This window comes from uncultured Gemella sp., from assembly GCF_963515875.1.
Classification (GTDB): Bacteria; Bacillota; Bacilli; order Staphylococcales; family Gemellaceae; genus Gemella.
Genome location: NZ_CAUPZX010000010.1, coordinates 1 through 42,292, shown reverse-complemented (window position 1 = coordinate 42,292; position 42,292 = coordinate 1). Strand labels below are relative to the sequence as shown.

General features: G+C 31.0%; 65 protein-coding genes. 5 read left to right on the top strand and 60 right to left on the bottom strand.

Annotated features, from left to right (window positions below; all coding sequences use genetic code 11):
- Positions 1 to 74: 74 nt before the first annotated feature.
- The 57 genes from RWL85_RS03315 to RWL85_RS03040 all read right to left on the bottom strand — a co-directional run bounded on the left by RWL85_RS03315 (position 75) and on the right by RWL85_RS03040 (position 37,344).
- Positions 75 to 797, bottom strand: coding sequence for an SH3 domain-containing protein (locus tag RWL85_RS03315; RefSeq protein ID WP_314084993.1), 723 nt, complete (start codon positions 795 to 797; stop codon positions 75 to 77).
- 46 nt (positions 798 to 843) lie between these two features.
- Positions 844 to 1,365 (bottom strand): PBECR4 domain-containing protein, encoded by a 522-nt coding sequence (locus tag RWL85_RS03310; protein ID WP_314084991.1) that lies wholly within the window; start codon positions 1,363 to 1,365, stop codon positions 844 to 846.
- Between the two features lie 380 nt (positions 1,366 to 1,745).
- Complete coding sequence (locus tag RWL85_RS03305; protein ID WP_314084989.1) at positions 1,746 to 2,009, bottom strand: phage holin family protein; 264 nt, start codon at positions 2,007 to 2,009, stop codon at positions 1,746 to 1,748.
- A gap of 14 nt (positions 2,010 to 2,023) precedes the next feature.
- Positions 2,024 to 4,228 carry a hypothetical protein gene (locus RWL85_RS03300; RefSeq protein ID WP_314084987.1) on the bottom strand — a complete coding sequence of 735 codons (2,205 nt, stop codon included), beginning with the start codon at positions 4,226 to 4,228 and terminating at the stop codon, positions 2,024 to 2,026.
- Position 4,229: 1 nt separating this feature from the next.
- Positions 4,230 to 4,664 carry a hypothetical protein gene (locus RWL85_RS03295; protein ID WP_314084985.1) on the bottom strand — a complete coding sequence of 145 codons (435 nt, stop codon included), beginning with the start codon at positions 4,662 to 4,664 and terminating at the stop codon, positions 4,230 to 4,232.
- 27 nt (positions 4,665 to 4,691) lie between these two features.
- The gene (locus RWL85_RS03290; RefSeq protein ID WP_314084983.1) at positions 4,692 to 4,955 is read right to left on the bottom strand and encodes a hypothetical protein; all 264 of its coding nucleotides are present in this window, start codon (positions 4,953 to 4,955) and stop codon (positions 4,692 to 4,694) included.
- The gene (locus RWL85_RS03285) at positions 4,942 to 5,757 is read right to left on the bottom strand and encodes a carbohydrate-binding protein (RefSeq protein WP_314084981.1); all 816 of its coding nucleotides are present in this window, start codon (positions 5,755 to 5,757) and stop codon (positions 4,942 to 4,944) included. The genes RWL85_RS03290 and RWL85_RS03285 overlap by 14 nt, the downstream gene beginning before the upstream one ends.
- A gap of 1 nt (position 5,758) precedes the next feature.
- Positions 5,759 to 5,938, bottom strand: a complete 180-nt coding sequence (locus RWL85_RS03280) for a hypothetical protein (RefSeq protein ID WP_314084979.1) — start codon at positions 5,936 to 5,938, stop codon at positions 5,759 to 5,761.
- Positions 5,931 to 8,126: a gp58-like family protein gene (locus RWL85_RS03275; RefSeq protein ID WP_314084977.1), complete on the bottom strand. Its 2,196-nt coding sequence runs from the start codon at positions 8,124 to 8,126 to the stop codon at positions 5,931 to 5,933. The genes RWL85_RS03280 and RWL85_RS03275 overlap by 8 nt, the downstream gene beginning before the upstream one ends.
- A gap of 13 nt (positions 8,127 to 8,139) precedes the next feature.
- Positions 8,140 to 8,523: a hypothetical protein gene (locus tag RWL85_RS03270; RefSeq protein WP_314084975.1), complete on the bottom strand. Its 384-nt coding sequence runs from the start codon at positions 8,521 to 8,523 to the stop codon at positions 8,140 to 8,142.
- 8 nt (positions 8,524 to 8,531) lie between these two features.
- Positions 8,532 to 9,140 (bottom strand): hypothetical protein, encoded by a 609-nt coding sequence (locus RWL85_RS03265; protein ID WP_314084973.1) that lies wholly within the window; start codon positions 9,138 to 9,140, stop codon positions 8,532 to 8,534.
- Positions 9,140 to 11,389, bottom strand: coding sequence for a phage tail spike protein (locus tag RWL85_RS03260; RefSeq protein WP_314084971.1), 2,250 nt, complete (start codon positions 11,387 to 11,389; stop codon positions 9,140 to 9,142). The genes RWL85_RS03265 and RWL85_RS03260 overlap by 1 nt, the downstream gene beginning before the upstream one ends.
- The gene (locus RWL85_RS03255) at positions 11,389 to 12,111 is read right to left on the bottom strand and encodes a hypothetical protein (RefSeq protein ID WP_314084969.1); all 723 of its coding nucleotides are present in this window, start codon (positions 12,109 to 12,111) and stop codon (positions 11,389 to 11,391) included. The genes RWL85_RS03260 and RWL85_RS03255 overlap by 1 nt, the downstream gene beginning before the upstream one ends.
- The gene (locus RWL85_RS03250; RefSeq protein ID WP_314084968.1) at positions 12,095 to 16,249 is read right to left on the bottom strand and encodes a phage tail tape measure protein; all 4,155 of its coding nucleotides are present in this window, start codon (positions 16,247 to 16,249) and stop codon (positions 12,095 to 12,097) included. The genes RWL85_RS03255 and RWL85_RS03250 overlap by 17 nt, the downstream gene beginning before the upstream one ends.
- Before the next feature lie 9 nt (positions 16,250 to 16,258).
- Positions 16,259 to 16,381 carry a hypothetical protein gene (locus tag RWL85_RS03245; RefSeq protein WP_271964728.1) on the bottom strand — a complete coding sequence of 41 codons (123 nt, stop codon included), beginning with the start codon at positions 16,379 to 16,381 and terminating at the stop codon, positions 16,259 to 16,261.
- Between the two features lie 62 nt (positions 16,382 to 16,443).
- Positions 16,444 to 16,890, bottom strand: coding sequence for a hypothetical protein (locus RWL85_RS03240; protein WP_314084966.1), 447 nt, complete (start codon positions 16,888 to 16,890; stop codon positions 16,444 to 16,446).
- Positions 16,891 to 16,941: 51 nt separating this feature from the next.
- On the bottom strand, positions 16,942 to 17,601 hold the full coding sequence (locus tag RWL85_RS03235) for a phage tail protein (RefSeq protein ID WP_271964730.1): 660 nt from the start codon (positions 17,599 to 17,601) through the stop codon (positions 16,942 to 16,944).
- 11 nt (positions 17,602 to 17,612) lie between these two features.
- Complete coding sequence (locus tag RWL85_RS03230; RefSeq protein ID WP_314084963.1) at positions 17,613 to 18,041, bottom strand: hypothetical protein; 429 nt, start codon at positions 18,039 to 18,041, stop codon at positions 17,613 to 17,615.
- Positions 18,038 to 18,385, bottom strand: a complete 348-nt coding sequence (locus tag RWL85_RS03225; protein ID WP_314084960.1) for a hypothetical protein — start codon at positions 18,383 to 18,385, stop codon at positions 18,038 to 18,040. Before RWL85_RS03225 ends, RWL85_RS03230 begins: the two co-directional genes overlap by 4 nt.
- Complete coding sequence (locus RWL85_RS03220; protein ID WP_299323511.1) at positions 18,375 to 18,734, bottom strand: head-tail adaptor protein; 360 nt, start codon at positions 18,732 to 18,734, stop codon at positions 18,375 to 18,377. Before RWL85_RS03220 ends, RWL85_RS03225 begins: the two co-directional genes overlap by 11 nt.
- On the bottom strand, positions 18,715 to 19,017 hold the full coding sequence (locus RWL85_RS03215; RefSeq protein ID WP_314084955.1) for a hypothetical protein: 303 nt from the start codon (positions 19,015 to 19,017) through the stop codon (positions 18,715 to 18,717). Before RWL85_RS03215 ends, RWL85_RS03220 begins: the two co-directional genes overlap by 20 nt.
- Before the next feature lies 1 nt (position 19,018).
- The gene (locus RWL85_RS03210) at positions 19,019 to 19,300 is read right to left on the bottom strand and encodes a hypothetical protein (protein WP_294681931.1); all 282 of its coding nucleotides are present in this window, start codon (positions 19,298 to 19,300) and stop codon (positions 19,019 to 19,021) included.
- Between the two features lie 4 nt (positions 19,301 to 19,304).
- Positions 19,305 to 20,429, bottom strand: coding sequence for a phage major capsid protein (locus RWL85_RS03205; protein WP_314084949.1), 1,125 nt, complete (start codon positions 20,427 to 20,429; stop codon positions 19,305 to 19,307).
- Positions 20,430 to 21,107 carry a head maturation protease, ClpP-related gene (locus tag RWL85_RS03200; RefSeq protein WP_314084946.1) on the bottom strand — a complete coding sequence of 226 codons (678 nt, stop codon included), beginning with the start codon at positions 21,105 to 21,107 and terminating at the stop codon, positions 20,430 to 20,432.
- Positions 21,076 to 22,332: a phage portal protein gene (locus RWL85_RS03195; protein ID WP_314084944.1), complete on the bottom strand. Its 1,257-nt coding sequence runs from the start codon at positions 22,330 to 22,332 to the stop codon at positions 21,076 to 21,078. The genes RWL85_RS03200 and RWL85_RS03195 overlap by 32 nt, the downstream gene beginning before the upstream one ends.
- 175 nt (positions 22,333 to 22,507) lie before the next feature.
- Positions 22,508 to 24,193 (bottom strand): terminase TerL endonuclease subunit, encoded by a 1,686-nt coding sequence (locus RWL85_RS03190; RefSeq protein WP_314084942.1) that lies wholly within the window; start codon positions 24,191 to 24,193, stop codon positions 22,508 to 22,510.
- Entirely contained in the window at positions 24,193 to 24,747 is a 555-nt protein-coding gene (locus RWL85_RS03185) for a phage terminase small subunit P27 family (protein WP_314084940.1), read from the bottom strand. The genes RWL85_RS03190 and RWL85_RS03185 overlap by 1 nt, the downstream gene beginning before the upstream one ends.
- A gap of 157 nt (positions 24,748 to 24,904) precedes the next feature.
- The gene (locus RWL85_RS08555; RefSeq protein WP_399533503.1) at positions 24,905 to 25,036 is read right to left on the bottom strand and encodes an HNH endonuclease; all 132 of its coding nucleotides are present in this window, start codon (positions 25,034 to 25,036) and stop codon (positions 24,905 to 24,907) included.
- A gap of 608 nt (positions 25,037 to 25,644) precedes the next feature.
- A complete protein-coding gene (locus tag RWL85_RS03180) occupies positions 25,645 to 26,058 on the bottom strand; it encodes a hypothetical protein (RefSeq protein ID WP_314084937.1) in 414 nt (137 codons plus the stop codon).
- 168 nt (positions 26,059 to 26,226) lie between these two features.
- A complete protein-coding gene (locus RWL85_RS03175; RefSeq protein WP_314084934.1) occupies positions 26,227 to 26,946 on the bottom strand; it encodes a hypothetical protein in 720 nt (239 codons plus the stop codon).
- A complete protein-coding gene (locus RWL85_RS03170) occupies positions 26,931 to 27,053 on the bottom strand; it encodes a hypothetical protein (protein WP_314084931.1) in 123 nt (40 codons plus the stop codon). Before RWL85_RS03170 ends, RWL85_RS03175 begins: the two co-directional genes overlap by 16 nt.
- Before the next feature lie 89 nt (positions 27,054 to 27,142).
- Positions 27,143 to 27,331, bottom strand: a complete 189-nt coding sequence (locus RWL85_RS03165) for a hypothetical protein (RefSeq protein ID WP_314084928.1) — start codon at positions 27,329 to 27,331, stop codon at positions 27,143 to 27,145.
- Positions 27,331 to 27,834: a hypothetical protein gene (locus RWL85_RS03160; protein WP_314084926.1), complete on the bottom strand. Its 504-nt coding sequence runs from the start codon at positions 27,832 to 27,834 to the stop codon at positions 27,331 to 27,333. The genes RWL85_RS03165 and RWL85_RS03160 overlap by 1 nt, the downstream gene beginning before the upstream one ends.
- A gap of 13 nt (positions 27,835 to 27,847) precedes the next feature.
- Entirely contained in the window at positions 27,848 to 28,027 is a 180-nt protein-coding gene (locus RWL85_RS03155) for a hypothetical protein (protein ID WP_314084925.1), read from the bottom strand.
- A 12-nt stretch (positions 28,028 to 28,039) separates the two neighbouring features.
- Positions 28,040 to 28,306: a hypothetical protein gene (locus RWL85_RS03150; RefSeq protein WP_314084923.1), complete on the bottom strand. Its 267-nt coding sequence runs from the start codon at positions 28,304 to 28,306 to the stop codon at positions 28,040 to 28,042.
- A 2-nt stretch (positions 28,307 to 28,308) separates the two neighbouring features.
- Complete coding sequence (locus RWL85_RS03145; protein WP_314084921.1) at positions 28,309 to 28,689, bottom strand: YopX family protein; 381 nt, start codon at positions 28,687 to 28,689, stop codon at positions 28,309 to 28,311.
- A gap of 3 nt (positions 28,690 to 28,692) precedes the next feature.
- A complete protein-coding gene (locus RWL85_RS03140; protein ID WP_314084918.1) occupies positions 28,693 to 28,863 on the bottom strand; it encodes a hypothetical protein in 171 nt (56 codons plus the stop codon).
- Positions 28,863 to 29,078 carry a hypothetical protein gene (locus RWL85_RS03135; RefSeq protein WP_314084915.1) on the bottom strand — a complete coding sequence of 72 codons (216 nt, stop codon included), beginning with the start codon at positions 29,076 to 29,078 and terminating at the stop codon, positions 28,863 to 28,865. Before RWL85_RS03135 ends, RWL85_RS03140 begins: the two co-directional genes overlap by 1 nt.
- A gap of 8 nt (positions 29,079 to 29,086) precedes the next feature.
- Positions 29,087 to 30,013: an N-6 DNA methylase gene (locus tag RWL85_RS03130; protein ID WP_314084913.1), complete on the bottom strand. Its 927-nt coding sequence runs from the start codon at positions 30,011 to 30,013 to the stop codon at positions 29,087 to 29,089.
- A gap of 1 nt (position 30,014) precedes the next feature.
- A complete protein-coding gene (locus tag RWL85_RS03125; RefSeq protein ID WP_314084909.1) occupies positions 30,015 to 30,578 on the bottom strand; it encodes a hypothetical protein in 564 nt (187 codons plus the stop codon).
- Positions 30,578 to 30,760, bottom strand: coding sequence for a hypothetical protein (locus RWL85_RS03120; protein ID WP_314084896.1), 183 nt, complete (start codon positions 30,758 to 30,760; stop codon positions 30,578 to 30,580). Before RWL85_RS03120 ends, RWL85_RS03125 begins: the two co-directional genes overlap by 1 nt.
- A gap of 29 nt (positions 30,761 to 30,789) precedes the next feature.
- Positions 30,790 to 31,161, bottom strand: coding sequence for a hypothetical protein (locus RWL85_RS03115; RefSeq protein WP_314084894.1), 372 nt, complete (start codon positions 31,159 to 31,161; stop codon positions 30,790 to 30,792).
- Positions 31,154 to 31,567: a hypothetical protein gene (locus tag RWL85_RS03110; RefSeq protein ID WP_314084892.1), complete on the bottom strand. Its 414-nt coding sequence runs from the start codon at positions 31,565 to 31,567 to the stop codon at positions 31,154 to 31,156. The genes RWL85_RS03115 and RWL85_RS03110 overlap by 8 nt, the downstream gene beginning before the upstream one ends.
- A 3-nt stretch (positions 31,568 to 31,570) precedes the next feature.
- Positions 31,571 to 32,014 carry a hypothetical protein gene (locus tag RWL85_RS03105; RefSeq protein ID WP_314084888.1) on the bottom strand — a complete coding sequence of 148 codons (444 nt, stop codon included), beginning with the start codon at positions 32,012 to 32,014 and terminating at the stop codon, positions 31,571 to 31,573.
- Positions 31,995 to 32,288, bottom strand: coding sequence for a hypothetical protein (locus RWL85_RS03100; protein WP_314084885.1), 294 nt, complete (start codon positions 32,286 to 32,288; stop codon positions 31,995 to 31,997). The genes RWL85_RS03105 and RWL85_RS03100 overlap by 20 nt, the downstream gene beginning before the upstream one ends.
- Positions 32,289 to 32,304: 16 nt before the next feature.
- The gene (locus tag RWL85_RS03095; protein WP_314084880.1) at positions 32,305 to 32,757 is read right to left on the bottom strand and encodes a single-stranded DNA-binding protein; all 453 of its coding nucleotides are present in this window, start codon (positions 32,755 to 32,757) and stop codon (positions 32,305 to 32,307) included.
- Between the two features lie 203 nt (positions 32,758 to 32,960).
- Positions 32,961 to 33,515, bottom strand: a complete 555-nt coding sequence (locus tag RWL85_RS03090; RefSeq protein ID WP_314084877.1) for a site-specific integrase — start codon at positions 33,513 to 33,515, stop codon at positions 32,961 to 32,963.
- Between the two features lie 25 nt (positions 33,516 to 33,540).
- On the bottom strand, positions 33,541 to 34,623 hold the full coding sequence (locus RWL85_RS03085; protein ID WP_314084874.1) for a hypothetical protein: 1,083 nt from the start codon (positions 34,621 to 34,623) through the stop codon (positions 33,541 to 33,543).
- A gap of 55 nt (positions 34,624 to 34,678) precedes the next feature.
- Entirely contained in the window at positions 34,679 to 35,128 is a 450-nt protein-coding gene (locus tag RWL85_RS03080; RefSeq protein WP_314084870.1) for a YopX family protein, read from the bottom strand.
- Positions 35,129 to 35,134: 6 nt separating this feature from the next.
- Positions 35,135 to 35,359, bottom strand: coding sequence for a hypothetical protein (locus RWL85_RS03075; RefSeq protein WP_314084867.1), 225 nt, complete (start codon positions 35,357 to 35,359; stop codon positions 35,135 to 35,137).
- Positions 35,325 to 35,807 (bottom strand): dCTP deaminase domain-containing protein, encoded by a 483-nt coding sequence (locus RWL85_RS03070; RefSeq protein ID WP_314084864.1) that lies wholly within the window; start codon positions 35,805 to 35,807, stop codon positions 35,325 to 35,327. The genes RWL85_RS03075 and RWL85_RS03070 overlap by 35 nt, the downstream gene beginning before the upstream one ends.
- On the bottom strand, positions 35,800 to 35,994 hold the full coding sequence (locus tag RWL85_RS03065) for a hypothetical protein (RefSeq protein WP_314084861.1): 195 nt from the start codon (positions 35,992 to 35,994) through the stop codon (positions 35,800 to 35,802). The genes RWL85_RS03070 and RWL85_RS03065 overlap by 8 nt, the downstream gene beginning before the upstream one ends.
- Position 35,995: 1 nt before the next feature.
- Positions 35,996 to 36,259: a hypothetical protein gene (locus tag RWL85_RS03060; protein ID WP_314084858.1), complete on the bottom strand. Its 264-nt coding sequence runs from the start codon at positions 36,257 to 36,259 to the stop codon at positions 35,996 to 35,998.
- 71 nt (positions 36,260 to 36,330) lie between these two features.
- Positions 36,331 to 36,744: a hypothetical protein gene (locus tag RWL85_RS03055; RefSeq protein ID WP_314084855.1), complete on the bottom strand. Its 414-nt coding sequence runs from the start codon at positions 36,742 to 36,744 to the stop codon at positions 36,331 to 36,333.
- Positions 36,745 to 36,758: 14 nt separating this feature from the next.
- A complete protein-coding gene (locus tag RWL85_RS03050; protein WP_294682200.1) occupies positions 36,759 to 36,893 on the bottom strand; it encodes a hypothetical protein in 135 nt (44 codons plus the stop codon).
- A gap of 39 nt (positions 36,894 to 36,932) precedes the next feature.
- Entirely contained in the window at positions 36,933 to 37,139 is a 207-nt protein-coding gene (locus RWL85_RS03045; protein WP_314084850.1) for a hypothetical protein, read from the bottom strand.
- Positions 37,117 to 37,344 (bottom strand): helix-turn-helix transcriptional regulator, encoded by a 228-nt coding sequence (locus RWL85_RS03040; protein ID WP_314084847.1) that lies wholly within the window; start codon positions 37,342 to 37,344, stop codon positions 37,117 to 37,119. Before RWL85_RS03040 ends, RWL85_RS03045 begins: the two co-directional genes overlap by 23 nt.
- Before the next feature lie 119 nt (positions 37,345 to 37,463).
- On the opposite strand from RWL85_RS03040, the gene RWL85_RS03035 reads away from it, so the two are divergent.
- Positions 37,464 to 37,736, top strand: coding sequence for a hypothetical protein (locus RWL85_RS03035; RefSeq protein ID WP_314084844.1), 273 nt, complete (start codon positions 37,464 to 37,466; stop codon positions 37,734 to 37,736).
- Here the strand turns inward: RWL85_RS03035 and RWL85_RS03030 are convergent.
- From RWL85_RS03030 to RWL85_RS03020, 3 genes are read right to left on the bottom strand one after another with little or no spacing between them, the layout of a single operon-like run.
- Positions 37,723 to 37,857, bottom strand: coding sequence for a hypothetical protein (locus RWL85_RS03030; protein WP_314084841.1), 135 nt, complete (start codon positions 37,855 to 37,857; stop codon positions 37,723 to 37,725). The two genes, RWL85_RS03035 and RWL85_RS03030, sit on opposite strands and share 14 nt — an antisense overlap.
- 12 nt (positions 37,858 to 37,869) lie before the next feature.
- Positions 37,870 to 38,097 (bottom strand): hypothetical protein, encoded by a 228-nt coding sequence (locus tag RWL85_RS03025; RefSeq protein ID WP_314084839.1) that lies wholly within the window; start codon positions 38,095 to 38,097, stop codon positions 37,870 to 37,872.
- A gap of 26 nt (positions 38,098 to 38,123) precedes the next feature.
- Positions 38,124 to 38,342 carry a helix-turn-helix domain-containing protein gene (locus RWL85_RS03020; protein ID WP_060913913.1) on the bottom strand — a complete coding sequence of 73 codons (219 nt, stop codon included), beginning with the start codon at positions 38,340 to 38,342 and terminating at the stop codon, positions 38,124 to 38,126.
- Positions 38,343 to 38,495: 153 nt separating this feature from the next.
- Between RWL85_RS03020 and RWL85_RS03015 the strand changes: the two genes are divergently transcribed.
- From RWL85_RS03015 to RWL85_RS03000, 4 genes are all read left to right on the top strand, one after another.
- The gene (locus RWL85_RS03015; RefSeq protein ID WP_314084834.1) at positions 38,496 to 39,251 is read left to right on the top strand and encodes an XRE family transcriptional regulator; all 756 of its coding nucleotides are present in this window, start codon (positions 38,496 to 38,498) and stop codon (positions 39,249 to 39,251) included.
- Between the two features lie 21 nt (positions 39,252 to 39,272).
- Entirely contained in the window at positions 39,273 to 39,893 is a 621-nt protein-coding gene (locus RWL85_RS03010) for a hypothetical protein (protein WP_314084832.1), read from the top strand.
- 103 nt (positions 39,894 to 39,996) lie between these two features.
- A complete protein-coding gene (locus RWL85_RS03005) occupies positions 39,997 to 40,803 on the top strand; it encodes a type II toxin-antitoxin system PemK/MazF family toxin (RefSeq protein ID WP_314084827.1) in 807 nt (268 codons plus the stop codon).
- A gap of 393 nt (positions 40,804 to 41,196) precedes the next feature.
- The gene (locus tag RWL85_RS03000) at positions 41,197 to 42,225 is read left to right on the top strand and encodes a site-specific integrase (protein WP_314084824.1); all 1,029 of its coding nucleotides are present in this window, start codon (positions 41,197 to 41,199) and stop codon (positions 42,223 to 42,225) included.
- Positions 42,226 to 42,292 lie beyond the last annotated feature (67 nt).

Sequence of the window (42,292 nt, the reverse complement as noted above, 5' to 3'; positions counted from 1 at the left end):
ATTTCATAATAAATAGCCCTCCAAAATTTGTCCAAATTTTGGGGGCTATTACCGGGCTGTAAAGATCTATTTAGTTATTTTTCTTTCCATGTTCCGTAAGTATCTCCAGTTTCTAGGTTCATAGAAGCTACATAACGTCTTACACCGCTATTTGAGATATAAGATAACCATTCATAACCTTCTGCATAGCAAAATTCCATATAGTTAAATTCTTCTCCATTTTCGTAAGTTCCTACTACTTCTGAATTTAAAGATGGTGCATTTCTGATATTAAGTTTCTCTACACCAACAGTGTAAACACGGACTGTTGGTAGTGATTGTAATTTAGAAACGCTAGTTGCTTCTCCTTCTAGTTCATCTGTTGGGAAGTAGAACCAACCTATAATACCATCAAAGTTACGTTCTCTATAGCGTGCAGGTCCACCTACATATAAACTATCTGCATTTCCATCAACATTCTGCTCAATAGTTTTCATAGTATATCCATCACTATCTTCTATCACTACTCCAGTGTGTCCGAACGGATGACCATATATATATGTGGTATCCATTACAAAGATAGCTCCAGCTTTAGGTTTACTATCTAAGTTTCCAGCCTCATTATATTCTACTCTATATCTTAACGCTTTTGCACTATCTAATAAATCAATAGCGTTACCCCACAATGCTTTACCAAAATATTTTACTGATAAATAGTTAGGTAAATCAACACATTGTGTACCATATGCTCCGTCTTGGTCTACTCCTACTCCTAAATTAGCTATTCGTTTAGCTTCTACTACTAAAATATCATTCATTATTTATCCTCCTAATTTTTATATAATAAAAAGACTAAGAATTTACTTAGTCTAACCATTTTATATTTTTAATTGTCGTTCTACGAGTTTTATTATATTTTCTAGAATCACTTTCATGCAAAGTAACCAGTTTATAAGAATTATTAATTTTTCTTAAACCTAATACTATAGCGGTTCTTCCAGTTATTTCATATACCACTAAATTTAATTTCATACCATTTCTAGGGATATCTTTATCTACAACACATATATTTATTTCTTTACCATAAAATACTTTCTCAATAAAATTATAATTCTTAAATCTAGAAAACATCTTGAAAAAATCTTGATGTTCAGATAAATCAGAAATTAATAATTCATTATTTTTTATCATTTCTATACTTTTATTAGCGTAAATATTCTTAGGTAAAACATAGTGAAGTCCTAATAGATGATGTAAATCAGTTTCACTAAATACAACCATTACATCATTCATCTTTTTATAATTCAACTCTAACAAACATTTTTTATTACAAAATTTTTCTTGATAATCTTCTAATGTGCTTTGTAATGTTGCATCACTATCCATACAACCTCCTATATAAAGATAAAAAATAAGCACGGAACGGAAGTAGTCTCCGTACGGGACAATCGATTAGTTGTTGATAGTGGAACAACTAACTCCCTACTGTTGTGCTTCTTAGGCTTATCGCAAGGGAACAGTTCTTAAGCTCTGCCAAGCGGTGCAACGTGCTTCTATTACACCTCTATATCACTATAGATTATTTGCGTTTAAACGGGTCGAGACTGGAAAGACGATTAAAAGGCTTCTTTCTAGCTCATAATTTATTTTAATATAAACTTTACTTTTTGTCAATTTTTTCTATTGACACCTACAAAAATAACCCCTGTTTCAGTGCTTAACTGCCTATATAGGAACAGGGGGATTGATATATTTAAATTATATCACTACTTCTCTGAATTATCAATTTTATAATTGTTTCCTACAGTTTGTCTGTAAATTTGATGCACACCAACAGCACCAACTCCAAGTGTTATCGCTGTTGCATCTTTAAATAGTATTATTCCTATTAATCCTCCTAACACTCCTAGAAAATTAGGTATCATTTCATTAGGAAAGAATTTTGATTCTTTCAAAAACTTACCTAACATTCCAAGTAATGTTACTATTAAAAATACTAATGCTGGTTTTAAAAATTCTAATTGTTCCATATATTTCACCTCCTTTATGGTAATTGTTGCGGCCACTGGTCGTCTGTTAAATAGCTGATTTGACTTACACGTATATCTCCAATATCACTATCCGTTGGCACTGGATTTAAGAATTGAAATCTTAAGTGGTTTGCGTCTCCACCGTTTCCAACATACCACGTTCCATACGCTGTACCTCTATCATTGTATATAGAACCGATTAATGAGTTAGGTGCTCTAAATCCGGCAGGAATGCCATGTTCTCCTACGATGAAACAGTTTCGTTCTGTATCCGTAGTTTGCATAACATATCCAGCTCCACCACGTCTCACAATTCCGAACCATCCCCAAGAAAGCCCTCCAAATAGATATGTTACCTCATTGTTAACACGTCTCACTTTTACATAAGAGTTACCTAGTTTAGACACAGAATTTAGTGTTCTCCAACCAGTATCTCCACTTAAAACTTCCCAACCTTGATTGCCTCCGTTAGTAGTTTTTATCCATTTGAAAGCTCCGTTAGTTTTGTTTTTGTCAACATAAGTAGTACCTATTTCAGCTTCTACAACACCGTTCGGCATTCCAGTTCCGTGAATTTCATATTGACTAGCAGGTAGTGCAACGCTATTCCCACCACTAATACTTAATGTACCATTGTTAAGTGATAGTGTTTGATTAGGTTTAAGAGTATTCAATTCATCTTTAGTTACAATTTTTTTAGCTGTCAAAGTTTCTTCAGTAATGAATTTTGATGTATCTACAGTAGGTTTACTTTCCAATACAGTTAAACGTTCTTTAACCTCAGTATCATTGTAGACTGTGTCGTTATCTTGTTTATTTTCAAGAGTTAAGACACGGTCGCTTAATGCTTTGTCGTTATACGGCTCTGGTAAGTCTGTTTTTTTAACGTAAAACTCATCTGCTTTAGTTTTTGTCAAATATGTATCGAAAGGTTTACTCTCAAGAGCCGTTAAACGTTCGTTAATAGGTTCGTCGTTGTAAACTGTATCTTTATCTTGTTTTGTCTCAAGAGTTGAGACACGTTTAACCAAGTCAGAATCATTGTACGGCGTCGGTATAGTCGTTTTAAACGCCTCGAAGTCCGTGTTTGATACTTTGTTGTTAAGTTCTCTGTTAAACGCCACCACGTCATCTTTAGTAGCGAAATTCTCGACATTTACTTTTGGTGCGTCCTCTAGGGCTCTAACCCTATTACTTAAGGCTGTATCATCATATATTGTATTATTGTCTGGTTTGTTTTCTAAAGCACTTACTCTATCGCTTAACGGCTTATCATTATAAGCTGTAACAGTAGGTCTTGCTTCTAATTCTGTCAAACGTCTATTTACTTCTGAATCATCATAAGATGTAATTGTAGTAGTAGGTTTGTTTTCTAAAGCTTGCACTCTACTTGCTAAACCACTATCGTTGTAGGGTTGTGGTATTTCTGTTTTTAAAGCAAAATTTGAAGTATCAATATCGGGTTTGCTTTCTAAAGCTACTACACGATTTTTCAAATCAGTATCATCATATACTGTATCCTTATCAACTTTATTCTCAAGATTAGTAACACGTTCTGTCAATGCACTATCATTATATGCAGCAGGAATTTCTGTAGTTTTTGCATAACCTAGTTGTTTAATTTCCTCTACAACACTTTTCTTAGCTTCTGCAATATCGCTAGTTGTTGCAAAGCTAGTAACGTTAGGTATTTCATTCTTAGTAGCATAAATTTCTTCTGCTTTTTCTTTAGTTAGATAGTTATTTAAGTCAATACCACTGTTTACTTGTAGTTTCTTAAGCTCTTCTTCTAGTTCAGAACGTGTAATTACATCTACAACCTTTTCATCTTTAATATATCTGAATCCACGTTTACCTACTTCTTGTTTGTCAATTTCAGATAAAATTACAGTAAACTTAAATTTAAATATATCAAGTGAATCAGTTTCGCTATCTAAAAATAAATATCCTATTACTTCCTCACATTTCGATATTAGATCAGTATCAAATTTAATTTTAACTACATTTCCTTCAATAGTTCCAGTAGTTTCCCATGTTATATCAGTTTCTCGAAAATCAAACAACGCTCTAGCCTTATATTGCGATAAATCTACTTCATTTTTAATCACAAACTCAAATCCAGCATTATTTTTATCATGAGAATAAAGTTGTACGTTTAAATCTCTAACACCTCTACGCAAGGTAGTACTATTAAAATCAGTTCTTACTACTTTTTTCATACTATCCCTCCTTTTTATTTATAGGTAATTTTCTAAATCGATTAAATAAAGTTTCAATCTTACCATTTCCACCTATTTCTGCGTAGCTTTTATATAATCCACTTAATTCTGATAAATCTTCACTTGTCGTATATCCACGCTCTATAGCTTCGCTAAATTCCTTATGTAATCTATACGACATAATGCTTTTATTAGAATCTCTGTTCTGCAGTCCGATTTGAGTTACTTCATCCACTTTATCTTGTGTGTTCTTTACTTCCATACTTACTCTATCAAGTTGCTTTTCAGTTCTATATTGCGTGCTTTTTACTTCCCTACTTAAAATTTCAAATTGCTCTGCTATTTGTTTGTTGCTATTGTCAAACCATATCTTAACTAATGGAATGATTGCTACCGTAAAAAGTTGCAATATAAATTGCAAAATATAGTTTGTCATTTAGAGTACCTTTAAAAAAAGAACATGCTATTCAGCATGCTCTTCTTTTCTTTCTGATTCAATAGTTTCTTTTGGTGCTTCGTTCACAGTTGATGTTGGTGTGACTACCTCTTTTAGTTTGTAACTTTCTTGAGAATTTCTTTCAATTCTATCAACTTCTGCACTTACAACTTCTCTTAAATTCCCAATATCAGGAACTTGTTCTATAGTTTTTGATTTTCTTAAAACCTCTCTTACAAACATTTTAACGAATGGATTTTTCGCTTCAAATACTTTCTTACTGAACTTCATGAGTATTACCTCCTTCGTTTTGTGGTAAAGTTTGATTGCTTTCGCCTGTAGGTTGTGTAGTGTGTTCGGTAGTTTCATTTTCATGGTCTCCTTTATTTTCTTTATCATCATGCTCTGAATCTTGGAACATTGACATTACTGTTGAAATAGCATTTGTTACAGCTTCATCTAATTGTGCTTTAGTAATATATCGATGGTCTTCATCTGCTAATTGCTCTTTATTTTCACTTTCAGCACGTTCAAGCACGATTTCTTTATATTTTGTTGGCTCATTGCTAGGAATCCACTCAACAACACTTGTGTGGTCTTCTACAACTTCGTATAGTTTGTTTTCATATTTGAATTTATCTCCTACAGAGTAAACTACATTTACTTCATAAGAGTCAAATGCGTTGATTATTACATCTTTTTTAGCATTAATAGTCTTAGGATCTAGCACATTTAAAAGTAAAGCCATAATCACTTTATCGTTGCCTTTATTAACTTTATTAGCAAACTTAGTTAATGCTTTCTCACGTTCTACTGTATCTTGTTTATTACCAGTAAGAATACCCACTTGTTTGTTAAGGTTAGCATATTCAGTTACTAGTGCTGGAGTTGCTTCTCCAGTATATAAATTAATAGCAATTTGCTTTCTAACTTCCTCTAAAATTTCAGCATCACTCACAGTTGCAAATTTCCCTGGCAACTCTACATTACCGTTAAAATAAACTCCACCTGTAGTTAAACTGAAGTAGACATTTACACTTCTATATCCTCCTGCTGTTGGATTGGGTTGTCTTGTTGTTAATTCTAAAGCCATGTTATTGTACCTCCTCGTGTTTTACTTCTTCTTTAGCTTTTTTTAATTCTTCAATCTCTTTTTCTTTAGCTTCTAACTCTTTGCTTAATTCATTGTAAGCAACTTTATAATGAGCTAATTGCATAGTTTTTTCACTCAATTCTTGAGCGATTAAATCAATCGGTTGTAATGTATTATCCATTTATTTTTTCCTCCATTTTTATAATTCTTTGTTGTAATTCTTTGTTTTGTTGTGATAATTCTTGAATAGCTTTGATTAGGTATGGTTGCATTTCGAACGGTTCATAAGTATAATATCCTCCTGGATGGTCTACAAAAGCCTCTGGCATATATTCTTTAACATCTTGTGCCATTATTCCCAATTCAATATCTTTAACATCTTCTCTATACTTACGTGTGAATGAATATGTTTCAAACTTGTTAAGTACTTCTAATGCGTTAACAGTAGATTTTTTAATGTTACTTTTAAATCTTCTGTCAGATATCAATGAGTCAATATTTATATAATCTTTCAGCTTATTTTGTCCTGTCAATGATAATCTATTACCTGATTTGTTTATTTCGGTATAAATTGGTGAATAACACCACACCCCACTTCCGTAACCATTATCGTAAACAATATTTCCTGTTACTTTTAAATTTCCGTGTATTACTGGTTCATTCCAAAATTCCGCTTTATTGTAACACATCATTTTTCCATCTGGTTTAACAAACCACGCTTCATTTCCTGCATAATCCCAGTTACTACCCCAGTTTACCCACAATGCTGTTCTATCCCATGAACCATCACTCATTCCAACTGAGAAGTTATTAGCTCCAGTTATCCATTGACCACTACCACCCCAGTGTTCACCTAAGATAAAATTACCTATTCGTCCTGTATAGGATTGTAAATCATCAGCTTCAATCTTCGTAGTCGTAACCGTTATAGCATTTAAATTCTTAATGAAAGCATCTTGTGCCCAAAGCTTTGTGATGAAAGCTTTATGAGCGACAAATGCTTGAATCATTGCATCATCTACAAGTAAATTCCCAACTTTGACCGCATTAGCAGCAATGATATCTGAAGTGATACTACCTGCCTTGTGGTGACCAGTTTCAAGCGTTTTAGCTTTAATGTGTCGCCCCTCAATCGAACCTTCAACAGTTAATTCTGCCGATTTTTTCTTGTAGATTTTAGGTAGAGTAACATTTGCTATAACAAAATTACTTCGTGTGTCTTGTAAAATACCTAGTCTATAATATTCTATATTTGTAATATTTTCAGGAATTTGTAAAGTCACATTGCTATTTAAAAAGTCTCGTGTAGTATTAGCATTCATAATAGGAACTTGATACCAGCGATAATTACCATCTTTTGTTTTAACTTCAATCATGAATTTAATATCGTGGCGATTAACAACTTGAGTACTAACCGAACCATCAAATATAAATTCTGCACCTTGTTCTAAATTAACATCTTGGATTTTAGGTGTTAACCATAAATCACGTTCATTAGAAACGGCACTTGCTCTATATTCAAAATCTACTAAATTCTCATTAGCAGGTGTGATTATGAATTTATCAGTAATAGCTTTAATATTTTCAGGTTGTGTTGTTAAGATACTTGATATTGTTCGTCCATCAATTACTTTTCCTGAACCTAACTGAATACCAGTATTAGTTATAGAAATCTCATTTTTTCTTAACGAATTACTCTCTAACGTTGCTACACTATTAGATATTCTATCCGCTTTTTGGTCAACATTACTTATCGTCCTAGCTAGCTCACTATTTATTCTTGATAAGTTACTACTTACACCATCTACATTTCGCGTTACTGTTGCAACACTATTTGTTACACCATCTATTTTCCTTGTTAAAGTTTCCGATATACCATCAGCATAACGTTTTGATTCAGAAGTCAACGCTATTACTCTATTATTCATAACAGTGTCGATTTGAGTTCTTACTCCATCGATTTTCTCATCTACACTAGAGTTAATAGTCCTTGTTTGTCTTTCAACAATTCCTTCTGCTGTTTTAACTATCTCATTACTTAACGTGGTAGTGTGATATTCCTCAATTGTTCCTCTAGCAGTCTTCTTAATTCTAGTCCAGAAGTCGCTATCAGGGTCTGTCATCTTAACATCTAAATCACGTAAGTTTTTAAATATACCACTTAATGTATTTGTGCTTTGTTTAGGTGCAACAAAGCCAGTTGGCTCTGTTCCTTGTTCTAACTGAATACGATTTAATCTAGTATCTCCAACACATCCCATATGATAGAGTTTTACAGTCTGATTAGCAGTAGTAGGTGTGAATGTGTGATAGAATTTTCCATTTCTAAAGCTAGCTTGTTGCTTATTGTCATTTACTTCTATATCCATTTTTACCTCCTATCTACGTACTAGTATAAAGTTTCAAACTTACAACTTTTTTTCCGTTACCATTGTTATACCAACTTGCTGTTTCAAAGTATTTATATAGTCCAACTTCGTTATCTGAAAGCATTAACATAGTAGGAGCTTGAGGGGGTTTAATTAATTTCTCTGTTTTTAATTTAAATATTTCTTTATTGTTAATTTGAATGTGAGTAACACTATTTTCAGGTATATTGTTATTTCCTACTTCTAACAAATAACTTACAAAAAACGGATTTATAGTAACATTATCTTTTTGAAATATTAATCTTAATGCTGGTTCTGCTTCCCACACCAACCTACTACCTAAATATCTTTTGCCAACTTCTCTATTGTTAACTATTATCTTTGCTCTATCTCTCATATACACACCTACTTAAATACATCATATATTGTGTTAGGGTCTTTATTTGAAATAGCGTTATATTGTTGTTCAGTTCCACACCAGTATTTTAAAGGTTGTCTATTGAGTTGGTTTATTATGTTTTCACCTGCTGTTCCCGCTGGTCCTTGTGGTCCTCGTTCTCCAGTTGCACCTCTAAGTCCTTGCGGTCCAGGAATACCTTGTTGCCCTTGTTCTCCTCTTGGTCCTGTTGGTCCAGCCTCTCCTCTGTCTCCTTTAAGAGTGTTTCTTTGTGCTTGAGATAAGTTTTCAAACGTTACTACACCATCTCTACCAGCTGGTCCACGCTCTCCAGTTTCACCTTTTTGACCTTGTATTCCTTGCAATCCTTGAGGTCCTGTTTCTCCACGTGGACCTTGCAATCCTGGAATACCCTGTGGACCACGCTCTCCACGTTCTCCTCTAGGTCCAGTCAAATATTGCAACTCACTAAATCTACTAGTACCATTACCAACCTTAACAAAGCCAGTATCAGATTCGATACCTAACTCTCCATCTAATAAAATAAGTGAACTGTTACTCCAGTCGCTTGCACTCATTCGTTTTTGTTGCATACGTATTTGTATTTTTTCACTCATTAATTACCTCCTCCATCAAAAATAAATTTAGGTTCATTGTTCCACTCACCTCGATACTCTGCTGTTTCAATTCCCTCCGCATAATCTTTATAATTCACTTCTACGTTGATAGTGGTGTTTGTTGTAATGTTTTTATAAATGTTTTGTATTTTATACCACTCACTTTCAAAAGAGATGTTATATCCACCGTTATAAACACTAAATATAATCCCCTCTTGCTCTGTAAAAGTCTTTTCAGCAGTAGGATATAGAGTATTGGTTGGTGTCATAGTTACCTTAATAGGAAACTCGATTAACCTATTAAATACAAATTTAACGTTGAAATTATCATGTGTTCTACATGTTGCTTCCCAACTGATAACATAAGATTTACCAACTTCAAAACCATCTCCGTTATGAGATATTTCTATAAATGGTGTTCCTAACGGAATATCCCTTTCAGTACCACCATCTAATCTGTTTTTATTAAACCTCTCTGTACCATCACTTCCAACCATTTTCAAGGTAGTTTCTGCTTTTTCTGATACTTCCTCGATTTTAGTTTTTAATTCCTCGATTTTAGAATTATCTATATCAATTCCTTTTAGATTTTCTTTGATACGTTCTGGTAAACCTTTAGTAAAATCATTAACAATATTATTAACTTCTTCTCTAAGAGGTGTTAGTTTCGACTCCAAATCTTGTTCAATTTTTGCTGTTTTCACTTCACTCGAAGCCTTAGCTTTTTCGAATCCATCCTCGATTCTTTTTGTTATCTCATCAGAGTTTTTCTTAAATAACCTATCATAATTTTCACTTCGCTCTTTAATTTTTCGTTCGATATCGATTGATAAACGGTCTGTATAAGCATTAGCTCTAAATTCAGCTCCACTACTAGAATGAGAAACTTCTGAACCTAATCTACCCTCTTTTTCACCAAGAATAAACTCTTTCCATTTTTTTAACATTGGATCATAGTGAGTTTCAACTACTCTTATTCTTTCATCTACACCATATTTTAAATATTTTAAAATTACAGTATCACCACGATTAATATTTTCTGATAGCTGTTCATAAGTTACCTTAATAGAGTTTTTAGGCTTATCAATATTTCCTTTTGTGAAATACTCCATAGCCCATTCCTCTAACTCTTCAGCAGTTCTTAAATCGTTGTTAGAAATCGATATTTCATTAATGAAAGGATAATCATTAATCAACGGACTTTCTACAGCTAAACTTATAGTTACTTCTTGATCTAAAGAAGCTGTTTCCTCTTTTTGTTGAGCTTTTAAAGAGTCTATTTCAGATTTCTTTCTATCAGCAAGTGCTTGGCTTTCTATTTTTCTTTGTTGAGCCTTACTTTCTCGTTCTTGATATTTAGCTCTAACTTCTGATTCTATTTGCGAATATGATTTTGATGTTGTTCCACTTCTTTTAACTGATTTATTTTGCTTAGCAAGTTCCTTAGCATACTTCTTAGCTATCTCTTCTTGAATTTGTTGAGATTTTTTTTCAGCGTTCCTACTTTGTGAATACTCTTTTTGAGACTGCCTTAAAGCTCTTAACTCTTCCCTGTGCCTTGCTTGTAAATCTGTCTTATCCTCTTTATCACCAACTTTGAAAGTAGCAGTTGCATATATCCTAGTAACTATTTCATCAGAATTACTAGTATTAACAAATTCACTAATATTTTTAGCTGTAGTCAGTACTTCTTCAGTATCTCTTCCTAGCTTACTTAATAAACTAATTTGCTTATCATGCATATCTATATCTGCAGAATACAAACTTGCTATTTCACCTAGTAGCTCAAATGATACCTTAGGTTGGCTGTCTTTTTCGTCTTTATAACTAGAGAATGAATTTGTATCATCTATATCAGAATAATAAGAAAAATCCTTTTCAGTTGATAGAAAGTTGCTATACCACTCATCTAAGACCGACATACAACCAACTCTAACTCTACTGAAGTTATTCACTAACCTTTTACTAAAATCATAGTTCTTTTGATAAGCTGTGACAGTAATACATTTATCATTTTCAGATATATCAATATCCTTAATTCTAAATAAGTTTGTTCTGTCATGTTCATCAGCTTTTACAATCATACCTTTTTCAATGAATGAATATATATCGTTATCAACAGTTGGATATTTGAATGTTAATTTATACATTGTATTTAACACCCAGTGAATATCTGAATCGTAAGCATTATTCAACACTATTCCGTTATAAGTAAAATCCGTTTCAAATTCATCATATAACCATAACATTAAATAAACGCCCCCCATCTACACTCTATTTCCAACTTAGTAATTCCATTCCCTAGAACAATCCCACTCACTCCTGGTTTAATCTCAAAAAACGCTCCTAGCATTACACTATTTAATAAATTTCCATTCTTGTCATATACATTTTGTTCTCCTTGTTTGCATTCAATAACTAACTTTTCAGATAGTTGTTTTAATCTGACTACCTGATTACCTATGGTTAATGATGTGCCACTCGTTGAATTTCCATATAGAGTAATTTTAGGATACATTATTACATTAGTTTCATTGTTAATAATCCCATTTCCTGTGTATGTCTTGATATCAGAAGCAACGCTATATGAAAATGGATTACAAGTAAATACTACATCTATTTCATATTCATCTACTTCACCTAGTCTAGCTCTAACTGCAGATACTGTTAACACCTCATAGTATCTTCCAGGATTATCAGAGGCTATTAATTTGCCACTACCTTCTAACCACACTAATAATTCATTGATTTGGTTTAATTTTACATTGTGGATTAATAGCTTATATGATTTTTCTACAAGCTCATAAGCTGTAGAAGTTCTTACAATTCCTCCTGACATATCATCAGATGTAAATATTTTGTCTTTTCTTTTCCCTTTATTGATTCCATCATTTTCTATTACAAAAATTTCAAAGGGAAAATCGGCGGTAGACTTCCCTTTGAAGATTAACTCATTATAATGTAACGACATTTCTACCACCTCCAAAACTCATATTTTTGTATTCTTTCATAGATCTCACTAGTTTTTGTTCAATCTCTTTTACTAATGTATCAATGTCTTCTTTGTTGTTTATATTATTACCTGTCACGTTGATGGTAATATTAACATTAGGATTATTCGCTCCATATTGTTCTGCTAACGTTCCACTTATTCCTTTAATTTTCTCTCTTGTTGATAATGGTGTAATATTTACACCACTTCTTGTCACTTGGAATAATTCTGGGCCAGCTTCTCCTACGATACCTGTATATTTAGGTGGTAAGTTTTGAGTTGTACTGATGTTTCCACCTGTCGCAAACATCCCAATATGTCCACCCATTGCATGCATTCCGATATGTCCACCAGTAGCATGTTCTCCTCCGAAATACCCACTAATTGTGTTTTTGATAAGATTCCAAGTTGTTGTAATAACTAATGGAATAGCACTAATAGCTTCTGCTGCACTGTTCGCTTTATGTGTGATATTATCTTCAGCTTCTAATTTTTTTGTAGGTGTAGGTGTTGCATTAAATCTTTCTGTGCTCGCTGTTGCTGCGTCTGTAAATGGTGTTGCGTTACCTTGTGCCATAATACTCTTAGTTGCTGGATTTGTTGCTGCAAAAACATTTGTTCTATCTGTGGCATCTTGAATAAATGGACTGGCATTTCCACTAGCTGATAGTACTTTTTCAGCAGGATTAGTATTGATATATGTGTTTAAATTTCCTTGTGCATCTGTAATTGGTTGACTTGCATTATCTTTTACAGTCAATTTCTTCTCATTAATCACTTGTGCATTGTAATTTAATACCTTATTAAATACATTATCTATACTTGTACTTCCCTCATCTCTTAACATAATTGATTTAGGAGGTAAACTAGCATTTTTGAATGTATCTATTTTTCCATTAATGTTATCTAACGGAAGACTTGCTTTATCTACAATCTCAACATTTTTAGGATGTATTCCTTTCTTATCCAACCAATCTAAGTCTTCTTTAGTCATCTTAATAGTACGACCTTGACTTTCTGCAATAGTTATTGCTTTCATTATATCTGGTAATGCCATAAGTCGTTCATAATCGCTTTTGAAATTAAATACAAGATCATGACCTTCAAATTTAATTCCTATTGATTTAATATCAGAGTGACTAGTCCAATTATTCAGAATTTCATTAACTTCTTTTACTTTAGCTTCAATAGAACCTAAATTATTAATGTATTCTTCTTTAGTGTCAGTAATCAATCCAATTTGTTTTAATGCAGCAATTTTAGCGGCTAAGGCTGTTTCTTCCATTCCCTTTTTCAGAAGTTCTTGAGCTTCTTTACTAGATGTTGCAGCCTCTACAGCACTTTTACCTAATCTTTTATAGAGATTCTCTATTTCATTCATCTCTTGAGTTGTTAAACTTCTATGATCTTTTGCAGCATTAGATAGAATTTCTTTAATTCTTCCCTGTGCTTCTTTTGCTGAATTAATTTGAGTATCAAAGGTTTGTTTTATAAATTCAGCTTGTTTTTTATATTCAGCTTCCTCTATTAAACCTTGTGCTTTCAAAGCCTCTAGTCTATCCATTTCAGCTTTTCGACGCTTCTCAATACCCTCAATAGTAGTCAATGTTAAATCATTAACAGTTTTTATCTGAGCCATTGCATAATCTGCTGTGATAGTTTTATTTTGTAGATAGCTTGATTGAATGCTTGATAATGAATTACCTAACATAATTCCATAGTTTCTAAACTTACCTTCAATCTCATTTACATCTTCATCACTTAAAGATAGATTCTCTTTTAGTTTCTTTCTTAATTCACCATCTGAAGAATACCAACTGCCTTTTTTAAAGTTTCTATCAAGACTCTCTATGATTGAGGTATTGGCTTTTTTAATCTTTTCAGCTTCTTCAACTATGGCTTTACTATTATTTTGAACATCACCTTTTAATCTATCGATTGCACTTCCAGATTGTGTTGCACCTTTAATCACTTGATTGTACCACTCTTTATACTTCCCGTTTGTTTGTTCAACGGATGCTTCATGATTTCTACTGTCTTTTGTCATTTCACGATATATTCCATATCCTAATCCAACAAAAGCAGCTCCAATTAATGCAGCACCTGCTACATATGGATTAGTTAGCATAGAAGCCATGCTTCCAGTAGTTGCTGCCTTAGTCCCTACTCCAGCAATTTCAGTACCTAATTTGGCAACATCAGCCACTGCTTTACCAGTTCTGATTTTACCTAACCATTGAATCAAAGTACCTATGCTCTTAACTCCTGCACCTGCACCAGTTGTTAATCTACCTAGAACAGATAAGAATGGACCCATACCTAACACGGCTAATTGAACCGCAGGTGGTAGTTTACTAAACCATACCATCATATCACCTAATGTTTTCACAACTGGCTTAGAATGTTGTAACACTTCTGCTAATCTCGGAAGTAATTCAGAACCCATTTCAATTGCCATTTTTTGAATTTCATTCTTAGCCATTTGAATTTTACTAGCACTTGTTTGGTATCTGATGCTTGCTTCTTTAGTTAATGCTGAATTTTCTCTCCATCCTTTATTAGCAATTTCTAAGGCTTTACCTAATCCACTATCACCATCTAATGCTCCAGAAAGTCTCTTCATTGCATCTGCTTCACGAATACCTGATACCCCTAATGATTCAAGTACTTCATTAACATTTCCGCCACTTTCTTTTACATGTTTTAGACCTTTAAGAACCAGTTCTAAAGCTTCTACAGGTCGATTATTAAATGCATTAGCAAATTCACTTGCACTAACTCCAGCAGCTTTTGCAAACTTACCTAAGTTTTCTCCACCTGACATTACAGCATTTTGCATTTTTGTCATAACCTGTGTCATTGCACTACCACCAGCTTCTGCCTCGATACCAACAGTACTCATTGCAGCCGCTAATCCTAATACATCAGCCTCTGACATATTAGTTTGTTTACCCATACCAGATAATCTTTGAGACATTTCTACAATAGATCTTTCATTTGTCGCAAAGTTATTTCCTAATTCTACTAACGTAGAACCTAGATTTCTGATACTACTTTGGCTTGTTCCCATTACAGCCATGAATTGAGCTAAACTAGTTGCTCCCTCTTCACTACTTAAATTTGTAGTAGCTCCTAAATCAGCAATAGTTTTTGTAAAGTCAACTATATTTTCAGTTTTAATACCTAATTGTCCAGCTACTTCACCTATTCTCGCTAATTCATTTGCACTAACTGGAATTTCTGTAGAAAGATTTAAGAAACTCTGCCTAATCTTTTCTAGCTGTTCTGGAGTTGCATTTACAGTTTTTACTACTCCAGCAAAATCACTTTCAAAATTAATTGCACTTCTAGCAGCTAATAACATTCCAGATGATATCCCAGCTGTAGCTCTCGTTAAGCCGTCACCAACTCCCGACATTTTCTGTCCTAGAACTTGTGCCCTAGTTCCAACATCATTAAATCTTTGAGCAGTATCAGCTAATCTACCACCACTATTTCTAAATGCAGTATGAGTTTTCTCAACTGCATCTCTTAATTTAAAATAGCTTGTTTCAGCATTCGCTATTTTAGTTGGTAATGCTCCTAATTCTTTTTGTTGAGTACTTAACGTACTATTTAAGCCTTTAATTTGCGTTTCAAGACTTTTGACTTCTTGTTCAGTCTTCTTATATGCTTTGCTTGTATTTGCTACTGTTTCTTTATATTTCTGAACAGCAGCACTACTTTTACCATAAGTGCTTTCTAAGTGTTTTAAATGCTCCTTTTGACTTTGTAACAACGTTCCATTAGTCTTTAGAACTGATTGTTTTTGCCTGAAAGCATTCGACAACTTTTCAATCTCTTTCGGTATCTCACTAGTAGATTTTTTTAAAGCATCATATTTATCTTTTAAACTATTAACATTACTTGCTGATTGCTTCATTTGAGTAGTTAATCCACTCATCTTTGCCTTGTAGATATCGTATGCTTTTGCACCACTACCTAATGATGCTATATTTCTTCTAGCTTCTGCTTGAAGTTGTCGTAAGGCATTTTCACCTTGCTTGATAGCAGAGGTAAAAGACCCTACACCTTCTGCAGTCAGTATGACACCGACTTTATCCATGTAATTTGCCATTTTTACCTCCTACAGTACATTACTTATGTTAGTAACTCGCATACCTTCTTCTTCAGAATCATCTATTGTATAATTTTCTTTAATATATCTATTTATCATGTAAATAATATAGTCGAATGAATAATCATACATAAATTCATCCTTAGTCATGTTGAACCAAGTTCTACACTTATAAAATAAATCATCCCAATCTATTATTTCTTGTATCTCTTCTTGGCTTTCTTCGGATTCCTGCTCACTACTTTTGGTTGTGTATGAACTAGGTCTTCTACCTGTTCTTCTAAAAAACTCTTTCCCATTTCGCTATCATCAGTAATTCCTAACATTTGAAGTAATGTTGCTGTTTGGTCTCCATACATAGCTTCTTGATATTTTATAAGAAATACTTCCAAGTCTGTATCAGTGACATTTTCTAAAACTTCCTCAAGTGTTGTTTTTAACTTATTAGCTTTCAAAATTGATACTAAAAACTTAGCAATTGCTATATTTTTTTCTTTAGTAATAACATCTACCCAATCACCTTGTTTAATACCAAAATCTACTTCTAAATGTAACCAAACTGCTAAATTACATCTTAATTCAACTTCATACCCAAGAATATCTGTTTTAAAAGTCTCTATATTTTTTTTAAAAATACTCATTTAATACCTCCAAAAAAGAGCCAACTTATGTCGGCTCTTTAATCTTATTTATTATCCTCTAGGGACTACTGTAGAATCTGTTTGCCCTTCTTTAATACAAGCTTTTAAAGTTGCTGCATCATAGAAACCATTTAATAATAATTTCTCACGATCATATAAATTAGTTGTACGTAAGTCAATTTTAGCGTATACAGATTTATTATCACTTCCAATTACTGGGAATGCCTCAATAGTAACCTGTGAAATGTTTTCTTTTTTCTCATCAGTTTCTGTTTCTGCATTGAAATCTGGATTTTTCAATTGGCAAACAGGGAAGTTGTAGATAATTTCATTTCCGTTTTCGTCTGTAACAGGGAACGACCATCTAAACTGTTTATATTTAGGGCTGTCTCCTTGAACGAATACACCATTAGCTAGTTTAATCATTCCACTCATTTCTTCTACGAAACCTTCTGGGAAGAAACCAATATCTACTGTCATCTCAACACTTGAGAATTTAACAATATCACGAACTTTAATATTTGATAGATATACTGATTTCTCCTTCTTTTGTCCTTTAAAAGCTACTTTATCGATTGCCGCCACTTCATATGTTTTGTCCTCATACGTTAATCCACTTTCACTAGTTGCTTCTGTTTTTACTTTTTGTAAATATCCAGCACCAATACCTGTTAGTAATGCTCCGTCTACTCTCTCTTTAGTTACTGTCATTTCAGTTCCTCCTATTTATTTAATAATTTATCTTTAACTTTCTTAGCAAATGAATCTTTGTGTTGTAATGCTGCAGGTCTAATATGTGGCTTAGGAGCAACATATTTTCTACTACCTTTTTTATATCTTCTTGCACGTTTACCACGTCTTTCTCTACTAGTTGCTTTAGAAAATCCAGCATGAAATCCTACTTCATGGAAATATAAATGTAGGTTGGGCCTACCTGCCCAACCTACTGTACTTTCATATAATGCATGTTTTGCGATAATTCCCTCAACACCAGCCCCAGTCACTTTTAAACCTTTACTAGTGGCAATTTTTTTGGCATCATCTTTAATTTCTTCTGCTTCTTTTTCTACTATGCTATTAATAGATTTAGCGTTACTGCTAATCTTATTTAACTTAGCAATTGCTCCACTAAAGCCAAACTCTTTTGTCATGAGTAAATCTCCAGGTAATACATGAATTGATTTTCTTTTTTATCAGCATTCACATCAATTACTTCTTGCCAAGAACCAGTATTTAATTTTGTGTTATCCTCTAATGAGTTTTGTATTTTTCGTAAAATTTCTGAACTGTCTAAATCGTGTGGCACTAGATCATAGAAATTTAATTGATATACATGGTGTTTAATTTTCTTTTTGTTAGAAAGTCTTTTTTCTGTTGTATTTACGTGAAAATATACTATTTTTGGAAAATCAGTCTCTTCACTAAATCCATATGAATATGGAATGTTCAATTCCATACCAGTTATGGTTTGAAATATTAATTCCTTAATGGTCATTTCTAATCACCTCTACCAACGATAATTCAGTTTCATTTTTCACATGATTATGATAAATTCTTGAAATAACATAAGATTTATTTTTTATAATCACATAAAGATCACTTAACAAATAGTCATTAATATTGTGAAACAACCTAATAGCAATCCTTGTAGAAACTTCTGTATCTACTTGTAAAGACTGATACTTTTCATTAGCTGTTACACCTAAATATCTGAACCAAAACTTTCTGATTTCCTTTTCAGTTTTATCAGATAATTTAGTATTAAATTTATCTTTTGTATGAGTATATTTAATAAACCTTACTATTCCATCATTGTAAGATTGACTAATCTTGTTTTGCTTCATCAGTTTCTTCTACAGGAGCTTCCTTAACTTCTTCTTTAGTTTCAGTTTCTGCAGCTTCTACTTTAGTTTCAGTTTCTGCAGCTTCTACTTTAGTTTCAGTTTCTGCAGTTTCTACTAGTGCTGTTCCTTCCTCAACTAACTCTAAGAACTCTCCACCATAAATTGATAGGTTTTTCTTGAATTCATCATATCTAGCTTTTGTAATGTCCAAAACGTCACCTGGTTTATAAACTGTACCTGTATATAAATCTTCAAATACTTGTAATGCTTTTACTTTAACCATTTTATCTGTACCTCTCTTTTTCAATTCTTATTAATAGACTTGACATCTCACCTAAAAAATTAGTGTCAAAATATTCTAATTTATCATTGTATTCATACCTTGCTCTCTCAAACACTAATGATTTTCCTTGCTCATTATTATCAATATCAAAGAAACCACATTTTTCACAAAGAATTTCATAAGAAAAAGACAACAACCTCTTTAGATTGTCGTCCTCATCATCATGAAGTATATGTAATTTATCTTTGAATTGCTTTAATAAATCATCTGAAATATCAAACATAAGCCTATCCTAATGGCACTGCCACTGCTAAATCTTTAGTAAATGTTAATTTAACTACTGCTTCTTTGTCTACAGCTTTAACATCAAATCTAGTGATTAAACGTGTATCATATGAATTACGTGTGAATGCTTTACCACCAACATCTGTAGATAAAATTTCTAATGTATTTAGAGAATATACACGAACTGCTTCATGTAAATCACCTACATATAACGGGAATGATCCGTCTGTTTCTTTAGGGAATTGTGTGTCTGGTAATACAACAACTTCTTTTCCAAATAAAGTACGTTTTGTTGGTTCAGTTACAACCTCTTGTAACAGATACTTGTTATTTTTATCTTTTAGAGTGTCTAATACATCAAATCCACTTTGATTTGTTATCACTTTAGTGTTATCTAAGAAACCAGGGTCTAAAGTAATATTCATCGCTGTCTTGATTTCATCTACTTTGGTAATAGCTTTTTTCGTAAATGAATTTAATACTTCTAAAATTTCTTTGTTTTCAGTAACAACTTGTTTCTTAACAAACCATTTAGCTAAATATGCTAATAAGTTTTCTGGAGTATCCTGTAATAAGAATCTTGATACTGGTAAAATACCTCCATAATTTTTTACTTGATAAGAGATATTTTCGAACGTTGACCCGTCCATTTCAGCAATTTCTCCTAATTCAGTCATATTAGTTAGTGGAACTAATTGACTTGTTTTTTCGTAAACTTCACTACCCGATGGAACTACAACATTACGTACATCTACATATCCTTTTAAAGATATAAATGAACGTCTATATTCATTAATTTTTGTTTGAACATCTTTAGGTACTAAATATCCACCATTTTCATTTTCAGATTCCTTTAATGGGCCTGCTGCATCTACTACACCTGTTTTTATATATCTTTGTAGGGCTTGTACTCCAGTTTCTACTTTGTTTTCAACTGTCATATCAACTACTTTATCATCGTCTTTTAAACTGATTAAGTTTTGAATATTATCAATTTCAGTTGTTAAATTTTTAATCTCTGCTACTAAAGAATTAGCTAATTCCTTATCACCATTATTAATTGCTGTTTCTGCAGCTTCTACTTTTTCTGCTTTTAATTGTAATAATTCTCTTAATTTTTTATTCATTTATTGAACCTCCAAAAATTCTAAATATTGCTTTGCTCGTTCCGTTTGAAATTCATAATTATCTTTAATTAATTCTTTAGGAACATTTTTAAATTTATGTGCTTGTTCTTTAGTTAAACAAGCTGCCATTTTTACTGGCTCTGCTATTTCATCACATAATCCTAGTTCTAAACATTCATCAGCATTTAACCAACTTTCTTTATCCATTAAATCTCTGATTTTTTCTTCTGTAGTCTTATCTTTAGCTTTAGATAAATAAGTACTAACTATACTGTCATTAATGTGATCTAAATCATCTGCCATTTTTCTTAAGTCATTTGCATTTCCATACATTCCAGTCCATGCATTATGAATCATCATCATGGCATTTTTTGGCATAACTACCTTGTCTGCTCCCATTGCAATTACAGTTGCAATTGAAGCAGCTAAACCATCAACATATGCTGTCACATATGCTTTATTATGTTTAATTAAGCTATGAATGGCTTGCCCATCAAACACATCTCCACCATTTGAATTAATATGTAAGTCTATGTATTTAACATCACCTAATGAGTTTAATTCATCTGCGAATATTTGTGCTGTAGACTTATTTTCCCACCAGTCATAACCGATATCTGAATAGATATAAATTTCCGCCTTATCTTCATTTAAGGCTTTCATCTTCCAATTGTTCATTACCTCTTGCTCCTGCTTTCCACATTTGATATTCTTTGATAGTATCGATAGGAGCATAGTTTAATGACATAAATCTCATATCACCATACTCATTATCAATTGTTGACATATCCTCTGAACGTAATATATCGTTGATTGTATAAACTCCAACATGTTGCATTTTTTCATAAAATTCTGCTCGTGATTTTTGGTCTGCTCTTAATTCAGCTTCCATATTGAACTTGAAATAATAGCCTCTTTTTCTATCTAAATCTGTTAGAATTTTAGTATTTAATTCAGCCTCTATATTTGTTACGTATGGCAACATAACATTTTTTACATAGTCCATTGATTGTGATAAAGCGTTAGAATGGGTTAATCCACTGTAATCACCATATTTATATGGTGGCACTTTAAAAATACTAGCAATTTCTGCTTTGTTGTATTTCATAGTTTGGATAAACTGTGCATCAGATTGTGGAATTCCAACACTTTGATAATCAAGATCTGGATTCAGAATAGCTACATTATTATTTTCAAGATGCTTTTTCCATGATTCAGCAACTATTTCTTTATTTTCAGCTGTCAATGGTATTCTTGTAGCTTTCAATATAGCTAACGGAATGCCCTCTCTTTTAAAGAGGTTAGATGCCATTTCTCGTCCTTTTTGGTTTCCTTGAATACTTTCTCTCAATACTTGAACAGGAGAACGTCCTATCAAACCATTAATAGATAAGTTTTTAAAATGTAGTAATTCATCACTATTCAAAGTTACTTGTTTACCTTTATAGATTGTTCTATAGGTTACTGAATTTGTTTCAGCATGATATAGTACGCTTGTAACTCTAGGATCTAACGGAACAATCTCCTTTACTTGACCATTTCTTCCAATTTCTAAATAATGATAGCTATTTCCCCACAGATTTAACTGTGTCATGACTAAATGTTTCCATTCAAAGCTAGTCATATTTTTATTTGGCTTATCTTTTAATAAACTATACACACTATGTTTTTTTGCTTTCTCTACAGTTCCTTTATTGTCATAAAGTAAATTCAATGGATACTTTGCTAAATCATCAGCTAAAACCTTTACTGAACTATAAACTTCTGAAGTACTAATAGCACTTTCTTCTGTAACATTGTTTCCTCGATTATTAAATAGATTGAGAAACCAATCAGCAGGATTTCTTAAATCACTTGCCACTTCACTACCTGTTGGTGTCTTATTTCTAAATATCATCTTCATTTCTCACCTCCTTCCTAAGTGTCTAAATTAGTATCTAAAACATAAGTACATAGCATTAGAACCACTCCCAACACTACAAATCCTAATGTTTTACATAATAAAAAGCCTGCGTACACAAATGATACGAGGCTCAAAAGGAATAGAATTCCTATTAAAATTCTTATTAATTTTTTCATTAGAAACTAAACGCTCCTTTACTTATTTCTTCATTTAGATCATATCCGATATTATCGCTGTACATAGCACGAGTAAAAGCGAAAATACCAGCAGCAGCCATATCTATCCTATCAGTAGATTTTTTCTTATCTAACATGATATTATCCTGTGCATCAAATTTTGTAACTGCATTCCCTAGACACCAAGTCAAGGCTTTATTTCCATCATGATGTATTTTTTGTTCATACACACACTCTCTAAAATGTTTTGTAGGCTCATTCAACGTTAAGACACCTTGTCTAACTTCAATCATTAAATATCCCAGTTTCTCCATTGATTGTGCCCATTGAGTTGCATTATAAGGATCATAACATACTTCTTGAATACTATACTTACTTCTTAAGCTTTCTATATAATCAATAACGAAATCATAATCAATAACTTCTCCTGGAGTAGTTGTTATCCAACCTTCATCTACCCAAAGACTATAGTTTACTCTGTCAGTATTCATTCTTTGTTGTAGCATTTCCTCTGGCATAAATCCTTTACTTCTAACTGCATACTTACCTTCACCTAGTACAAATATTGAGGTTACTGCAGTTAAGTCTAATCTTTTTGATAAGTCGACACCAACAAAACAAGGTTTACCCTCTAATTCATCATCAGGTACTTCACACAGCTTCCATTTCTCCATATCCATATATTTATTTTCTGGAGCATTTACCCAAATATTCATATTCTTAGTAAGAAACTTAGTCATAGTATCAGGCTTATCAATTGCTTCTTTCAACCTATCTCTTAAGAATTTTATACCCTCATCATAGCTTGCAAGAATAGGATTAGATTTAATCCAATTTCTTTCATCTTTGATATCATCACCTTTATCCAGTTCACAAACCATAGCATAGTAAGTATCGTTTTCTACAGGACTATTAGGATCTAATAATTTAGAAACATATTCATACTCTGTAGCGTAACATGGACTGTTTAAATTGAATCCAGCAGTTGTAATAATAACAATTAATGGTTGACTTCTTGCACCTTGACCAGATTGAATAACTTCTAAAATCTCATCTGTAGGATGTGCGTGATACTCATCCATTGCCCCTACTTGAGGGTTAAATCCATCTGCAGTCTTCCCAGAATCTCTGGATAAAGCCATAATATAGCTATTACTTCTTTCATGTTCTATCAAGCTTCTAGTAATCTTAAATTTATTCCTAACTTCACTACCTTGTAATTGTGCTTTTATTTCTTTAAAAACAATATTCGCTTGATCTCTTTTAGTAGCTCCAATATATGCTTCACTTGAAGATTCACCAAAGGCAGATATCTCATAAGATAAACAACAAGAAACATCTTGAGACTTTGCATTCTTCCTTGCTACCTGATAATAAAATTTTCTAAATCTTCTTAAGCCAGTTTCTATATGAATCCATCCATATATATTTGACCAGTTAAAAATTTGAATAGGTGCAGGATCTATATTCTTACCTGCCAATTTACCTTTAGTATGTTTAAATAATGACATCCATTCTAGAAATCTCATAGCTTTGTCCTCATCAAAAATAAAAGGAAACTCTTTAGTTCCCTCTCTTTCTAAATCTCTAAGAAATCTCATACATGCCCATTTCTCTTTTTCACAAACTAAACGATTTCCATTAACAGCTTCTTCTGCCCATTTTTTCATTGCATTTTTCAACATTAGATATTACCAAACCTTTCATGAACAGAATCTTTTGGCAACTCTTCATATGCTTTATCCATAGCGATTTTAGCACGTGCTACTGGTGTCAATCCAAGTTCAGATTGAAGTGAACGTAAGATATTAAATAAATCTTTTTGTCTAATTAATAGAGGATGTTGCCCCATAGAATAATCTACCGTTCTTTCATTTTCTACTGTTTTAGAACCACGTTTTAAAACTCTCTCTGTTTCTTTCGTGTAACCTTTATCTGTAATTAAACCATCTTCTTGAATAATCCTACTGCATTCCACATACTTCTCATAAGTATCGCAGTAAACAGCTAAAACATGAACATCTAGATTATTTAAAAGATCAATAGAATCTGTCTGACTGACAATATATCTAAATTCTTTCTTCGCTAAATCTCCAAGCCACTTCGGAGGCTTCAATTTATCTTTTGATAATTTTAGCTTATTTTCTTCTATTTTTCGTGCCTCTATTTTTTCTTTTGATAACCTCTGTCTATTACCTCCTAAAAGCTTTAATGACATAGGTTCAGCCTTTCTTGCCAAAGTATCACCACCTTCCTAAAAAAATCTCATTTGGAAAAAATAATTAAACGCATTTTGCGTGCAAAAAAGAGACGCCCGCTCGTAAGCAAAAATTATTTTTCAAATTTTTTCAGGGGGGTATCCCTGGGAAATATTTCCCAAAAGGCTTGATAAAATCCTATTTGTAATGCTCTATCTTATTATGGCAGTTACGACATACCGACTCAAGGTTGCTCATCTCTAGCCTCTTGCTCCAGTCCGTCCTTACTTCCACCTTGTGATGCACTAGGTTGGCAGTGCCACCACACATCACACAAGTAAAGCAATCTCTTTTAAGTACTTCTTGCCTTGTCTCCCTCCACTCCTTCGAGCGATAGAACTTCATTGCATCATCATTCTTTCTTTGTTCATTGTAATATTTACTTTGTGTTTGTTTATGTCTATCACAATATGCACCACGTTTAATAAGTGTTCTGCAATTGTGATGCTTACATTCTTTCATAACTATCTGTTCTTTCTTAAGTTATTTCCAAAATAAAAAGAGATAGCAATTAAACTATCTCTTAATATTCGTATACAATATACGCTTGTATTAATAATTATGTAGTATTGGATACTAATATTATATCATAGACAAACCCGACATTTCCGACAACTTTTAATTCACTTTAGAATATCTTTATTTAAGATTAACGTTAGCCTCTTCTTATCTTCTATAGTTTGTTACACTACTGCCTCAACGTTCATTATACTATACATTGATTGCTATACTTCATATCTATATCCCTCTTGTAAATCTATTTACTTGCTCATCTAATTTAAATATTATTTTCTTTTTAGATTTTATTTCTTTTAAATTTTTCTCTAATTTATTTTTCCAGATTTTTTATATTTTATATTTTCAAATAAAAAAAAGATTTAAGCTCTTTCTCTTAAATCTTTATCGTTCATAATATTATATAATTTATCTTTAAAGCTTTGTATTCTTCTTTCTACAGTTCTCGTATGATAACATACTTCTTCTGCTACTTCATCTATTGTTAGGTTATATGTGTACTTAAACTTAAGTATCTTTCTATCTCTAACATCTACTAATTGCTCTTCAAATTTTTCAATACATTTCAATGCATAACTATCTTTTTCGAAATCATAATCAGAAAGTTTATTAACTAAATTATTCTCATTAGCATTTGTAAAAGTATTATTGCTAGTTTTATTCTCATCAATACTACTTAACTTATCTCTTAAATATATATTTAACTGCCTTTTAATCTTGTGTCTTGCTTCTAAATAATAATCTACATCGTTTCTTGTATAATTAAACTCTCTCATCTTATCTCCTTTACTGTGTTGATAGAGCTGGATATCAACACTACTTTAATTTCGGAAGGACACTTAATGCTATTTTTAAAGTTATCTCTCACCTAGATAACTATACACAAAAACATTTCCAGCTCAATTTTTATTATATCTTTTTTTATTGACAGATTAAATAGTTCATTACACTAAATTTTCACTAAATAAACTTTTATAGTGATTATCTAATAAGATTGCCATAGTTATTACATTCTCATTCAAATCAAATAAATATTTTCTATTTTCATATACCTTGTCATCTATCCAATATACTAATACTACATTGTTTTTTTCTAGTAATAATGTTTTTTGATCATAATTAATTGAGTATCCATAATTATAGTAGTTGCTTAATCTTCTAGCTAACGCATGAATAATATTTCTATATCTATCTTTTACTATCTTTTTATTTTGTTTAGTAGCTGTATCATTTTTAGAAATAATACAAGATTCTAGTGATTCTCCTAAAATCTTTTCCAATCTCCTAAGATATATAGCTTTTATATAGTTCCCTTGAGCTTTATTCAATATCCTTCTAGCTAATAAGGTATTAAACTTTGTTGCCCCTTTTGTTCTAGTTTCTTTTATTTTAAGCTCAATCGTATCTTCAAGTTTCTTATCAACTCTCAATAACTCATTAATTTCACATCTTTTTTTTAGATAACAAAAAATATGTTTTTCTAAATCAAAGCTAATCAAATCCTTAAGTTCTTCCGCATCTTCAATCGACATTACACAATTATTTTTTTTCAATTGCTTATAGATATAACAAAATGTTCTATTCTCTTCTTCTGTGAATTTACTAGTGGATTCTAAATCTAATTCTTTTATTATTGATTCATAAAATCTTATATATCTATACACTCATTTTTCTCCTGTCCTATTCCATTTTTCATTTTAAATAGATTTACTTCTTTCTCAATATTATTAAGTAATACTGATTCTTCTTCAATATCTGTTTTATTTTTCACACCTAATCTCTTAACATATTTTTTTTAATGCATGTTTTATAATTTGTGCATCTTTATACTTTAATGCTAAATATATTCTGTTAGTCATTCTATTCCTCCTTCTCCATGTACACTGTCATCAAATATCTGTTCTCATATAATTCATGTGTGTTTAAATCATAAGCTACAACGTGCCAATTATAGCTTTCTATCTCGTCAACTACTTCTTTAACCACCTGTTCTACTGTTTGATTCTCGCTAACTTCTATCGTAAGATATAAGAATTGTTTATCATCCATTAGTAAAGTACCTCTTTAATTTCATCTCCGAATTCTTCGATAAATTGTTCTGTAATTTTTTCTGACTTGAAATAAGGTAGTTTTATTATTTCTTGATAACGATAATTTTTAAAAATTTCAAGTTTTTTATACCCGTTATCGTACATTATACTCCTTTTTTCTTCATCTAAATTATCCCAGTTAGGTGTCCAGTCTCCTTGATGTTTTTTAGCCCAATTCTTCAGTTTATTTATTAATATACGTTCCTTATCAAATTGTTCAGCTTCCTTTCTAGTTTTGAAAGCTAAACCACGTTCAAAAATACTCTTTTGCACTCCATCCGAGTAACTTATTAAACTTTCTATAAGTCCATCTGCATCAACATAATAATAATCGTCAATATCCTCTGGCACTTTCACCTCATAAGGCTTTTTATCCGCCTTCCTTTCTAACAGTTCAATTCTTACTTCTGTTAGTTGTTCTTCTAATCGTTTTACTTTTTGTTCTAATTCTTCGTTAGTCATTTTTAGTCCTCCATTAATCTACAAATTCAAAATCATAATAATCAGCTGTATCATATCCATTTTGATTAAAGAAATAATCACACGCTAATTCTTCTAATTCTTCTTCAGATAGTTCTTCTATATCAAAATCTTCATCTACTGGTACATTAAACATTACTCTCATTTCAACGTTTAACCATTTTTGTTCATCCATATTTTAATCCTCCTAATCGTCTAATTCTCCGTTGTATTGTGGTATTTCCATCCAATATATAACATCATTATCAGCATCTTCAAAGCGTAATCCGTCTCCAATTTCTCTCCATGTATCTATACGTGTATCAACAAACTTCCCTGAAGACAAAGGGTAAGTGACTAGTACTTCTTCGCCAATTTCAGGAGCATGCCCCTCCCACATAAAGTTATATAAATCACCATACTCTTCTTGTTCTTCTTTAGTTAACTCTCTTACTGTTAATTTATTCCATTTCATTGTTAGTCCTCCAATAAATCCTTATTTTCATTAATATTGCCAATTACCGCATAATCAAACATATCAATTAGTCTAAAAACAAAATTCCCGTTGTTTGTTAAGTAATGAAATTCCTTTTCTCCGTCTTGCTCAACTAAAACTTTTCTAACGTAATATTTATTTGCTTCTCCTTGACACTCTAATATATCTCCTGTATAGATGTAATTACCGTTCATATCTTTATATCCAGTATTGTAAATAAATTCAACTTCATCAAACTTATAAGGTACAAAATCAGCATTATCATTGAAATACACTTCAACCATCTTTTCATGGTAATTAATCACTTTTACAGGTAATACCACATCTAAACTCTTAATATACACTTTTGGTTGTTTTATCATTTTCTATCCTCCTAAAATCTTGTACATAAAAAATATCCAAGCTACTAAACACACTATTATATATGCGATACACCAACTTATTAATAATTTTCTATGATACTTTGATAATCCTTTTTTTATCTTATTTTTTAAATTTTCTACTGCTTCTGAAATTGTTTGTGGTTCATTTTCCATTAATTGTTCTCCATAATCGCACGCCACATGAAATAATCTATGTCATTAATAAATATTTCACGGCCATTAATTTCTGCCGCAAAAATCATTCCATCGAACTCTTCACTATTATTATGAGTCACCTGCAAATAATTAATCATACTTGCAGTGACTACTGTTTCAATTTTTTCACCATCATTCATAACAATGGTTAAGCTATACTCTGTAATATCCATACTCACCTCTAATAATCTCCAAAACTATTAACACCAAAATTATAAGCTAACCTATATTCCTGACATAGACTCTCAACTCTATCAATAAAACCTAAATAATCTATATCGGCTTTAAACTCTCTAATCAATCCTAAAGTTATCTTTAAATGATTTTCTAATCTACTTACTACTAATTCATCTAAACTTGAATTTATAGCGTCGATATCTATTATTTCTTTTTCTTGAGGAATAGTCGGTGTACTCCATTTATCATCTTTATTTATACAAACTTCAGTATATATAACTTCTTGTTTGTTACAGTTATACACTTCTTTATGTACCTCTTTATATTCTCCACTCTTAGCAATCACTAGGAATAATACTGGAATAGGTGTGTCCTCAAATGCTCCTTCAATTAGATTTAATTCAACTAACCTATCTCCTATTAAATCTCTCATTTTCTGTTCAGTTTTTCTATAAGCAACTCCAGGAAAGCAAATGTGAAAAGCAAATTGTTCTGTATAGTTTAATGATTTTAAAATAAAAATATCATCAACTACACCGCTTTTTTTCCAAGGAAATTCATTTTGAATGTTAGTTTGTTCTTCTTCTGATAAGTCTTTAAACTTAATCGAAAATGGTGGATTCATAACGATACAATCAGCCGTTACATCTTCATCGAAGTTAAAAAAACTCATATTATAAATATTTCTATTCGGAAATAGATCACTGTTCTTTTCAAACGTATCACAGGATGCTTTTTGTATTTCTACACCTATTAAATGTTTTGGTTTGATAAATTGTTCTAACTGACCGCTACCAATTGCACCATCAAATACTGTAGGATTTTCACCAACATATTTTTTTACCTTTTCAGCCACATACTGCCTTAATTCTTTACCAGTAATATATTCAGCATGTTTTTTAGCTATATCTCTGTTATTATGTTCAATCAAACTATATCAACTCCTGTTCTTTTAAACTTGCATATTCTTCTAATATCTCTCTTAACTGTTCAGGTAATACTTGATAAGTTAAAAATACATCAGAAGATTCAAAAATATGTAATGATTCTTCACCTAAAAAGCTCAACATTCCATAAGGTATGATTAATATAATGGGCTCATCTAATTCAGAGTTCGCCTCTCTTTCCAAGAATGCAACAATAAAATCTCTATCACCTTTACACCTTATCCCCCATTGTCTTTTAGGAGCTTTACTTTTATTTCTAAGAGATGAATATTTCACATCAATAGTTAATCCTTTATACTCAAAATCAAATCCAGGATTATTCATTCTATACAACTTATTAGCATCAATTGCTGTAGGTACATACTTTTGAAATAATTCTTCAGCCTTTGCACCTAACATACCTGCACGACTACCATATTCAATCCTATCTCTGATTTTCAATACTCCACTGCCCAACAATTTAATATGTGCAACGTAAGCAGGTAATCCACTTCTTCTCACGGCTTCCTTAAAGTCATTACACTCTAAGTAAATATCTACAATATCCATTACCCATAAATCTCCTTCAACTGTTTAAATTCTTGCAACTCTCTTATTCTTTCTTTTTGCTGTTGGATAGTTCGTTCCTTAACAATATTCTCATTAGCAAGCTTTTCTATATTCTTACTAGACGTATATATCCCAACAATCACTCCAATTGTAAATACAATTACTATTCCTGAACAAATCATCACTATTCTTTCTAACAGCTTTATTCTATTTATACTAACCACTTAATAACCTCTAACACAAAAACAATTATCATTAAAATAATCATACCAAATACACTATATTCTAATTTATGAATACGTTCATTTTGATTTTTAATATTTTCATTTAATGCAGTTGCTCTTTTACTGTTCTCTATCTCTAAATAACTCTGTGCTTGTATGACATTAGCTAAACTCTCTTTATTATCTTTTAACAACTGTTCTTGCTTTTTAAACTCATATATCAACTTTTCTTTTTCATTTAAAAACTTATTATTGATATTATTCAAAACATCTATTTTCTTTTCCTGTAACTTATAATCTCTTTTCAGATTAATAATTTCATTCTTTAATTCATTCTTCTTCTCTTGTCTTTTATTCATTTTCTGCACCTACCAATTCTTTTAGTTGTTTTAACACTTTATGTTTCTCATGATTCCACGCTGTAATTTGAGCATTAACCATAGCTAGATTTTTATGACAAAGTTCTTGATCACTTGCAAGTTGATTTAAGCGTTCATCAGCCTTAGCAAGTTTATTTAATAATTCTTGTCCTAATCCACTATCCTTATTTTCATCTAATTTATTAATCTTCTCTTCTTTATTGATTAAACTCTCATATAATTCCTTTAATTTCTTATAATTTTTACTTCTTGGAATTCTTCCACTTTTCCACGCTGTAATATTTTGTGAACCTACTCCAAGTTCTATTGCTAAAATAGCTTCACTCCAACCTGTCTTTTCTTTTATAACTTCTATCATCTCATTAATATTTACTACTTTTTTCATTCTCTATACCTCTACTTTTTCTTTGAATACTCCACTTTTTATTGCAAACTCTTTTGCTCTCTCTAGATGCTTATTTACTTCATCTACTATGACTGGCTCAATGTCTAATCCTGTTTCAACTAGCAGTTGTTCTCTAGTTTCTCTTAGATCGAATAAAAAGAATCCAGCCTCTTTCATTTTCGCATCACTCACAACTTCAAACATTTCTCTAATAGTTCTTTCAATTCGTTTTGCACCATAATTATGATTTGCTCGCAAGCTCCACGCTAAGGCTAGACAAAAATCTCCAATGAAATCTGCAACCTTAAGATTAACTTCTCTCTGTAATCGTCTAGTATATTCTTCTTCAATCTCACTTATTGCTAGCTCAGTTGCCTGACTACGAGTTAATTTCTTTTGCCCTGGTTTAGCATAACCAAAAGTATTCCTAACTATCTTCTTTCCCATCTTCTCCTAACCTCGATATCCTTTCTAAAATTTCATCTAGTTCTTCATCCTCTATAAAACCTATTACATCATCTGTTATTTCAGTTAACATGGTTATACAGCCATATTCTGACTCAGAAAACTCTAATACTGCAAGTTCTACACCATAACTTCCTGCATTTTCTATAACTGAAGCTCCATAACCATTAGGAAATCTATATCTAACCATTCGCCCACCAAATATTACATGTTCATCATCTATGAAAATATATTCTTTAAACTTCTCACTAATCAAATTCTTAAACCTCTAACTAATCTTCCTGGAATGGATTCCACCCCATATTAAAATCAATATTTTCTTCAAACTCTCCAAAGCTATTATTAGCTTGTTGGTTATAATCGCCATTTTGCACTTGTCCGTATTGACTAGTATTTCCTTGTTGTTTCTTGCTCTCTAAGAAGGTTATACTACTTGCTACTACTTCAGTAACATAAACAGTCTTACCATCATTACCTTGGTAATTCCTTGTAGAGATTCTACCTTCTACAGCTATTAAGCTACCTTTACTTAGAAATCGTGCCATATTCTCTGCAGTCTTCCCAAAAGCAACACAACCAATAAAATCTGCAGCTTGTTCTCCTTGTTCATTTTTGAAATTCTTATTTACTGCTAAAGTAAAATAAGTCATCTCCTTACCTGTAGATGTTTGTCTTAAATCCACATCTCTTACTAATCTTCCCACTAAAACTACGTTATTAACCATTTATTGTTCTCCTTTAAATTTATTATTGAATGATTGATTGAAGGATTGATTTATTAAATATATATGTATCATATCTTATAAAGTGTTACATTTATTTAATATCCCAAAACTCTACTACTGCCAACATCTTGAATATATCGTAATTTATATGATGTAATGTTTCCCTTAATCGTTACATATTACATTTTATTTTTAAAATGAGGTTACAAACCACCCCATTTTTTAACAGCTTTACTCATCTCATCACGCTCTATTCCTATATATCTCAGTGTAATACTAGGATCATGATGATTAAATAACTTCATAAGCGTTACTACGTCTTTATTATTTTTGTAAAAATGATACCCAAAAGTCTTCCTAAAGCTATGTGTACCTATATTTTTAATACCACATTCTTTAGCTCCAGTCTTTAATATCCTATATGCTTGAGTCCTTGTAATAGGTCTATTAGAGTTCTTATATCTTGTTGATTTAAACAAATACTCTTCATCCTCTTTACCTACACAATACTCTTCCAAAACACGCTTTAATTTAGGTAAAATAACCATTTCTCTTAATTTACCTGTTTTCATCTCACGTCTTCTGACTTTATCCCGCCCTCTTACATCTCCTACTTTTAAACCTAATAAATCACTTATTCTAAAAGCCACATTTATTCCCATGTAATACAGCAAATAATCACGCTCGCTTCTACTCTTAAAATAATAATTCATAGCATCTAATTCTTCTTGAGTTCTAAGTGGTTCTACAAACTCCATTGATAACCTCCGTTATTGAAAATTATCACTGTTCGTCTTCACGTTCTTTTCCGTTGGTTAATTCTGCCAACATTTCGCTATAAGCATCTTCATCCTCTTGAGTTATTACTCTCTCTCCAGTCTTACCACGATTATTAATTCTTTTCTCTAGGTATTCAGGTATAGGAGCAACATATTTATTATTAAATTTACTTGCTGGTTTGCTACCAGTTGATAAGCTACTCTCATATTGTTCTTTCGCATTATACAAGATAAATAATATATAATTCCTATGATTAGATACTTTAATAGCAGGGTTTAATTTAGACAATACATTATTTATGTGTTCATACCTTAATTCTAATAGTCTATCTCTAAGCTCTCCTGCTGTAATATTCAACATACCTATTCGTATTTCCTCACTAGGTATCTTTAAACATACATCAACTGCATAAGTTATCCACTTATCAACTTCTTCTTGTTTATCTTTACTGACTCGGTTATAACCAAAGCTATCTCTGAAAAACTGCGTATTGTACCTCTTCCGAGAACTAATATTCTTTTTATCCTCTTCAATCAATCGGTCATCATTTCTAAGCGTTTGCTCGCTATATATAATATTATTACTTGATGACTGATATGATATATTATTATTTTTTATTATATTTTTATTATTTGGTATAGGTGTGGTCAAATTGTCCACATCAGATATGGTCATTTTGTCCACTTGAGATGTGACCATTTTGTCTTCATCCGTGTGGTCAAATTGTCCATCTCGATATTCCTTTTTAAGTTCATTAAACTTTTCATAGTTAACTCTATACCAAGATGTTTTATCAAAATTTAATTTATTGTAATTATCTACTATCAAATAACCATTTTTTTCTAGTTTTTTAAAAACTCTTCTGACTGTTCTAACAGAACCTAATATATCAAAATATTCTTCATGCATTTTTTCCATTGAACCATATGTCCAGTAGTAACCATCTTTATAATTTTTCTTATGCTTCCTGTTATATTCTATCCATTGATGAAGTTGAGTAATAACAACAGCTTCCGAGAAACCTATAATTCTTGCAAGCCCTCTATCTACCACTACAGGTTGTTCATCCATAAGCCAAACACTCATTTCTTTCTCACTCCTTTCTTGCAATTTAAATCGATTTACGATATAATTTAATTAATCACTTGAACGTCTTTTTAGACGTTCTTTTCCTTTTTCTGGACAATCTCTTTTCAACTTTGTTCATACAAACTACTTTTTTATTATCAATAATTTTATCTAGCAATTTATTATTTCTATGAATATCTCCTATTATCTCGAGATCATCATTAATTAATCCTAATAAAACTGGTATATATTCTTTAAAGTCCACTTCAAAAGCTCCATCTTTAAACCTAACTATTCCAATATCCTTATCAGAATTTCTAACGATATCACCACTAAAAATTTCATTTCCTTTTTTGTCTTTAAGATTACTGCCAAACAGTATAATTACATCATTTTTCTTTACATTTATAGATTGAACATACTTGCTTTCATATTTCCTACTAAGTGTGATAAAATCACCAGTCCAGCCAACTACTTTATATATTTTTTTATCCACATAAGCTCTGAAATTTGGAATATTCATAAATAATCACTCCTCATCCTCCACTATTTTTAATAATTTTGCTGTATCTGTAAAATATGCACCTAACACCTCATATAATTCATGAGGCTTAAATCCTTGTGGGAACTCCTCTCTTACATAAGGTGTTATCGATACACCATAATCATATAAATGTCTATACATTTTCCTCTGAATTTCATTAAACGCTTGTTGATTATCATTCTGATCTGTTTGTACTTCCAAAGCCTCCATCTCGTTTGTCTCCTTTCAGTCTAATTCCATAACTTACCTTAGGTACTTTATAGAAAATCCCTTGACCGATTCTCTCACCTTTTTTAATAATTAAATGATTATTAGTTAAATTGTTAAATTCTAACATTATATGTCCTTCATTTTTTGAATTATTATAATAATCAGAATCCACAACACCTACACCATTGCTCATGATTAAGCCATAATTAACAGGTAAGCTACTTCTAGCAAAAATTAGTAAACACTCATTCTTAGGCATAAAAGCTTTTATTCCAGTAGGTACTAATGTTGCTTGACCTTTAAACCTGAATGCTGGAATAATAATATTGGAACTAGCGATAAAATCAACACCAGCACTATGAATAGTTGCTTTTACTGGTAATTCTCCATTCATACCTTCTATTAATTCAAATCCACGTCTTACAAATAATCTCCTTAGTTTATTCATCTTCTACCTCCTCTTCAAACACACACTTACCACGTTCATCAAAATTGTAAAAAATCAAAGTAACAACTCCGATTAGCACCGATAGAATTCTTGTGTAATCAATATCAGTCATTAAGAATGTGCAAATAGCAATAGTTGTTAATATTAGATATAATGTATTAAATTTTCTTTTTCTTAAGTTATCCATGTTATGCTCCTTTCTTTAGTCGTTTTTCACGTTTTTTTATTGACCTTTTATTGTTAATATAATTGTAAATTCTAACTTTGTTAAAAGTCTCATTAGTTTCAAGAGTACCTTGAATATATAAGTAAGAATCATCTAAAGCCTCAATTTCATTCAACCACTCGTTAAAACATCTTGGAGAACCATCCATTTTTAAGATTTTTCTTAATTCAGTTCTTTCAACCCAGTCATCTGGATTTTCTAATTTATCTTTCCACGCATCATACATTTTAATCACCTCCTATTAATTTATGTTATAATTACCTCAGCTATTCAAGTGGCTTCTAATTTAATCAATCATTATTTATCATCTAAATAATTTTTCTCGTAAAATTCTTGTGTGTCTGTTACTACTTTAGCTAGTTCTTTAGGGTTCACATAATTAGTAACAAGAATATTGTTATAATTACTTATTTCTATATTCAGAGTTAAATAGTGTTCCCTTGGTTTAAAATTAATAGATATAGGATATCCGACTTGTTCTAATTTATAACTAGTTATATCAACACTCATATCTGATTTCTTATTATATTTTTTTATATAAAAATCTTGAGTATCATTTAATATCTTTATTAATTCATCAGGAATTATATGGTTATCACCATGCTTAGATACTTTTAAATTCAAAGTTACAAAATATTTTTTCTCTCTTAATTTATTACGCTTAAGTTCTTCAAGACTTTCAATCTTGTAGTTTATTATAGCTATATTCATTTCTATCACTCCATTTATTCAGTTAGTACATCAAATTCAAAATTTGCAAGTTGAGATAAACATTCTTCTAATTTCTCAACTTGTATTTTTGTTTTTTCTATAAGTTCTTTATACTCATCTAAATTAGCAATAGTAATTTTAACTTCCATTTCTACCACTCCTTTCACTTCAGTAATCCGATTTGAGATCTAACCATTAATTTCTCGGTTCATGGCAAAAGATTCTATTTTGTCATGAGCTATTTTTTTAATCATTAACCCCAATTCAGTATTTGAAACATTCATATCAATATATAATTTAGCTTCATTATAAGTTTCACTATTATGGCATGCCTCATTTACCAAACCTCTTATTATATTCTCTATAATTTTTTCATAGTTTGTTTCCATCCTCATCCACTCCTCCTTCTTTCAATTTGTTTAAATCAATATCTAACACTTTAGCTATCCTAACTGCATTGTCTAACTTGGGACTTGATGTGTTGCCATTAAACATTGAATGTAATGTTTGTTCAAAAATTCCTGTTTCTTTCGACAATCTGTAAATTGTCATTCCTTTATTTTCTAATTGTTCTTTCACCTCTAAATAAAATGCTTTCATAATTCTTTGACCTTTCTTTACTTTTGTGCTATAATATATTTGAGTATTTCCCGGAAATCTAAACCTTCTACTTCATACTTTTCTTGGAAATACAACTTAAAAGAAAGGAGGTATAACCTATGGATTTTGATATAATCGAATTACCCTATTCTCAAATTGCTGATAGTTCAAATCTTATAGTAGGTGGTGTAGATAAGAATATTAAATTTCGAGACCTTAAGGAATCTAAAGGTACACGAATCGTTATTGAAGATACACCAAGAACAATTAAAACTATTATGCTTTATAATAATGGGTTTATATTATATACAGAGCAAACTCCTGATTATTGCTTAATCAGAACAAACAAAGAAATCCAAGAAGATTCTGAAGGATTATTTATCCAATTTTAGATACTGATAAAGTAATAGAATCATTATTTATTACTATCTTACTTGCTTTTCTTAGTAGCACTACTTTAGCAGTGATTAATATAATTGCTAATGTTAGTGCTACTTTTGTTTTAGTTTCCATCTCCACTTCTCCTTATTTAATCTCTTGAACTACAGATTCTTTTCTAAGAAATACTTTAGCTCTTTCAAGAATTACCTTAGCTTTCCAATATGGAACATTATGTTTTGCTAATACGTTAATGACCTCATTTCTAATTAGCTCTTCATCTTTCATATCGAAAGTATCTCTAGTTTCTGTATCTCTATATTCTCCACTAAAAACTTTATTTTCTTTCATTAAATACATCGGTTCTATTGTCATTCTTTATTCCTCCTACTTCGTCGCTTTTATGCGACTGTAATATCAAAAAAAATAGAATCCACTTTTTTTCTATCTAAATTCAGCACGTTAGCAATTTTAATTACTTCTTCTATTGTAAATTTTTTTCCATTTGATTCTAATCGTCGATAAAAGGTACTTTTATCAATTCCAATTTTTTCCGATAATTCTTCAATTGATAAATTATTTAATGCTATTTCTTTTTTTAGCTTATTTATATTTATCATAACTACCTCCTATTTTTATTTGTCGCATTTACGCTACAAATATATTTTATAATACCATTCAATAAAAGTCAATACCTTTTTTCGCGATTTTGCAATTTATTATTTGCAAATTTGCGAATTTATGGTATTATTATATTAAGAAAGGAGAATCATATGGTAAAAACAATTGGTGAACGTATTAAAGAATTAAGACTTAAGTTAAATTTATCTGCTGATGACTTAGCTGAACTTATTGGAAAAAATAGATCTACTATATATAGATATGAAAATTCTAATATTGAAAAATTACCAGTTCCGATATTAGAACCATTAGCTAAAGCATTACAAACTACTCCAGGATATATTATGGGAATCGCTGAGAATACATCAGCCGATATTCTTACTGATAAAATAACCGCTACTGTTACAAAGCTAAATGAAGAAAATCAAAATAAAACATATCAATATGCTAAAAATTTACTGCATTTTCAGAATCGTACAGTTCAGGAAGTTTCTATAAAATATAAACCTAAAGAATTAACTGAAATTTTAGTAACTGAAAAAGTTGCTGCAGGTATTGGATATTCTTATGGTAATAATGAGGTTTCATCGTTCTATACAGATCGTGAAGATTTAATGCAATATGACATGGCAACACGTGTATTCGGTGATAGTATGGAACCTGAACTATTAGATGGTGACATTATATTATTAAAACAAGGTTATGATAATGTAAATGGTGATATCTATGTTATTGATTATGGTGGAAAAAGTTATGTAAAAAAATTATATAATGATGGGAATCGTTTTGTATTGAAATCAATAAATAAAAAATACTCTGATATTATAATTTATACATCAGATATTCAAGACACATATTTCAACATTGTAGGTAAAGTCGTAGATAGCTTTACACCTGTTGAAAAATAGAATATTAAAGGAGATTAAAAAATGAAAGCAAAAATATTATTAAGTTCTATACTAACTACTTCAATTATTATTGGTGGTTGTTCATCAAAGACTGAAAATACAACTACTCAATCTGCAGCTACTCCTCAAACATCAAACAATGATAAACAAAGTACTATTATCAATGAGGGCGGTCTTCATTCTGAAGAAAAATTTAAAAAAGAAACAAGTGTAAGTAAAGAAAATAATGCATTCAAAGTTACTATAACTGGAATTAAGTTGTCTACATTATCGTTTGATAATACTTTTAATGCACAACGATTACAAACTGCTAAATTAGAAGCAAATACTGAATATACATCTGTGCTTCTAAGAATTAATATTGAGAATAAATTAACTAAAAATGCTGATATAAATCCTAATACTGCTCATTTACTAATAAAAGATACAAAAGAACAGGTTGAACAAAATCAATATATAGCAAATTGGAAAGAAACAACTTATTTACCTGGGGCAGAAAAAGAAATGACTATTTTATTTATTGCAAAAAAATCTAAAATAAATGATATTAAAAATATTTCACTTAATATAGATTCTCCATATACGCAAGGTGACTACACTAGATATGAATCATTAACTGTAGATTTGAATAATATACAATAACAACAAGACACTTATTTCAACATTGTAGGTAAAGTCGTAGATAGCTTTACACCTGTTGAAAAATAAAATATTAAAGAAAATTTTAGAAAGGAGGGCTGCAAAAATGAAGTCAATATTTAAAGAAGCTCAAAGAATATTTGTAAATGTCATGGAATATAATCGGTATAAATTCAAATATCTTCCAGAATCAGTTTTATTTAAAGCTAAACAATTTTATAAAGAGGCTCAAGGGAAAAATACTAAGTTCTTTCCAAAGTTTAAACGAGGAACAATTGTGTATGTGAAATTTGGAGTTAATATTGGATCAGAGTTAAGTGGTAACCATTTTGCTATTGTTCTTGATAAATACGATAAAGTTACAAAGAGTACAATCACTGTAGTTCCACTGTCTTCAAAAAATAATAAATACTATCAAGAACTAATTCCTTATGATAATATTTATTTTAAAAATTCTAAGTATCACCTTAATAAAATCGACAAGCTAATTTCTAAGTGGGAAGTAAAATCTAAGGAATATATTTCTGAACTCAATGACTCAAGACCTACCTATCTTAATGATTTTAAAAATTATGTAACGAAATTATTAATAGAAAATAATGGAATTATGACTGACGATATTCAAAAAAATATAAACAACTATTCCGAAGAATTAATAACCAAAGCATTATATAAATTAAATAAAGGAAATAAAGAATTCTTAGAATCTAATGAACAGCACTTTAAAGGTATAGAAAAATATGAGAAATATAAAAATAAAGATAGTTATGCTTGTGTGAATATGATACAAACTATAGACAAAAGAAAACTTACACCAGTTTCAGAATTTGAAAGTGCTGGAAATATTACAATTTCAGAAGAATCAATGAATCTTATAGAAAACAGAATAAGGAAAATTTACTTTAACATTTGACAAACAAATAAAAAAATGAGATACTATTAATATAAATTAGTGGTGAAACATCCACATCAATATCATTATTCGCTGTGAAACATCAGCATCAATATCATATTAAGAGTATCTCAATAAGAGGTACTCTTTTCTTTTTAACCGTATCGAATTCGACACGGTAAGAAAATAAACTAATCGAATTCCACCAGTTTAGACAAATAAAAAAACTCAACACTAACAAGCGACCAAACCAGATAGTGTGAGTTTTATCAACCGTAAGTCCATTTTGAGCATTAATATATCGTCATATATTAATAGGATTCTCAAAACTACTTAAGATGTGGAGCGAACCTCGCTCAATAATATTATTATATCATACACATCTTAAATTAATCAAGAAAGGATGTGTATTTTATGTACAGAGAAATTACACACAATGGAAAATACAGATACGTTCAATCATTCAAGGATAAGGATGGAAAAAATAGACGTGTTTCCGTTGTTAAAAATAATAAAACACGTGCTACTGAAAAAGAAGCATATGAGGAATTACAAGAAAAGATCAATAAAATTTTAAATCCCAAACAAGAGTATCACAATTTAGGGTATTATAAAGAGAAATATTTAGAATTTAAAAAGACTACACTTGCTTACAATTCATATTTAGCTTATGAAATCACACTAAAAAAAATTAATGATAATGAAAAATTAGAAAACATCACTAAAATAAAATATGATAGAAAACTAATAGAAATGAGAAAAGACTATGCTCCGAAAAGTATAGAATTAACTTGTCTTGTTTTTAATAATTTTTTCAAATTCATAAAAAAATACTATGCTCCTAATTTTGATGTGACTCTTGAATTCAAATGGAGTAAAGAAGAAAAATCCACAGCGATGCAAAAAATTAAATATTTACAAAAAGATGAAATTGAAGGTGTTTTAAAATCAATAAAAAACAATACGGTTAGAAGTATAGCAATATTGCAACTCCACACAGGTTTGAGAATAGGAGAAGCATTAGCACTCACTCCTAACGATGTTGATTTTAAAAACAAAACTATTTCAATCACTAAAACTAAATTAAATAACGGAGAAATTACCGCACCTAAAACTATATCAAGCATTCGCACAATAGAAGTATCTGATTTTATTTTACAATTATTGCTAGATTTCATTTCTAATACAGAATTTATATTTAACATTTCGTATTGGACTATTTTACATTACTTAAAACCACTTACTATCTCTTCGCATACCTTTAGACACACTCACGTTGCCTTGTTAATAGAGCAAAATATACCAATCAAGGTTATCTCAGAAAGATTAGGTCATTCTAATATCAATACTACACTATCTATTTACACTCATGTCACTAAAAGCATGAAAGCTAACTTACGAGATAAATTGGATAACCTTTCCCCATTTATTCCCCATAAGTAAAATGTTAAGCGTAAGAATATTATTATATCAATATCCTTACGCTTACATCATAATAATTTTACCTTAT

What these genes read in the sequence shown, in the direction of transcription:
- RWL85_RS03160 (WP_314084926.1), bottom strand. Translation starts at nt 27,834, where the DNA reads ATGACTAACGAAGAATTAGAACAAAAAGTAAAACGATTAGAAGAACAA.
- RWL85_RS03315 (WP_314084993.1), bottom strand. Translation starts at nt 797, where the DNA reads ATGAATGATATTTTAGTAGTAGAAGCTAAACGAATAGCTAATTTAGGA.
- RWL85_RS03265 (WP_314084973.1), bottom strand. Translation starts at nt 9,140, where the DNA reads ATGAGTGAAAAAATACAAATACGTATGCAACAAAAACGAATGAGTGCA.
- RWL85_RS03075 (WP_314084867.1), bottom strand. Translation starts at nt 35,359, where the DNA reads ATGGAGGCTTTGGAAGTACAAACAGATCAGAATGATAATCAACAAGCG.
- RWL85_RS03050 (WP_294682200.1), bottom strand. Translation starts at nt 36,893, where the DNA reads ATGGAAGTTAAAATTACTATTGCTAATTTAGATGAGTATAAAGAACTT.
- RWL85_RS03275 (WP_314084977.1), bottom strand. Translation starts at nt 8,126, where the DNA reads ATGGATATAGAAGTAAATGACAATAAGCAACAAGCTAGCTTTAGAAAT.
- RWL85_RS03235 (WP_271964730.1), bottom strand. Translation starts at nt 17,601, where the DNA reads ATGACAGTAACTAAAGAGAGAGTAGACGGAGCATTACTAACAGGTATT.
- RWL85_RS03080 (WP_314084870.1), bottom strand. Translation starts at nt 35,128, where the DNA reads ATGAATATTCCAAATTTCAGAGCTTATGTGGATAAAAAAATATATAAA.
- RWL85_RS03195 (WP_314084944.1), bottom strand. Translation starts at nt 22,332, where the DNA reads ATGAAGATGATATTTAGAAATAAGACACCAACAGGTAGTGAAGTGGCA.
- RWL85_RS03120 (WP_314084896.1), bottom strand. Translation starts at nt 30,760, where the DNA reads ATGATTTGTTCAGGAATAGTAATTGTATTTACAATTGGAGTGATTGTT.
- RWL85_RS03155 (WP_314084925.1), bottom strand. Translation starts at nt 28,027, where the DNA reads ATGGATGAACAAAAATGGTTAAACGTTGAAATGAGAGTAATGTTTAAT.
- RWL85_RS03165 (WP_314084928.1), bottom strand. Translation starts at nt 27,331, where the DNA reads ATGGATGATAAACAATTCTTATATCTTACGATAGAAGTTAGCGAGAAT.
- RWL85_RS03270 (WP_314084975.1), bottom strand. Translation starts at nt 8,523, where the DNA reads ATGAGAGATAGAGCAAAGATAATAGTTAACAATAGAGAAGTTGGCAAA.
- RWL85_RS03060 (WP_314084858.1), bottom strand. Translation starts at nt 36,259, where the DNA reads ATGTATGATGCGTGGAAAGATAAATTAGAAAATCCAGATGACTGGGTT.
- RWL85_RS03105 (WP_314084888.1), bottom strand. Translation starts at nt 32,014, where the DNA reads ATGGGAAAGAAGATAGTTAGGAATACTTTTGGTTATGCTAAACCAGGG.
- RWL85_RS03300 (WP_314084987.1), bottom strand. Translation starts at nt 4,228, where the DNA reads ATGAAAAAAGTAGTAAGAACTGATTTTAATAGTACTACCTTGCGTAGA.
- RWL85_RS03220 (WP_299323511.1), bottom strand. Translation starts at nt 18,734, where the DNA reads ATGAAGCAAAACAAGATTAGTCAATCTTACAATGATGGAATAGTAAGG.
- RWL85_RS03005 (WP_314084827.1), top strand. Translation starts at nt 39,997, where the DNA reads ATGAAGTCAATATTTAAAGAAGCTCAAAGAATATTTGTAAATGTCATG.
- RWL85_RS03015 (WP_314084834.1), top strand. Translation starts at nt 38,496, where the DNA reads ATGGTAAAAACAATTGGTGAACGTATTAAAGAATTAAGACTTAAGTTA.
- RWL85_RS03035 (WP_314084844.1), top strand. Translation starts at nt 37,464, where the DNA reads ATGGATTTTGATATAATCGAATTACCCTATTCTCAAATTGCTGATAGT.
- RWL85_RS03040 (WP_314084847.1), bottom strand. Translation starts at nt 37,344, where the DNA reads ATGAAAGCATTTTATTTAGAGGTGAAAGAACAATTAGAAAATAAAGGA.
- RWL85_RS03245 (WP_271964728.1), bottom strand. Translation starts at nt 16,381, where the DNA reads ATGTATGATTATTCATTCGACTATATTATTTACATGATAAATAGATAT.
- RWL85_RS03295 (WP_314084985.1), bottom strand. Translation starts at nt 4,664, where the DNA reads ATGACAAACTATATTTTGCAATTTATATTGCAACTTTTTACGGTAGCA.
- RWL85_RS03260 (WP_314084971.1), bottom strand. Translation starts at nt 11,389, where the DNA reads ATGTTATGGTTATATGATGAATTTGAAACGGATTTTACTTATAACGGA.
- RWL85_RS03305 (WP_314084989.1), bottom strand. Translation starts at nt 2,009, where the DNA reads ATGGAACAATTAGAATTTTTAAAACCAGCATTAGTATTTTTAATAGTA.
- RWL85_RS08555 (WP_399533503.1), bottom strand. Translation starts at nt 25,036, where the DNA reads ATGTGTGGTGGCACTGCCAACCTAGTGCATCACAAGGTGGAAGTAAGG.
- RWL85_RS03230 (WP_314084963.1), bottom strand. Translation starts at nt 18,041, where the DNA reads ATGACAAAAGAGTTTGGCTTTAGTGGAGCAATTGCTAAGTTAAATAAG.
- RWL85_RS03085 (WP_314084874.1), bottom strand. Translation starts at nt 34,623, where the DNA reads ATGAGTGTTTGGCTTATGGATGAACAACCTGTAGTGGTAGATAGAGGG.
- RWL85_RS03055 (WP_314084855.1), bottom strand. Translation starts at nt 36,744, where the DNA reads ATGAATATAGCTATAATAAACTACAAGATTGAAAGTCTTGAAGAACTT.
- RWL85_RS03205 (WP_314084949.1), bottom strand. Translation starts at nt 20,429, where the DNA reads ATGAATAAAAAATTAAGAGAATTATTACAATTAAAAGCAGAAAAAGTA.
- RWL85_RS03115 (WP_314084894.1), bottom strand. Translation starts at nt 31,161, where the DNA reads ATGAATAAAAGACAAGAGAAGAAGAATGAATTAAAGAATGAAATTATT.
- RWL85_RS03290 (WP_314084983.1), bottom strand. Translation starts at nt 4,955, where the DNA reads ATGAAGTTCAGTAAGAAAGTATTTGAAGCGAAAAATCCATTCGTTAAA.
- RWL85_RS03025 (WP_314084839.1), bottom strand. Translation starts at nt 38,097, where the DNA reads ATGACAATAGAACCGATGTATTTAATGAAAGAAAATAAAGTTTTTAGT.
- RWL85_RS03215 (WP_314084955.1), bottom strand. Translation starts at nt 19,017, where the DNA reads ATGGTTAAAGTAAAAGCATTACAAGTATTTGAAGATTTATATACAGGT.
- RWL85_RS03030 (WP_314084841.1), bottom strand. Translation starts at nt 37,857, where the DNA reads ATGGAAACTAAAACAAAAGTAGCACTAACATTAGCAATTATATTAATC.
- RWL85_RS03090 (WP_314084877.1), bottom strand. Translation starts at nt 33,515, where the DNA reads ATGGAGTTTGTAGAACCACTTAGAACTCAAGAAGAATTAGATGCTATG.
- RWL85_RS03145 (WP_314084921.1), bottom strand. Translation starts at nt 28,689, where the DNA reads ATGATAAAACAACCAAAAGTGTATATTAAGAGTTTAGATGTGGTATTA.
- RWL85_RS03210 (WP_294681931.1), bottom strand. Translation starts at nt 19,300, where the DNA reads ATGTTTGATATTTCAGATGATTTATTAAAGCAATTCAAAGATAAATTA.
- RWL85_RS03045 (WP_314084850.1), bottom strand. Translation starts at nt 37,139, where the DNA reads ATGAGGATGGAAACAAACTATGAAAAAATTATAGAGAATATAATAAGA.
- RWL85_RS03065 (WP_314084861.1), bottom strand. Translation starts at nt 35,994, where the DNA reads ATGGATAACTTAAGAAAAAGAAAATTTAATACATTATATCTAATATTA.
- RWL85_RS03150 (WP_314084923.1), bottom strand. Translation starts at nt 28,306, where the DNA reads ATGAAATGGAATAAATTAACAGTAAGAGAGTTAACTAAAGAAGAACAA.
- RWL85_RS03255 (WP_314084969.1), bottom strand. Translation starts at nt 12,111, where the DNA reads ATGTCGTTACATTATAATGAGTTAATCTTCAAAGGGAAGTCTACCGCC.
- RWL85_RS03225 (WP_314084960.1), bottom strand. Translation starts at nt 18,385, where the DNA reads ATGACCATTAAGGAATTAATATTTCAAACCATAACTGGTATGGAATTG.
- RWL85_RS03280 (WP_314084979.1), bottom strand. Translation starts at nt 5,938, where the DNA reads ATGGATAATACATTACAACCGATTGATTTAATCGCTCAAGAATTGAGT.
- RWL85_RS03200 (WP_314084946.1), bottom strand. Translation starts at nt 21,107, where the DNA reads ATGAACAATTGGAAGATGAAAGCCTTAAATGAAGATAAGGCGGAAATT.
- RWL85_RS03180 (WP_314084937.1), bottom strand. Translation starts at nt 26,058, where the DNA reads ATGAGAGAGTTTAATTATACAAGAAACGATGTAGATTATTATTTAGAA.
- RWL85_RS03190 (WP_314084942.1), bottom strand. Translation starts at nt 24,193, where the DNA reads ATGTTGAAAAATGCAATGAAAAAATGGGCAGAAGAAGCTGTTAATGGA.
- RWL85_RS03135 (WP_314084915.1), bottom strand. Translation starts at nt 29,078, where the DNA reads ATGGATATTACAGAGTATAGCTTAACCATTGTTATGAATGATGGTGAA.
- RWL85_RS03095 (WP_314084880.1), bottom strand. Translation starts at nt 32,757, where the DNA reads ATGGTTAATAACGTAGTTTTAGTGGGAAGATTAGTAAGAGATGTGGAT.
- RWL85_RS03110 (WP_314084892.1), bottom strand. Translation starts at nt 31,567, where the DNA reads ATGAAAAAAGTAGTAAATATTAATGAGATGATAGAAGTTATAAAAGAA.
- RWL85_RS03020 (WP_060913913.1), bottom strand. Translation starts at nt 38,342, where the DNA reads ATGATAAATATAAATAAGCTAAAAAAAGAAATAGCATTAAATAATTTA.
- RWL85_RS03010 (WP_314084832.1), top strand. Translation starts at nt 39,273, where the DNA reads ATGAAAGCAAAAATATTATTAAGTTCTATACTAACTACTTCAATTATT.
- RWL85_RS03310 (WP_314084991.1), bottom strand. Translation starts at nt 1,365, where the DNA reads ATGGATAGTGATGCAACATTACAAAGCACATTAGAAGATTATCAAGAA.
- RWL85_RS03285 (WP_314084981.1), bottom strand. Translation starts at nt 5,757, where the DNA reads ATGGCTTTAGAATTAACAACAAGACAACCCAATCCAACAGCAGGAGGA.
- RWL85_RS03070 (WP_314084864.1), bottom strand. Translation starts at nt 35,807, where the DNA reads ATGAATAAACTAAGGAGATTATTTGTAAGACGTGGATTTGAATTAATA.
- RWL85_RS03240 (WP_314084966.1), bottom strand. Translation starts at nt 16,890, where the DNA reads ATGAGTATTTTTAAAAAAAATATAGAGACTTTTAAAACAGATATTCTT.
- RWL85_RS03250 (WP_314084968.1), bottom strand. Translation starts at nt 16,249, where the DNA reads ATGGCAAATTACATGGATAAAGTCGGTGTCATACTGACTGCAGAAGGT.
- RWL85_RS03125 (WP_314084909.1), bottom strand. Translation starts at nt 30,578, where the DNA reads ATGGATATTGTAGATATTTACTTAGAGTGTAATGACTTTAAGGAAGCC.
- RWL85_RS03140 (WP_314084918.1), bottom strand. Translation starts at nt 28,863, where the DNA reads ATGGAAAATGAACCACAAACAATTTCAGAAGCAGTAGAAAATTTAAAA.
- RWL85_RS03000 (WP_314084824.1), top strand. Translation starts at nt 41,197, where the DNA reads ATGTACAGAGAAATTACACACAATGGAAAATACAGATACGTTCAATCA.